This is a genomic window from Lachnobacterium bovis, assembly GCF_900111325.1.
GTDB lineage: Bacteria > Bacillota > Clostridia > Lachnospirales > Lachnospiraceae > Roseburia > Roseburia bovis_A.
In genome coordinates, this window is sequence record NZ_FOGW01000006.1 from 57,672 (window position 1) to 115,342 (window position 57,671).

Annotated in this window: 58 protein-coding genes, 1 tRNA gene and 1 pseudogene (2 of these 60 cut by a window edge); 56 read left to right on the forward strand and 4 right to left on the reverse strand. The window is 30.3% G+C overall.

The features are described from left to right. The 7 genes from BMY79_RS02840 to galE form a co-directional block, all read left to right on the forward strand. Positions 1 to 1,203, forward strand: the 3' portion of a protein-coding gene (locus tag BMY79_RS02840; protein WP_022748005.1) for a Ppx/GppA phosphatase family protein. The gene continues 336 nt to the left of window position 1, outside the view; only the last 1,203 of its 1,539 coding nucleotides appear in the window; its start codon lies off the left edge, out of view; it ends in the stop codon at positions 1,201 to 1,203. Positions 1,204 to 1,213: 10 nt separating this feature from the next. Then, complete coding sequence (locus BMY79_RS02845) at positions 1,214 to 3,328, forward strand: RNA degradosome polyphosphate kinase (RefSeq protein WP_022748006.1); 2,115 nt, start codon at positions 1,214 to 1,216, stop codon at positions 3,326 to 3,328. 51 nt (positions 3,329 to 3,379) lie between these two features. Beyond that, a complete protein-coding gene (locus BMY79_RS02850; RefSeq protein ID WP_022748007.1) occupies positions 3,380 to 4,216 on the forward strand; it encodes a Cof-type HAD-IIB family hydrolase in 837 nt (278 codons plus the stop codon). Between the two features lie 326 nt (positions 4,217 to 4,542). Next, positions 4,543 to 5,037, forward strand: a complete 495-nt coding sequence (gene infC / locus BMY79_RS02855; protein ID WP_022748009.1) for a translation initiation factor IF-3 — start codon at positions 4,543 to 4,545, stop codon at positions 5,035 to 5,037. Between the two features lie 19 nt (positions 5,038 to 5,056). Continuing rightward, entirely contained in the window at positions 5,057 to 5,254 is a 198-nt protein-coding gene (gene rpmI / locus BMY79_RS02860; protein WP_022748010.1) for a 50S ribosomal protein L35, read from the forward strand. 25 nt (positions 5,255 to 5,279) lie between these two features. Next, positions 5,280 to 5,636 (forward strand): 50S ribosomal protein L20, encoded by a 357-nt coding sequence (rplT, locus tag BMY79_RS02865; RefSeq protein WP_022748012.1) that lies wholly within the window; start codon positions 5,280 to 5,282, stop codon positions 5,634 to 5,636. Positions 5,637 to 6,163: 527 nt separating this feature from the next. Then, positions 6,164 to 7,180, forward strand: coding sequence for a UDP-glucose 4-epimerase GalE (galE, locus tag BMY79_RS02870; RefSeq protein ID WP_022748013.1), 1,017 nt, complete (start codon positions 6,164 to 6,166; stop codon positions 7,178 to 7,180). A 225-nt stretch (positions 7,181 to 7,405) separates the two neighbouring features. Here the strand turns inward: galE and BMY79_RS02875 are convergent. After that, positions 7,406 to 7,477: transfer RNA gene (locus BMY79_RS02875), tRNA-Glu, on the reverse strand. Between the two features lie 208 nt (positions 7,478 to 7,685). On the opposite strand from BMY79_RS02875, the gene rimP reads away from it, so the two are divergent. The 25 genes and pseudogenes from rimP (at position 7,686) to BMY79_RS03000 (ending at position 33,743) form a co-directional block, all read left to right on the forward strand. Then, positions 7,686 to 8,150: a ribosome maturation factor RimP gene (gene rimP / locus BMY79_RS02880; RefSeq protein WP_022748015.1), complete on the forward strand. Its 465-nt coding sequence runs from the start codon at positions 7,686 to 7,688 to the stop codon at positions 8,148 to 8,150. Between the two features lie 33 nt (positions 8,151 to 8,183). After that, positions 8,184 to 9,368 (forward strand): transcription termination factor NusA, encoded by a 1,185-nt coding sequence (gene nusA, locus BMY79_RS02885; protein WP_074730387.1) that lies wholly within the window; start codon positions 8,184 to 8,186, stop codon positions 9,366 to 9,368. A 2-nt stretch (positions 9,369 to 9,370) separates the two neighbouring features. Then, complete coding sequence (gene rnpM / locus BMY79_RS02890) at positions 9,371 to 9,640, forward strand: RNase P modulator RnpM (protein ID WP_022748017.1); 270 nt, start codon at positions 9,371 to 9,373, stop codon at positions 9,638 to 9,640. Continuing rightward, positions 9,630 to 9,929 carry a L7Ae/L30e/S12e/Gadd45 family ribosomal protein gene (locus tag BMY79_RS02895; protein WP_022748019.1) on the forward strand — a complete coding sequence of 100 codons (300 nt, stop codon included), beginning with the start codon at positions 9,630 to 9,632 and terminating at the stop codon, positions 9,927 to 9,929. Before rnpM ends, BMY79_RS02895 begins: the two co-directional genes overlap by 11 nt. A 29-nt stretch (positions 9,930 to 9,958) precedes the next feature. Then, complete coding sequence (gene infB, locus BMY79_RS02900; protein WP_022748020.1) at positions 9,959 to 12,736, forward strand: translation initiation factor IF-2; 2,778 nt, start codon at positions 9,959 to 9,961, stop codon at positions 12,734 to 12,736. 18 nt (positions 12,737 to 12,754) lie between these two features. Further along, positions 12,755 to 13,111 (forward strand): 30S ribosome-binding factor RbfA, encoded by a 357-nt coding sequence (gene rbfA, locus BMY79_RS02905; protein WP_022748022.1) that lies wholly within the window; start codon positions 12,755 to 12,757, stop codon positions 13,109 to 13,111. 80 nt (positions 13,112 to 13,191) lie between these two features. Continuing rightward, entirely contained in the window at positions 13,192 to 14,151 is a 960-nt protein-coding gene (locus tag BMY79_RS02910) for a DHH family phosphoesterase (protein WP_022748023.1), read from the forward strand. Between the two features lie 44 nt (positions 14,152 to 14,195). Further along, positions 14,196 to 15,098, forward strand: coding sequence for a tRNA pseudouridine(55) synthase TruB (gene truB / locus BMY79_RS02915; protein WP_074730388.1), 903 nt, complete (start codon positions 14,196 to 14,198; stop codon positions 15,096 to 15,098). Between the two features lie 109 nt (positions 15,099 to 15,207). Next, on the forward strand, positions 15,208 to 16,128 hold the full coding sequence (locus BMY79_RS02920) for a bifunctional riboflavin kinase/FAD synthetase (protein ID WP_027421974.1): 921 nt from the start codon (positions 15,208 to 15,210) through the stop codon (positions 16,126 to 16,128). A gap of 151 nt (positions 16,129 to 16,279) precedes the next feature. Further along, positions 16,280 to 16,546 (forward strand): 30S ribosomal protein S15, encoded by a 267-nt coding sequence (rpsO, locus tag BMY79_RS02925; protein WP_022748027.1) that lies wholly within the window; start codon positions 16,280 to 16,282, stop codon positions 16,544 to 16,546. Positions 16,547 to 16,767: 221 nt separating this feature from the next. Further along, positions 16,768 to 18,864, forward strand: a complete 2,097-nt coding sequence (locus BMY79_RS02930; protein ID WP_022748029.1) for a polyribonucleotide nucleotidyltransferase — start codon at positions 16,768 to 16,770, stop codon at positions 18,862 to 18,864. 198 nt (positions 18,865 to 19,062) lie between these two features. Then, positions 19,063 to 20,610, forward strand: a complete 1,548-nt coding sequence (cls, locus tag BMY79_RS02935; protein WP_420323092.1) for a cardiolipin synthase — start codon at positions 19,063 to 19,065, stop codon at positions 20,608 to 20,610. 21 nt (positions 20,611 to 20,631) lie between these two features. Then, a pseudogene (locus BMY79_RS02940) lies at positions 20,632 to 21,372 on the forward strand (segregation and condensation protein A); the annotation flags it as partial. A gap of 182 nt (positions 21,373 to 21,554) precedes the next feature. Next, complete coding sequence (gene scpB / locus BMY79_RS02945) at positions 21,555 to 22,121, forward strand: SMC-Scp complex subunit ScpB (RefSeq protein WP_022748033.1); 567 nt, start codon at positions 21,555 to 21,557, stop codon at positions 22,119 to 22,121. A gap of 260 nt (positions 22,122 to 22,381) precedes the next feature. After that, positions 22,382 to 23,791, forward strand: a complete 1,410-nt coding sequence (locus BMY79_RS02950; protein WP_022748034.1) for a carboxyl transferase domain-containing protein — start codon at positions 22,382 to 22,384, stop codon at positions 23,789 to 23,791. Between the two features lie 54 nt (positions 23,792 to 23,845). After that, a complete protein-coding gene (locus BMY79_RS02955) occupies positions 23,846 to 24,553 on the forward strand; it encodes an OadG family protein (protein WP_022748035.1) in 708 nt (235 codons plus the stop codon). Positions 24,554 to 24,582: 29 nt separating this feature from the next. After that, complete coding sequence (locus tag BMY79_RS02960; RefSeq protein ID WP_022748037.1) at positions 24,583 to 24,951, forward strand: biotin/lipoyl-containing protein; 369 nt, start codon at positions 24,583 to 24,585, stop codon at positions 24,949 to 24,951. A 22-nt stretch (positions 24,952 to 24,973) separates the two neighbouring features. Further along, the gene (locus BMY79_RS02965) at positions 24,974 to 26,125 is read left to right on the forward strand and encodes a sodium ion-translocating decarboxylase subunit beta (RefSeq protein WP_027421978.1); all 1,152 of its coding nucleotides are present in this window, start codon (positions 24,974 to 24,976) and stop codon (positions 26,123 to 26,125) included. Between the two features lie 16 nt (positions 26,126 to 26,141). Then, on the forward strand, positions 26,142 to 27,563 hold the full coding sequence (locus tag BMY79_RS02970; RefSeq protein ID WP_022748040.1) for an oxaloacetate decarboxylase subunit alpha: 1,422 nt from the start codon (positions 26,142 to 26,144) through the stop codon (positions 27,561 to 27,563). A 215-nt stretch (positions 27,564 to 27,778) separates the two neighbouring features. After that, the gene (locus tag BMY79_RS02975; RefSeq protein WP_022748041.1) at positions 27,779 to 28,708 is read left to right on the forward strand and encodes a MurR/RpiR family transcriptional regulator; all 930 of its coding nucleotides are present in this window, start codon (positions 27,779 to 27,781) and stop codon (positions 28,706 to 28,708) included. Further along, positions 28,701 to 30,008 carry a BaiN/RdsA family NAD(P)/FAD-dependent oxidoreductase gene (locus tag BMY79_RS02980; RefSeq protein ID WP_074730389.1) on the forward strand — a complete coding sequence of 436 codons (1,308 nt, stop codon included), beginning with the start codon at positions 28,701 to 28,703 and terminating at the stop codon, positions 30,006 to 30,008. Before BMY79_RS02975 ends, BMY79_RS02980 begins: the two co-directional genes overlap by 8 nt. A 64-nt stretch (positions 30,009 to 30,072) precedes the next feature. Then, positions 30,073 to 30,744: a (d)CMP kinase gene (gene cmk / locus BMY79_RS02985; RefSeq protein WP_029067371.1), complete on the forward strand. Its 672-nt coding sequence runs from the start codon at positions 30,073 to 30,075 to the stop codon at positions 30,742 to 30,744. Positions 30,745 to 30,755: 11 nt separating this feature from the next. Further along, entirely contained in the window at positions 30,756 to 31,610 is an 855-nt protein-coding gene (gene ispH, locus BMY79_RS02990; RefSeq protein ID WP_022748045.1) for a 4-hydroxy-3-methylbut-2-enyl diphosphate reductase, read from the forward strand. Continuing rightward, complete coding sequence (rpsA, locus tag BMY79_RS02995) at positions 31,591 to 32,670, forward strand: 30S ribosomal protein S1 (protein ID WP_022748047.1); 1,080 nt, start codon at positions 31,591 to 31,593, stop codon at positions 32,668 to 32,670. Before ispH ends, rpsA begins: the two co-directional genes overlap by 20 nt. A 299-nt stretch (positions 32,671 to 32,969) precedes the next feature. Next, complete coding sequence (locus BMY79_RS03000) at positions 32,970 to 33,743, forward strand: CheR family methyltransferase (protein WP_022748048.1); 774 nt, start codon at positions 32,970 to 32,972, stop codon at positions 33,741 to 33,743. A gap of 235 nt (positions 33,744 to 33,978) precedes the next feature. On the opposite strand, the gene BMY79_RS03005 is transcribed toward BMY79_RS03000, so the two are convergent. After that, positions 33,979 to 35,133, reverse strand: coding sequence for a ribonuclease H-like domain-containing protein (locus BMY79_RS03005; protein WP_074730390.1), 1,155 nt, complete (start codon positions 35,131 to 35,133; stop codon positions 33,979 to 33,981). Positions 35,134 to 35,451: 318 nt separating this feature from the next. On the opposite strand from BMY79_RS03005, the gene rsxC reads away from it, so the two are divergent. The 6 genes from rsxC (at position 35,452) to BMY79_RS03035 (ending at position 40,545) form a co-directional block, all read left to right on the forward strand. Beyond that, positions 35,452 to 36,771, forward strand: coding sequence for an electron transport complex subunit RsxC (gene rsxC, locus BMY79_RS03010; protein ID WP_074730391.1), 1,320 nt, complete (start codon positions 35,452 to 35,454; stop codon positions 36,769 to 36,771). Positions 36,772 to 36,852: 81 nt separating this feature from the next. Beyond that, the gene (locus BMY79_RS03015; RefSeq protein ID WP_022748053.1) at positions 36,853 to 37,812 is read left to right on the forward strand and encodes an RnfABCDGE type electron transport complex subunit D; all 960 of its coding nucleotides are present in this window, start codon (positions 36,853 to 36,855) and stop codon (positions 37,810 to 37,812) included. Beyond that, positions 37,805 to 38,413 (forward strand): RnfABCDGE type electron transport complex subunit G, encoded by a 609-nt coding sequence (locus BMY79_RS03020; RefSeq protein ID WP_022748054.1) that lies wholly within the window; start codon positions 37,805 to 37,807, stop codon positions 38,411 to 38,413. The genes BMY79_RS03015 and BMY79_RS03020 overlap by 8 nt, the downstream gene beginning before the upstream one ends. Further along, a complete protein-coding gene (gene rsxE, locus BMY79_RS03025) occupies positions 38,413 to 39,147 on the forward strand; it encodes an electron transport complex subunit RsxE (RefSeq protein WP_022748055.1) in 735 nt (244 codons plus the stop codon). Before BMY79_RS03020 ends, rsxE begins: the two co-directional genes overlap by 1 nt. A gap of 15 nt (positions 39,148 to 39,162) precedes the next feature. Beyond that, a complete protein-coding gene (locus BMY79_RS03030; RefSeq protein WP_022748057.1) occupies positions 39,163 to 39,738 on the forward strand; it encodes an electron transport complex protein RnfA in 576 nt (191 codons plus the stop codon). A gap of 12 nt (positions 39,739 to 39,750) precedes the next feature. Then, positions 39,751 to 40,545, forward strand: coding sequence for an RnfABCDGE type electron transport complex subunit B (locus BMY79_RS03035; RefSeq protein ID WP_074730392.1), 795 nt, complete (start codon positions 39,751 to 39,753; stop codon positions 40,543 to 40,545). A 149-nt stretch (positions 40,546 to 40,694) separates the two neighbouring features. On the opposite strand, the gene BMY79_RS03040 is transcribed toward BMY79_RS03035, so the two are convergent. Beyond that, complete coding sequence (locus tag BMY79_RS03040; RefSeq protein ID WP_074730393.1) at positions 40,695 to 41,771, reverse strand: FAD:protein FMN transferase; 1,077 nt, start codon at positions 41,769 to 41,771, stop codon at positions 40,695 to 40,697. Between the two features lie 163 nt (positions 41,772 to 41,934). Between BMY79_RS03040 and proB the strand changes: the two genes are divergently transcribed. The 16 genes from proB (at position 41,935) to BMY79_RS03120 (ending at position 56,580) form a co-directional block, all read left to right on the forward strand. After that, positions 41,935 to 42,780, forward strand: coding sequence for a glutamate 5-kinase (gene proB / locus BMY79_RS03045; protein ID WP_034226119.1), 846 nt, complete (start codon positions 41,935 to 41,937; stop codon positions 42,778 to 42,780). Positions 42,781 to 42,784: 4 nt separating this feature from the next. Beyond that, positions 42,785 to 43,009, forward strand: a complete 225-nt coding sequence (locus tag BMY79_RS03050; protein ID WP_022748062.1) for a DUF896 domain-containing protein — start codon at positions 42,785 to 42,787, stop codon at positions 43,007 to 43,009. A 4-nt stretch (positions 43,010 to 43,013) separates the two neighbouring features. Beyond that, positions 43,014 to 43,601 (forward strand): 5-formyltetrahydrofolate cyclo-ligase, encoded by a 588-nt coding sequence (locus tag BMY79_RS03055; protein WP_022748064.1) that lies wholly within the window; start codon positions 43,014 to 43,016, stop codon positions 43,599 to 43,601. A gap of 48 nt (positions 43,602 to 43,649) precedes the next feature. Beyond that, positions 43,650 to 44,900, forward strand: coding sequence for a glutamate-5-semialdehyde dehydrogenase (locus tag BMY79_RS03060; RefSeq protein ID WP_074730394.1), 1,251 nt, complete (start codon positions 43,650 to 43,652; stop codon positions 44,898 to 44,900). A gap of 35 nt (positions 44,901 to 44,935) precedes the next feature. Further along, positions 44,936 to 46,360 (forward strand): tRNA (N6-isopentenyl adenosine(37)-C2)-methylthiotransferase MiaB, encoded by a 1,425-nt coding sequence (gene miaB / locus BMY79_RS03065; protein WP_022748067.1) that lies wholly within the window; start codon positions 44,936 to 44,938, stop codon positions 46,358 to 46,360. Next, a complete protein-coding gene (locus BMY79_RS03070; RefSeq protein ID WP_074730395.1) occupies positions 46,360 to 46,749 on the forward strand; it encodes a NusG domain II-containing protein in 390 nt (129 codons plus the stop codon). The genes miaB and BMY79_RS03070 overlap by 1 nt, the downstream gene beginning before the upstream one ends. 28 nt (positions 46,750 to 46,777) lie before the next feature. Continuing rightward, positions 46,778 to 47,275 (forward strand): Gx transporter family protein, encoded by a 498-nt coding sequence (locus tag BMY79_RS03075; RefSeq protein ID WP_022748070.1) that lies wholly within the window; start codon positions 46,778 to 46,780, stop codon positions 47,273 to 47,275. A 35-nt stretch (positions 47,276 to 47,310) separates the two neighbouring features. After that, entirely contained in the window at positions 47,311 to 47,916 is a 606-nt protein-coding gene (gene ruvA / locus BMY79_RS03080; RefSeq protein ID WP_074730396.1) for a Holliday junction branch migration protein RuvA, read from the forward strand. Positions 47,917 to 47,940: 24 nt separating this feature from the next. Further along, positions 47,941 to 48,939 carry a Holliday junction branch migration DNA helicase RuvB gene (gene ruvB / locus BMY79_RS03085; RefSeq protein ID WP_022748073.1) on the forward strand — a complete coding sequence of 333 codons (999 nt, stop codon included), beginning with the start codon at positions 47,941 to 47,943 and terminating at the stop codon, positions 48,937 to 48,939. A 152-nt stretch (positions 48,940 to 49,091) separates the two neighbouring features. After that, a complete protein-coding gene (locus tag BMY79_RS03090) occupies positions 49,092 to 49,520 on the forward strand; it encodes a cell division protein ZapA (protein WP_022748074.1) in 429 nt (142 codons plus the stop codon). A gap of 70 nt (positions 49,521 to 49,590) precedes the next feature. After that, the gene (locus BMY79_RS03095; RefSeq protein WP_074730397.1) at positions 49,591 to 51,837 is read left to right on the forward strand and encodes a U32 family peptidase; all 2,247 of its coding nucleotides are present in this window, start codon (positions 49,591 to 49,593) and stop codon (positions 51,835 to 51,837) included. A gap of 2 nt (positions 51,838 to 51,839) precedes the next feature. Continuing rightward, positions 51,840 to 53,249: an FtsW/RodA/SpoVE family cell cycle protein gene (locus BMY79_RS03100; RefSeq protein ID WP_074730398.1), complete on the forward strand. Its 1,410-nt coding sequence runs from the start codon at positions 51,840 to 51,842 to the stop codon at positions 53,247 to 53,249. Further along, on the forward strand, positions 53,215 to 54,702 hold the full coding sequence (locus BMY79_RS03105) for a peptidoglycan D,D-transpeptidase FtsI family protein (protein ID WP_177176418.1): 1,488 nt from the start codon (positions 53,215 to 53,217) through the stop codon (positions 54,700 to 54,702). The genes BMY79_RS03100 and BMY79_RS03105 overlap by 35 nt, the downstream gene beginning before the upstream one ends. 65 nt (positions 54,703 to 54,767) lie before the next feature. Next, positions 54,768 to 55,097, forward strand: a complete 330-nt coding sequence (locus tag BMY79_RS03110; RefSeq protein WP_074730399.1) for a hypothetical protein — start codon at positions 54,768 to 54,770, stop codon at positions 55,095 to 55,097. Then, on the forward strand, positions 55,094 to 56,092 hold the full coding sequence (locus tag BMY79_RS03115) for a hypothetical protein (protein ID WP_022748081.1): 999 nt from the start codon (positions 55,094 to 55,096) through the stop codon (positions 56,090 to 56,092). Before BMY79_RS03110 ends, BMY79_RS03115 begins: the two co-directional genes overlap by 4 nt. A gap of 56 nt (positions 56,093 to 56,148) precedes the next feature. Beyond that, positions 56,149 to 56,580 carry a GerW family sporulation protein gene (locus tag BMY79_RS03120; protein ID WP_022748083.1) on the forward strand — a complete coding sequence of 144 codons (432 nt, stop codon included), beginning with the start codon at positions 56,149 to 56,151 and terminating at the stop codon, positions 56,578 to 56,580. Between the two features lie 127 nt (positions 56,581 to 56,707). Here the strand turns inward: BMY79_RS03120 and rpmB are convergent, their stop codons facing one another. Beyond that, positions 56,708 to 56,893, reverse strand: a complete 186-nt coding sequence (gene rpmB, locus BMY79_RS03125) for a 50S ribosomal protein L28 (protein WP_022748084.1) — start codon at positions 56,891 to 56,893, stop codon at positions 56,708 to 56,710. A 218-nt stretch (positions 56,894 to 57,111) separates the two neighbouring features. Between rpmB and BMY79_RS03130 the strand changes: the two genes are divergently transcribed. Both BMY79_RS03130 and BMY79_RS03135 read left to right on the forward strand, forming a co-directional pair. Further along, positions 57,112 to 57,471, forward strand: coding sequence for an Asp23/Gls24 family envelope stress response protein (locus BMY79_RS03130; RefSeq protein ID WP_022748086.1), 360 nt, complete (start codon positions 57,112 to 57,114; stop codon positions 57,469 to 57,471). A gap of 14 nt (positions 57,472 to 57,485) precedes the next feature. Next, a protein-coding gene (locus BMY79_RS03135) for a DAK2 domain-containing protein (protein WP_022748087.1) crosses the window boundary here: on the forward strand, positions 57,486 to 57,671 show its 5' end (the start). 1,491 nt of this gene lie beyond the right edge of the window; 186 of the gene's 1,677 nt are visible here — the first part of the coding sequence; its start codon is at positions 57,486 to 57,488; its stop codon lies off the right edge, out of view.

A 57,671-nucleotide genomic window follows, 5' to 3' on the forward strand; every position in this document is an offset into this window, starting at 1 on the left:
TCTGAACATAGATTTATTAGCTATAAATCTGTTGCAGGTCGGGCAGGGTTTGATAAGATAATTAAAGATTCGGCAGCAGTTGTTGATATAGGAGGCTCAGGTACACAGGTTACATTATTTAGAGACGGCGAATTAGTCACGACACAACACATTGGTTTAGGAACGATGAAAATAAGAACGTTACTAGATAATAGAGGTATTACGTATTCTTCATATTGTAAACAGATGGAAGAATATATTATTAAGAAATTAGAAACTTTTACATCACTTTATGAATGTATAGTCGAAAATATTGTTATTATGGGAGATTATGCAACTGAAGTTATTAGAAAAGTTGATAAGAATAATAAAGAAAATGTTGTAAAAACAGAAAAATTTGTTAAATATATTTCGAAAATTCAAAAAAAAACAGTTGAGGAAATTTCTAAGGAGCTAAATCTAGCAAATGAAAGTGATCCTTTTGTTTTGCCTGCAATTTTGTTGTTTAAGAATCTTGCATTATCAGTTAAATCTAAAGAGGTTTATGTTCCTGGAGCTAATATAAATGATGGTATAGCATATAACTATGCTGAAAAAAATAAATTAATTAAGGTGACACATGATTTTGAAAAAGATATCTTATCTACAGCAAAAGAGTTATCTAGAAGATATAATAGTTATTCGCCACATATAGATGCACTTTGTAAATTGTCGGTTAAGATATTTGATACAATGAAGAAAAATCATGGTTTAGGAAAAAGAGAAAGATTACTATTACAAGTTTCGGCCATATTGCATGATTGTGGAAAATACATAAGTTTGTTAAATTCTCCACAGTGTGCATATTATATTGTTATGTCTTCGGAAATTATGGGATTAACTCATCTTGAAAGAAAAATCGTTGCGTTAACAATACTATATAATACGTATCAGCTAAATGAGTTCGAGTACTTGTCTCAAAAATTAGATCATGATGCATATCTTGTTGTAGCAAAATTATCTGCAATTTTAAGAGTTGCTAATGCATTAGATCAAAGCCACAAACAAAAATTTTCTAATATAAAAATTTCTATTAAGGAAAGAGAATTAATTATAAAAGTCGAAAGTTTTGAAGATATTTCGTTAGAACAAACATTATTTGATGATAAGACGGAATATTTTGAAAATGTATTTAGTTTAAAACCTATTTTAAAAGAAAAGAGAGTCTATTTAGAAGAAGATTAGGAGGTGTGATATGGAAAAAATCAACTTTGATAATACACAATATTATGAAAATAGAGAACTTAGCTGGATAAAATTTGATAAAAGAGTTTTAGAAGAAGCTCGTGATAAAAGCATTCCTCTATTAGAAAGATTGAAATTTTTAAGTATTACATCATCTAATTTAGATGAATTTTATATGGTTCGAGTGGCATCTTTAAAAGATATGGTTAATGCTGAATATCGCAAAAAAGATATAGCTGGGATGACTGCAACAGAACAGTTAGATGCCATAAATAAGGCAACGAGAGAATTTGCTAAGGCCCAGTATTCAACATTTACAAACTCGTTAGTACCTTTATTAAAATCAAATAAGATTAATCTAATCAACGAGCATGAAAAATTAAACGAGGCTCAAAAGGAATTCGTTGATATTTATTTTATGGATAATGTGTATCCTGTTTTAACACCAATGGCAGTGGATGCGTCAAGACCATTTCCATTGATAAGAAACAAGACTTTAAATATTGCAGCACTTTTAAAAAGTAATAAAGAAAAAGAAGAGGCTATGTTTGCAACAGTTCAAGTTCCTGGAGGACTTAATAGATTAGTTACAATTCCGAATGAAGATGGTGATGAAAGAACTTTTATATTGTTAGAGCAAATAATAGAAAGAAATCTTGATAAATTATTTTCTAATTATAAAATTTTGTGTGCATATCCTTATCGAGTAATGAGAAATGCAGATTTTACAATTGATGAGGATGAAGCTTCTGATTTGTTACTAGAAATTCAAAATAAGTTAAAACTAAGACAATGGGGAGAGGCTATTAGACTTGAAGTTGAAAATAAAATAGATGATAAGTTGTTAGGAATATTAAGAAAAGAGCTAAAACTTGATAACGAAGAAATATTTAAAATACCAGGACCTATAGATCTTACAGTTTTGTCTAAGTTGTATGATATAAAGGGGTATGATAATTTAAAATATGAAAAATATATTCCACAACAGGTATTAGAAATGAAAAATGATAAAAATATTTTTGCAAATATTAGGGAAGGTGATATTTTAATTCATCATCCATATCAATCTTTTCAACCTGTTGTAGATTTTATTAGACAAGCAGCAGCAGATCCTAAGGTTTTAGCAATTAAACAGACACTTTATAGAGTAAGTGGTAATTCTCCGATTATAACATATCTTGCTCAAGCGGCTGAAAATGGAAAGCAGGTTACAGTTTTAGTAGAATTAAAAGCACGTTTTGATGAAGAACATAATATTGTATGGGCCAAAAAATTAGAACGAGCAGGTTGCCATGTTATATATGGTCTAGTAGGGTTGAAAACACATAGTAAAATAGCATTAGTTGTTCGAAGAGAAGAAGAAGGTATACGACGTTACGTGCATTTAGGAACAGGCAATTATAACGATTCTACAGCTAAGGTGTATACAGATTGTGGTATTTTTACATGTAAGGAATCTATAGGAGAGGATGCAACAGCAGTATTTAACATGCTCTCAGGATACTCTGAACCATTATCTTGGAACGAGCTGGTTTTAGCACCATATTGGCTGAGAAATAAATTTTTGTATCTTATAAAACGTGAGATAAATAATGTGAAAAATGGCTTAGAAGGTCATATAATTGCAAAAATGAATTCACTTTGCGACAAAGAAATCATAAAAACTTTATATATGGCATCGGCTGCGGGTGTAAAAATAGATCTTATAGTTAGAGGAATATGTTGTCTCAAAGTTGGTATTCCAGGTGTTAGCGATAATATTACAGTCCGTTCTATAGTGGGAAATTTCCTTGAACATAGTAGAATTTTTTATTTTTTCAATGGAGGAGAGGAAGATATATTTATGGGAAGCGCGGATTGGATGCCAAGAAACCTCGATAGGAGGGTTGAAATTGTATTTCCAGTTATTGATTCTGAATTAAAAGAAAGAGTCAAACATATTTTGAACATAGAATTAATGGATAATGTAAAAGCAAAAGTATTATTACCTAATGGGGAATATGTCAAAGTAAATAGGAGAGGGAGAAAAGCTGTTAATTCTCAAATTACTTTTTGTAAAGAAGCAAAAAGCTTAGTAAAAAAAGACTCATTATCGGTTGGGCGTGTATTTATTCCGACTGAATGATATACATGTAACTTTATAGACTAAATAACTTACTAAAATGGGGGAAGAACTATGAGAAAGATTTTATTTTCAGATTTAGACGGAACGCTTTTATGTGATGACAAAACAATTTCAGAAGTCAATCGACAAGCAATTCAAAGAATGTTAGATGAGGGGCATTATTTTGTTATTTGTACGGGAAGAGCAATTGAAAGCGGTAGAAATGTAGCAACGGATTTAGGTCTTAATCAACCTGGATGTTTTATGATTTGTTATAACGGTGCAATTGTATATGATTTGGCAGCTGATAAAATTATCGATGAACATAGTATTCCAGTGGAGGATGTTTTTAGATTATTTGATGCTGCAAAAGAAGCCGGAATTCATGTCCAGACATACCAGGGAAATGACATAATAGCTCTTGAGCATACTAAGGATTTAGATTTATATGCAGAAAAAAGTGGTATGGCTTATTCTATAAAAAATGATATTGTTTCGGCAATTTCTAAAGAGCCTAGAAAGGTACTACTTGCTGATTTTGATCATACTGGTAAATTAGAAAAATTTAGAGAAGATAATTACGATTGGACAAGTTTGCATATGAATAGTTTCTTCTCTTGTAAAGAATATTTAGAGTACTGCCCAAAGAATATTACAAAAGGATCAGGAATCAAAGTTTTATGCAATTTCCTAAACGTTCCTTTAAAGGATACGGTTGCTGTAGGAGATGAGAGAAATGATATTCCAATGCTTTTGACAGCAGGTTGTGGAATTGCAATGGCAAATGCTTTTGATGATGTGTTAGTTATTGCTGATTCTATCACAGAAAATGATAATAACAATGATGCGATTGCTGAAGTAATTGAAAAATATATTTTTCAAGATGCAAAGATAGGAGCAAATGCTTAAAAGTTTTTTGATGTGTAGAGATAGAAATGAATGTTTAAAATTTGTAATATTATCTTGACACGATATTTTTTTATGATATAATATCAATTGTATTATTAGTACAAATAAAACATGAAAAAATATGTATTAAAGTGTTGACAAAACATTAAATATATGTTATCGTATACGAGTTGTTAGAAAAACAAGTAGAGTATCCACTCTCACCTAAGCATGATTAGATGACTTAGAGTTAATATTTCAAACATCGATTATGTTGTGGAATTACTGTAGTGGATAGTCTTTCTATCCACTATTTTTTTTGGAGGTGCAAAACCATTAGCGAATTAATGATAAATGAACAGATACGAGATAAAGAAGTACGTGTAGTAGGTGCAGACGGTGAACAAATCGGAGTAATGTCAGCGAGAGAAGCTCAGAAGATTGCAGATGAAGCTGGATTAGATTTAGTTAAAATCGCACCAAATGCAAAGCCACCTGTATGTAAGGTGATTGATTACGGAAAATATCGTTACGAATTAGCTCGTAAAGAGAAGGACGCTAAAAAGAAACAGAAGACTGTTGAAGTAAAAGAAATTCGTATTTCACCTAATATTGAAGCAAATGACTTAAATACAAAGATGAATGCAGCAAAGAAATTCTTAGCTAAGGGAAATAAGGTTAAAGTTACTTTGCGCTTCCGCGGTCGTGAGATGGCTCACATGAATAATAGCAAACATATCTTAGATGATTTTGCTGAACAGCTTTCTGAAATTGCGGTTGTTGAAAAAGCACCAAAGGTAGAAGGCAGAAGTATCAGCATGGTATTATCTGAAAAAAGATAATTTTAAGGAGGATTTTAAAATGCCAAAAATTAAGACTAAAAGAGCAGCAGCAAAACGTTTCAAATTAACTGGAACAGGTAAATTAAAGAGAAATAAAGCTTACAGAAGACATATTTTAACAAAGAAAACTACAAAACTTAAAAGAAGTCTTAGAAAACCAGCTATGACTGATTCAACAAATATCAAGAACATGAAGAAAATTTTACCATATTTGTAAGATTAGGTTAAGGAGGAAACACATAATGGCAAGAGTTAAAGGCGGTTTAGGCGCTAAAAAAAGACATAATAGAACATTAAAATTAGCAAAAGGTTATAGAGGCGCTAGATCTAAACAATATAGAGTAGCAAAACAGTCTGTAATGAGAGCATTAGCTACATCATATGCAGGACGTAAACAGAGAAAGAGACAGTTCCGTCAGTTATGGATTGCTCGTATTAACGCAGCAGCTAGAATGAACGGTTTATCATACAGCAAATTCATGTATGGTCTTAAATTAGCTAACATCGACTTAAACAGAAAAGTATTAGCTGAAATGGCTATCTCTGATGCAGCTGGATTTGCTTCATTAGCTGAGATCGCTAAAGAAAAAATTGCTTAATTATATTATATAGATAAGATTATATAAATTTGATTAGCTTATGTTATTTCATATTCTTGCTTTAAAGATGATGATGAAAAATAGTGAGAATATGAAATGCATTAAAATAGATGATGAATTTTAGATGATGAGAAATGAATATTTTTAACAGGTTATATCCGTACTAATATAACTTGAAAACCTTAATCCGTGAATACATATAAAGCCACAGCTTACATAGCTGTGGCTTTATTGCGTCTGAAATTGTTTTTTATTGTTTGTTTGTTATTGAATTTTTAATAAATATTATCATTGCATATTTCGTTTATTTTTATTGCTGGTACTACGGATGTTTTGGTGTATAGGCTTTGTTTTGTGTATTTTTGCTACTACTTTCAAGTTTTATAGTTGTTATTTATTGTTTCTTTGGCATGTTGACATATATATATTGTTTTAGTTTTTTATTTATATGAATATTTTTACTATACAAATATTTTTTTATGATGTAAACTAATAAGTGCAATGAAAATGTACAGGAGGATTAAATTATGGCAATATTAGTAACAGGTGGAGCTGGATATATCGGAAGTCATACTTGCGTTGAATTATTACAAGCAGGCTATGAAGTGGTAGTGTATGATAATTTATCTAACTCATCAGTACAGTCTTTGGATAGAGTAAAAAATATTACTGGAAAAGAAGTAAAATTTTATAAGGGTGATATCTTAGATAGAGATAGACTTGAAGAAGTTTTTGAAAAGGAAAACATTGACAGTTGTATTCATTTTGCAGGATTAAAAGCTGTTGGTGAGTCTGTTCAAAAACCATGGGAATATTATGAGAATAACATAACAGGCACATTAGTATTAGTTGATGTAATGAGAAAACATAATTGCAAAAATATTATTTTTTCATCTTCAGCAACAGTTTATGGGGAGCCAAAACAGATTCCTATTACAGAAGAGTGTCCTAAAGGACAGTGTACAAATCCTTATGGATGGACAAAGTCTATGCTTGAACAAGTTTTATCAGATATCCAGAAAGCTGATAATGAATGGAATGTAATTCTATTAAGATATTTCAATCCAATTGGTGCTCATAAGAGTGGAACAATGGGTGAGAATCCAAATGGTATTCCAAACAACTTAATGCCTTACATTACTCAGGTTGCAGTTGGTAAGTTGAAAGAATTAGGAGTATTTGGTAATGATTATGATACTCCAGATGGAACTGGTGTAAGGGATTACATTCACGTTGTAGATTTAGCAAAAGGTCACGTTAAGGCTTTAAATAAACTTAAAGAAAATGCAGGATTATCTATTTATAATCTTGGAACAGGACATGGATATAGCGTTCTTGATATTGTTAAGAATTTTGAATTGGCAAATGGCATTAAAATTCCTTACCAAATCAAACCAAGACGTTCAGGAGATATTGCAACTTGCTATTGTGATCCAACAAAGGCAGAAAAAGAATTGGGCTGGAAAGCAGAAAATGGAATAAAAGAAATGTGTGAAGATGCATGGAGATGGCAGAAGAACAATCCAAACGGATATGAAGATTAATTGAAATCATTAATGCAAAGCAATTAACACAAAAAAGTTTAATACAAAAATACTAGTACAAAACCCTACAAAGATAATTGCAAAAATCTTTGTAGGGTTTATTTATGCGCATTTAAATTTCATATTTGTTTATATTTATCATTTGGAGTTCTAGAAAATAAAAAACACATAGCGTATACTATGTGTTTCTTATCGGGTTGGGCTATTCAAAATAATAAATAGCAGCAGTTCGTACGGGAATCGAACCCGTGATTCCGCCTTGAGAGGGCGGCGTCTTAACCGCTTGACCAACGAACCGTTAATGATTATATCATGCATTAAAAATAAATGCAAGTATATCTTAAAAAAAACTTGCTTTTTAATATATAAAGTGTTAATATATAACAAGAGAGTTAATTGTGTTGAGAGAGGAAGATTTCCTCTCTCAATTTATGTATTAGGCAAGTTCGTTCTTAGTTTTGACTAGAACGAACTTTTATGATGAAAAGAAAAGAGGTGCAGATAGATGGCAAGAGGCAAAGTTTATGAAGATAAAACAACAGAATTGATTATGCCAATAGTTGAAAGAATGGGCTTTGAACTAGTGGATGTTGAATTTGTAAAAGAAGGTAGCACCTGGTATTTAAGAGCTTATATTGATAAAGAAGGTGGAATTTCTGTTAATGACTGTGAAGCAGTTGCTCGTGAGATGAACGAGATACTTGACAGAGAAGATTATATAGAAGAATCATATATTTTTGAAGTTAGTTCGCCGGGATTAGGCAGACCGTTAAAAAAAGAAAAAGATTATGTGCGTAATCTCAATAAAATGGTAGAAATTAAGACATATCGTATGATTGAACGTCGTAAGGAATTTTCAGGTATATTAAAGGCATATGACAAAGATACAGTGACTATTGTTGAAGATGACAATGAGTTGATTTTTGCAAAAGCAGATATTGCCTTAATCAGAGAATACATAGATTTTTAGCATTAGATAACATATTTAGGAGGATATAAAAAAATGAGTAATAACGAGTTATTAGATGCGTTGAATATATTAGTAAAGGAAAAAAATATTAGTAAGGATACTCTTTTAGAGGCAATTGAAACATCTTTAGTAACAGCATGTAAAAATCATTTCGGTACATCTGAAAATGTTAAAGTTTTTATAAATCAAGAAACAGGAACATTCCATTGCTATCAAGTAAAAGAAGTTGTTGAAGAAGTAATGGATCCAGTTTGTGAAATATCATTATCAGATGCTCACAATATTGATGGAGCATATAATCTTGGTGATATGGTTAATGTAGAAGTTAAATCTAAAGAATTTGGTAGAATTTCTACTCAAATTGCTAAGAATGTAATTTTACAGAAAATCAGAGAAGAAGAAAGAAAAGCTGTTTTTGATGAATATTACAGCAAAGAAAAAGAAGTTGTAACAGGTGTAGTTCAAAGATATCTTGGAAGAAACGTAAGTATTAATTTAGGTAAGGCTGATGCTATTTTAACTGAAAATGAGCAGATAAAAGGTGAAGTTTTCAATCCAACAGAAAGAATTAAGGTTTATATTTTAGAAGTTAAAACAACAAATAGAGGACCTAAGATCTTAGTATCAAGAACACATCCAGAATTAGTTAAGAGATTGTTCGAATCAGAAGTTACAGAAGTAAAAGATGGCATTGTAGAAATCAAAGCTATTGCAAGAGAAGCTGGAAGCAGAACTAAAATTGCAGTATACTCTAATAATCCAGATGTTGATCCAGTTGGTGCATGCGTTGGTATGAATGGTGCAAGAGTTAACGCTATCGTTGAAGAACTTCGTGGCGAGAAAATTGATATCGTTACATGGAACGAGAATCCAGCAATTTTAATCCAGAATGCTCTTAGCCCAGCAAAAGTTATTTCAGTTATCGCTGATGATGAAGAAAAAACAGCAAAAGTAGTTGTACCAGATTATCAGTTATCATTAGCAATTGGTAAAGAAGGTCAAAATGCTAGATTAGCTGCTAGACTTACAGGATTTAAAATTGATATTAAGAGTGAAACACAAGCAAGAGAATCTGGCGATTTACTTGATTATGAACATGAATATGAAGAGGAAAATGAAGTAAATGATGATTTCTTAAATGAAAAAGTAGAAACATCAGAAGATTTTAGTGAAGTAGATTCATTTGACGAAGGCTTCTATGATGAATTCGAGGAGTAAAAATGGCAAATAAAAAAATACCTTTAAGACGATGCGTAGGTTGTGGAGAAATGTTCCCTAAGAAAGAATTAATTAGGGTGATTAAAACTCCAGAAGATGAAATCGTTGTCGATATGACTAGCAAAAAAAATGGACGTGGTGCATATATTTGTAACAATGTCGAATGTTTTTCTAAAGCTAAAAAAAATAAAGGCCTAGAAAAGACATTGAAATCAGCTATTTCATGTGAGACATACGATAGTCTTGAAAAGGAGATAAGAAATGCAAAATAGGACATTATCCATGATTGGAATTGCTGCAAAAGCTGGAAAAATTGTAAGTGGAGAATTTTCTACTGAAAAAGCTATTAAAGAATTTAAAGCATATCTAGTTATTGTAGCAGGAGATGCTTCTGAGAATACAAAGAAAAAATTTAGAAATTCTACAGAATTTTATGAAGTAAAGTATGTTGAATTATCTAATAAAGACGAATTAGGTCAATGTATTGGAAAAGAATTTAGAGCAAGTATTGCCGTGACAGATGAGAATTTGGCTAATGCAATACTAAAAACTATAGATTAAAAAATTGAATAACGGAGGTAACTTATTATATGGCAAAAATCAAAGTTCATGAACTTGCAAAAGAATTGAACATAAAATCAAAAGACATAATTGAAGCTTTAAAAGGTTCTGATTATGAAGTTAAATCAGCTAATAGTTCGTTAGAAGATGATGGTATTGTAGAAGTGAAAAAAAAGTTTAAAGCCAATGCAAATAAGAGCCACGGCGAAGTAAAAGCTGATGAAAGACCAAAGAAAAAAGCATCAATTTCAGCTGTTTATAATGCCCAATATAGTAAGGAGGGACGCCGTCAAAGTGGAAAAGATTCGCGAAACGGCGAGCCTAAAAGAGCTAATAAAGCTAACAGAAAAAAAGAGCAAGCTAAGACAGAGCAGCATTCAATTATAAAGCCAAGACCAGTTGGCGAGCGTGCGCTTAGACCTATTAGCGAAAGAACAGCAAGTAATAATGGAGACGAAGATTTGAAGAAAAATGTAAGCAAAGCTGATAATAAAGATCGTCAGCAACAAAGAACAAATAGAAATGATAGAAACAATTCTAACGTAGGACGTAACGATAGAAGAAACGATAAAAACGGAGATAGAAACAACGATAGAAGAAACAGTGAAAAGAGAAATGACAGAGATTTTTCTAAGAATGGAAGAAGTTTCGAAGGCCGTGGAGATAGAAACAACAATCGTGGAGATAGAAACAACGATAGAAGAAACGACAGAAACAACAATCGTGGAGATAGAAATAACGATAGAAGAAATGACAGAAACAACGATAGAAACAACGATAGAAACAATGATAGAAGAAACGATAGAAGAAATGACAGAGATTCTTCAAATAATAGAAATGATCGTTTCGGTAAATCAGGATTTACTAAAGATGTCATGCCTGCAGTAGAAGAAGGCGGAAAAGAAACAAGAAATCGTAATAATAAGAGAAATAATAATAATACTAGAAGAGATCACGATAAACTTGGTAAGAAAAAAGAAAATTATGTAAACTTAGAGAAACATGGTGGTAAGAAAAAACCTCAACCACAACCTAAGAAAGAAGAAGAAGATGTAATCAAGACAATTATCTTACCAGATAATCTTACAATTAGAGAATTAGCTGATAAGATGAAAGTTCAACCAGCTACTATCATTAAGAAATTATTCTTAAAAGGTGAAATGGTTACTGTAAATCAGGACGTTGATTTCGAAAAAGCTGAAGAAATTGCACTAGAATTCAATTGTATCTGTGAACATGAAGTTAAAGTTGATGTTATTGCAGAGTTATTAAAAGAAGCAGAAGAGGATCCAGAGAAGTTAGTACCAAGAGCTCCTGTAGTATGTGTAATGGGTCACGTTGATCATGGTAAGACATCATTACTTGATGCTATTAGATCAACAAGAGTAACTGATAAAGAAGCTGGTGGAATTACACAGCATATTGGTGCGTCTGTTGTACCTATTAATGGACATGATATCACATTCCTTGATACACCTGGTCATGAGGCATTTACAGCAATGCGTATGCGTGGTGCTAATTCTACTGATATCGCGGTATTAGTAGTAGCTGCTGATGACGGTGTTATGCCACAGACAGTTGAAGCTATTAATCATGCTAAAGCAGCTGGTGTAGAAATAATTGTTGCAGTTAACAAAATGGATAAACCAAGTGCTAATATTGAAAAAGTTAAACAAGAATTAGCTGAATATGAGTTGATTCCAGAAGATTGGGGCGGAAGCACTATTTTCTGTCCAGTTTCTGCTAAGTCAGGTGAAGGTATCACAAACTTATTAGAAATGATTCTTTTAACAGCTGAAGTACTTGAATTGAAAGCAAATCCAGACAGAAATGCTAGAGGTATTGTGATCGAGGCTCAGCTAGATAAAGGTAGAGGTTCAGTTGCAACTGTATTAGTTCAAAAGGGAACTTTACATGTTGGTGATCCAATTGCATGTGGATGCAGTTATGGTAAAGTACGTGCAATGATTAATGATAAAGGTGAAAGAGTTAAAGTTGCAGGTCCATCACAACCAGTTGAAATTTTAGGTTTAAATAACGTACCTGAAGCTGGTGATATTTTCGTATGTATGGATAATGAAAAAGAAGCTAAATCTTTTGCAGATACATTTATCGCAGAAGGTAAGAATAAATTACTTGAAGAAACTAAGTCTAAGATGTCATTAGATGACTTATTCTCACAAATTCAGTCAGGTAATATGAAAGAATTAGCGATTGTTGTTAAAGCTGATGTTCAGGGTTCTGTTGAGGCAGTTAAACAATCATTAGTTAAATTATCAAATGACGAAGTTGTTGTTAAAGTTATTCATGGTGGCGTTGGTGCTATTAATGAATCAGATGTTATTCTTGCATCAGCTTCAAATGCTATTATCATCGGATTTAATGTTAGACCAGATCCAATTGCTAAGGCAACTGCAGATAGAGAAGGCGTTGATGTTAGATTATACAAAGTAATCTATAGTGCTATTGAAGATGTAGAAGCTGCTATGAAGGGTATGTTAGATCCTGTATTTGAAGAAAAAGTTATCGGTCATGCAGAAATTAGACAGATCTTTAAAGCATCTGGAATTGGTAACATCGCTGGTTCATATGTATTAGATGGATGCTTCGAGAGAGGGTGTAAAGTTAGAATTTCTCGTGAAGGAGAGCAAATCTTTGAGGGCGATTTAGCTTCACTTAAGAGATATAAAGATGACGTTAAGGAAGTTAAAGCTGGATTTGAGTGCGGTTTAGTATTTGAGGGCTTTAATGAAATTAAAGAATTAGATATTGTTGAAGCATATAAAATGGTTGAAGTACCACGTTAATTTTCATAGGAGATAAATATGAGAAAGAACAGTATAAAAAATATTAGGATTAACGAAGAAGTTATGAGAGAACTTAGTAACATTATTCGTAATGAGATAAAAGATCCTAGAATAAATCCTTTTACAAGCATTGTTGCTGTTGAGGTTGCACCTGATTTAAAAACAGCTAAAGCATATATCAGTGTGTTAGGCGATGAAAAATCTCAGGAAGATACAATGGCAGGTTTAAAATCAGCAGAAGGTTTTGTAAGAAAAAAATTAGCTAAGAATATTAATCTTAGAAATACACCTGAGATTAAATTTATTTTGGATCAATCAATTGAGTATGGAGTAAATATGTCTAGAAAAATTGATGAAATAAATAACAATAATTAGCAAATAGTATAAAAAGGTCTAGGCAGAAGTCAAGTTTTCTATCTAGACCTTTTTTGTAAATTACAAAAGGGTTAACAATAATGAATATTGATGAAATTCTAAAAGGAAAAAAGAATATAGGAATAGCTGGACATGTAAACCCAGATGGTGACTGTATTGGTGCTAGTCTAGCTTTTTTTAACTATGTTAAAGAGACTTGTAAAGAAATAAAAACGGACGTATATTTAGAGAATATTCCTAATATATTTAAATTTATGAATGGTTCAGAATGCATTATTGATAATATTTCGAATGAAGAAGATTATAATAAAGAATATGATTTGTTCGTTGTGTTAGATTGTGGTGCAATAGATAGATTAGGAAAATTTGAAAAATATTATATGAATGCTAAAGAAACATTATGCATAGATCATCATATTACAAATAATAATTATGCTGATTACAATTATGTTGTGCCAGAGGCAAGTTCAACTTGTGAATTGCTTGTTGATTTGCTTGGTATCAATAAAATATCAAAACGTACTGCAGAGTGTTTATATACTGGAATTATCCATGATACAGGTGTTTTTCAGTATACGTGTACATCTAAAAAAACGATGAATATTGCGGGTGAATTGATGCAAAAGGGTATTAATTATACTAAAATTATAGATGATACCTATTATACTAAAACATTTGAACAAAATAAAGTTTTAGGGCAAGCATTACTCAATAGTAATATTCATTTGAATGGTAAATGCGTTTCCTCGATTATTACGCAGAAAGAGATGAAAAAATATAATGTTTTACCAAAACACTTAGATGGAATTATTAATCAATTACGAGTTACTAAGAATATAGAAGTTGCAATTTTCTTATATGAAATCGAAAAAGATATATTTAAAGCAAGTTTACGTTCAAATGGTAAAGTTGACGTCTCTGATATTGCAGTTATTTTTGGTGGTGGTGGTCATGAGATGGCTGCAGGATTTTCACAAAAAAAAGATCCAGAACTTATAATTGATAATGTTATAAAAGAAGTGAGTAAGCGTTTATTATAGGAAGTTGAAGAAACATGTAGACGTTTTTAAGTAATGGAGGCTTTATGATTAACGGAATTATTAATGTATATAAAGAAAAAGGATTCACGTCTTTTGATGTGGTGGCCAAGATGAGAGGAATTTTTCATCAAAAAAAAATAGGGCATACAGGGACACTTGATCCGGACGCAGAGGGTGTATTGCCAGTTTGCCTGGGAAAAGCCACAAAAGTTTGTGACTTGCTAACTGATACTGATAAAGAATATAGAGCAGTTCTTTTATTAGGACAAGAAACTGATACACAAGATGTTTCAGGCAAGATTATAAATAAAAAAACTGTTGATGTTGATGAAGCGCAAGTAAAAGAGACGATTAACAGTTTTGTTGGAGAATATGCTCAGATTCCACCAATGTATTCAGCACTAAAAGTTAATGGTCAAAAATTAGTTGATTTGGCACGAAAAGGCATTGAAGTAGAGCGAAAACCTAGAAATGTTTTTATAAATGATATAAAAATAGAAAAAATTGATTTGCCACGAGTTACAATGGTAGTCGGTTGTTCTAAAGGAACATATATTAGAACTTTATGTAAAGATATAGGAGATAAACTAGGTTGTTTTGGTTGTATGGAAAGTCTAGTTAGAACACAGGCAGCTGGATTTAGATTAGAGGATGCAATAAAATTGTCAGATGTCGAAACGATTGTATCAAGGAATGAAATTGCAAAATATATTAAGCCAATAGATCATGTTTTATGTGATTTTCCAAAAGTTAAGGCCAATGAAGAATCACAAAAATATGTATATAATGGAAATAAGTTATCTGAAAATAATTTACAGACACATGATTTTGAGTTTCAAGATGATGTAGAATACAGAGTATATGATTTTGAAGATAATTTTATTGGAATTTATAAATATATAAATAAAGAAAAATTTTTAAAACCAGTAAAAATGTTTTTTCTATAAAATTCTCTAAGGTTTAATAAATTGTTATGTTTTTAAATTTTTTTGTGTTTTTATAGAGTAGGAAATTTTTTTGCTAAAAAAGGGTTAAATATAATGGATAGGAAGTAGTATGGAGTATATAAGAGAAACTATTGATTTTAAGGTTGCAAATGACACAGCTATTACACTAGGAAAGTTTGATGGTTTACATAAAGGACATGAATTGTTAATTGAAAATTTAATTAAAATTAGCAATGAAAAAAATTTGAAATCGGTTGCATTTACATTTGATATTCCACCGGTTAAGCTGGTAAAAGAGGATAAATTGTCTCAAAATAAAGTGATTACAACAAATGATGAAAAACACTATATTTTTGAAAAGACTGGTTTAGATTATTTGATAGAATGTCCATTTAGAAAAGAAATAATGATGATGTCACCTATAGATTTTATTAAATGGATGGTGAAGTCGCTTAATGTAAAATACTTTATTGTTGGAGAAGATTTTAAATTTGGATATAAACGTCAGGGAAATTATATAACTCTAAAGGAATATTCAAAACAGTTTGGCTATAAGGTGTTAGTTATTACTAAGATTAAAGATGAACAAAGAGATATAAGTAGTACTTATATCAGGGAAGAACTTTTATCTGGAAATATAAGAAAAGCAAATAGTTTATTAGGATATGAATTCTTTGTTAAAAGCAAAGTAATTCAAGGTAATAAAATAGGAAGAACTATAGGTATTCCAACTATAAATATGATTTTACCGCCTAATAAGATTTTGCCTCCAAATGGTGTGTATGTAACATCTGTAAACGTTGATGAAAAATGGTATAGAGGTGTTACAAATGTTGGATGCAAGCCGACTATATCAGATAATAATCCGATAGGAATTGAAACATATATTATTGATTTTTGTCAGGATATTTATGGAAAAGAAGTTTATGTAAGTTTTTTAGATTTTATTAGAGAAGAAAGAAAATTCAATTCGATTGAAGAATTAAAACATCAAATGATTTCGGATATTGAAATCGCTAAAAAGTGGTAAATATTAAATTATCTAAAGAATAATTTTTTTGTTTACTTCTTTAGGTAAATATGATATACTTACGAAGTAATTTGAAGCTTTTATTCGGTGATAGGACACTCCGACCTTCTACTGAATATTGGCAATTTAAATTTATTAGGAGGATTTTATAATGATCGCAAAAGAAAAGAAACAAGCTATTATCAATGAATACGGAAGAACTGCTAACGATACAGGATCTCCAGAAGTACAAGTTGCTATCCTTTCAGCTAGAATTGCTGAATTAACAGAGCACTTAAAAGTTAATCCAAAAGATCATCACTCAAGAAGAGGTATGTTAAAAATGATCGGTAAAAGACGTGGTCTTTTAGCATACTTAAAAGATATCGATATCGAAAGATATCGTTCATTAATCGAGCGTTTAGGATTAAGAAAATAATAGTTTAAGATTTGCAGAGTGGAGTTGTTATGATTCCGCTCTGTTTTTCATGTAAATGAAGCAATGTGATAATAAAATTAAAATATAGACACGTACAGAAATTCATCCGAGACCACTGAATAGTATAGGAAGTATATGTAATAGTAGTTTTTGATAAGCCTAAATTATTCAGTAGTTTCGGTTAAACTGATACGTGAGTAGTATAAAAGGAGACATAATATATGTACAAAAGTTATTCATTAGAACTAGGTGGAAGAACACTTAGTGTTGATATTGGAAGAGTGTGTGCACAGGCAAACGGCGCAGCGTTATTAAAATACGGTGAGACAACTGTTTTATCTACAGCAACAGCATCTGATAAACCAAGAGATGGAATCGATTTTTTCCCTTTAAGTGTTGAATATGAAGAAAAAATGTATTCGGTTGGTAAGATTCCAGGTGGATTTAACAAAAGAGAAGGTAAAGCTTCTGAAAATGCAGTTTTAACATCTCGTGTTATTGATAGACCTATGAGACCGTTATTCCCTAAGGATTATAGAAATGATGTTACATTAAATAATATGGTAATGTCTGTTGATCCAGAATGCCGTCCAGAATTAGTTGCAATGATTGGTTCTGCATTAGCAACATCTATTTCAGATATTCCATTTGCTGGACCATGTGCAATGACACAGCTTGGTATGGTTGATGGAGAATTTATTGTTAACCCTTCTCAAGAACAATGGGATAATGGTGATTTGAAATTAACAGTTGCTTCAACATCAAAGAAGGTTATTATGATTGAAGCTGGAGCAAATGAGATTCCAGAAGAAAAAATGATTGAAGCTATTTATAAATGTCATGATATAAATCAAAAAGTTATTGAATTTATTAATATGATCGTAGCTGAAGTTGGTAAAGAAAAACATGAATATGAAAGTTGCGCAGTTCCAGAAGAATTATTTGCAGCTATCAAAGAGATTGTTCCACCATCTGAAATGGAAGAGGCTGTATTTACAGATGAAAAACAAGTAAGAGAAGAAAATATTAAGGATATTACTGCTAGATTAGAAGAAGCATTTGCTGAAAATGAAGAATGGTTAGCAGTTTTACCAGAAGCCATTTATCAATATGAAAAGAAAACAGTTCGTAAAATGATTTTAAAAGATCACAAACGTCCAGATGGTCGTGCAATTGAGCAAATTAGACCTCTAGCTTCTGAAGTTGATTTAATTCCAAGAGTACATGGTTCTGCTATGTTTACAAGAGGACAAACTCAGATTTGTGATGTTGTAACACTTGCTCCATTATCTGAAGTACAAAAGATTGATGGATTAGATGCTAATGTTACTTCAAAAAGATATATGCATCACTACAATTTCCCAGCTTATTCAGTTGGTGAAACTAAAGTTTCAAGAGGACCAGGAAGACGTGAAATTGGACACGGTGCACTTGCAGAGAGAGCTTTATTACCAGTATTACCAAGTGTAGAAGAATTCCCATACACAATTAGAGCTGTTTCTGAAACATTTGAATCTAATGGATCAACATCAATGGCTTCAACATGTGCTTCATGTATGGCATTAATGGCAGCTGGTGTTCCAATTAAGTCAATGGTAGCAGGTATTTCATGTGGTCTTGTTACTGGTGATACAGACGATGATTTCGTAGTTCTTACAGATATTCAAGGACTAGAAGATTTCTTCGGAGATATGGACTTTAAAGTAACAGGTACACATGACGGTATTACAGCTATCCAAATGGATATCAAGATTCATGGTTTAACAAGAGAGATTGTTGAACAGGCAATTTCAAGAACAAGAGAAGCAAGATTATACATTATGGATGAAGTTATGAGTAAGGCAATTGCTGAGCCAAGAAAATCAGTAAATGAATATGCTCCTAAGATTGAAACTATTTCAATTGATCCTTCAAAAATTGGTGATGTAGTTGGACCAAAAGGTAAAACTATCAATGAAATTATTGCTAGAACAGATGTTAAAATTGATATTTCAGAAGAAGGTAACGTTTCTATTTGTGGCACAGATGGTGTTATGATTAATTATGCAATGGAAATGATTAGAATTATCGCTTCAGATTTTACAAAAGGACAGATTTTAACAGGTAAGGTTACAAGTATTAAAGAATTTGGAGCATTTGTTGAATTTGCGCCAGGTAAAGAAGGTATGGTTCACATTTCTAAGATTACAGATAAACGTATCAACCATGTTGAAGATGTATTAGCTCTTGGTGACGAAGTAACTGTAATTTGCTTAGGAAAAGATAAAATGGGAAGAATTTCATTCTCTATTAAAGATGTTCCTGAAAGTGAAAGATAATTTAAAGTATTGTTTAAATTATAGTTAAGATATAAATATATTTGACATTACAGTAAACTACGTAATTATATGATTAATTACGTAGTTTTTTAATTCAAAATGTTTATTTAAAGCAATAAAGTGTCCAATATATTTTTAATTGTTTAATAATAACTTGCTTAATAAAAATAAATCATTTAAAATGTAGAAATAGAAGAGGTGGATTTATTGAAAAAATTATTAAGTAAAATATTTGGTTTTTTGGCGTTAACTTTTTTTGCTATATTTATTCAGTTAAATTGGATAATATTTTGGCTCTATGTTTTAAATGAACAGTATCAGTACGCGAGCATAGGGATTCATGTTCTTGCAATAATAATTGCTTTTGTTATTCTGAATAAAAAAACACAAGTGTACAATAAAATGTCATGGATGCTTTTTATTGTGTTGATGCCAATTTTGGGCTGTATGTGTTATTTTATCTATGGGCGTTCAGAATTAACAAAGAAAACAAGAGAAAAGTTGAGCAAAACTCATAACTATTATAAGAACTTTTTAGTTGTGAATGAATATGAAAAAGAATTAGATAAATTAAAAGATAATAGGAATGCACATAAAATTGCGCAGTATATGAAAAATTATGGACATTATCCAATTCATCAATCAGATGATATAAAATATTATGAAGATATTAATGCTTTGTTTGAAGAAATGATAACAGATATTGAAAAAGCAGAAAAATACATATTCATAGAATTTTTTATTGTTGATAAAGGATATATGTTGGATAGATTATTGTCCGTGCTAGAAAAAAAGATAAAACAAGGCGTTGAAGTTAGATTTATTTATGATGATGTAGGTTGTATTAATACTATGAAAACAAAGGATTGGACTAGATTGGCTGAATTAGGAATTAAATTTGGCAAGTTCAATAAATTTAAACCTATTATATCTGTTGTGATGAATAATAGAGATCATAGGAAAAATGTTGTAATAGATGGAAAAATCACATATACAGGTGGTTTTAATTTGGCGGATGAGTATATAAATAAAATTGAACGATTTGGACATTGGAAAGATGCGGGTGTTAGATTTACTGGAAAACCTGTTATTAATTCTACAGTGATGTTTTTGGAGATGTGGAATTTTATAAAAGACACATTAGAAGATCCAACACCATATATTAGCTATCCCAAAATAGATACAAAGAATGCCGTTGATTCATATATATTACCATACGCAGATTCTCCGCTAGATTATGAAACTGTCGGAGAAAACATATATCTAAATTTGATAAATAACGCAAAAAAATATGTATATATTTTTACCCCATATTTGATAATTGATCCTGAGATGACAAAGGCACTAACGAATACTGCAAAGAGCGGAGTTGATGTTAGAATTGTTACTCCAGGTATTCCAGATAAAAAGATGATATTTTTAGCAACGCAATCATCGTACGAACCTTTAATAGAGGGTGGGGTTAAGATATATCAATATAAGCCGGGCTTTTTACATTCAAAGTGTTGCATAAGTGATGATAAATATGGTGTTGTTGGAACAATTAATTTTGATTTTAGAAGCTTTTATTTACATTATGAAAGTGCTGTTTTGATGTATAAGTGTAGTGCAATAAAACAATTAAAGAAAGATTTTATTGACACAATTGCTATTAGTGATAAAGTTACTTTAGAATTTACTAAAAGAAAAGATTATTTAATTAGATTTTTACAAAGTATTTTAAGAGCATTTGCTCCATTATTATAGAATAAGGAGACTTTTTATTCCATGGAAATGACAGTAAAATTACAAGTTTTTGAAGGACCATTAGACTTGCTATTGTATTTATTAGAAAAAAATAAAGTTAATATTTATGATATTCCAATTGTGGAGATTACTGATCAATACATGGAGTATATTGACGAAATGCGCCAAAGAGACTTAGAAGTCATGAGTGAATTCTTAGTTATGGCTGCGACATTATTATCAATTAAAGCAAAAATGCTTTTACCAAAGAAGAAAAACGAAGAGGAAGAAGAAGTAGATCCTCGAGAAGAATTAGTTCAGCAGTTATTAGAGTATAAAATGTATAAATATATGGCATATGAGCTTAAAGATAGACAGATTGACGCTGAAAAGTCAATGTATAAAAAACCTACTATTCCAAAAGAGGTTAAATGTTACGAAGAGCCTATTAATCTTGATGAATTAGTAAAAGGAATAACATTACAAAAATTAAATAAAATTTTTAAAGATGTAATGAAAAAGCAAGTTGATAAAGTCGATCCAATTAGATCTAAGTTCGGAAAAATTGAAAAGGAAGAATTTTCATTAGAGGAAAAAATGTTATATGTTGAGAATTATGCTTTGAATAGAGCTAATTTTAGTTTTAGAAATCTTTTAGAAGAACAGAGTTCAAAAACAGAAATAATAGTAACATTTTTAGCTATTTTAGAATTGATGAAAAGTGGAAAAATATATATTTCTCAGGAAGAAAAATTTGGAGATATTAATATTGAATCTAAAATTTATACAAAAGAAAAGAATAATTTTGATGTTGATATTATTAGTCCAGAGTCTAAGAAATATAATCGTGATATTTATGAGGTAGATATTAATAATTCACTAGATAAGACAACTACAAATATTAACGTACAAAGAAACGACAATCAAAAAAGTATTAATACGAATAATAGAGAGGATTTATAATCATGGAAAAAAATTATAAAGCCATTATAGAAGCTATTTTATTTACTATGGGTGACTCAGTTGAGTTATCCAAAATTGCTAATGCGATAGATTTAAGTGAATCAAAAACTAAAGATATAATTGAAGAAATGAAAAAAGAATTAGATAGTCAAGATAGAGGAATAACAATAGTAAAATTAGAAAATTCGTATCAAATGTGTACTAAAACTCAAATGTATGATTATCTAATAAAGATTGCAAAGCAACCTAAACGTAGGGTACTATCAGATATCTTATTAGAAACTTTATCAATTATAGCCTATAAGCAACCGGTTACAAGAGCAGAAATTGAGAAAATTAGAGGTGTTTCTTGTGAACACGCTATTAGTAAGCTTATAGAATATAATTTGGTATCAGAATTAGGTAGACTTGACGCACCGGGTAGACCACTTCTATTTGGTACAACAGAAGAATTTTTAAGAGTTTTTGGGGTAAAATCGTTAAATGAACTTCCAATTTTAAATCAAGTACAAATTGAAGAATTTAAGCAAGAAGCTGAAAAAGAAATGCAAATACAGTTAGAGGTTTAAAAATGACATTATATGAGGTAAATTCACACAAGAGAAGATTGTGTGGGTTTATCTTTTTTTTGTTGGCTAGAAGAATTTTATTATAGTTAGAGATTTTTTTGTGTCAAATTTTATTTTACATTATACATTTTAAAAGTTATAAAGTCAGAATATACTATTAATTCTTGAAGTATTCTGTAGTAATTATACTATTGAAAAAATAGTATTAAAATAATATAATAAAATTATAAAAATTATATAAAATGTATGGAGGAAGTGTAATGAAAAGCGAGAATTATAATGTCGCAATACAACGAATAAATAAGGTTGTTGATGAAAATAGCTTTGTTGAAATAGGCGCATTAGTAACAGCACGTAATACAGATTTTAATCTTAACTGTGAAAAAACACCATCTGACGGTGTCGTAACAGGATATGGATTAATTGATGGAAATTTGGTGTATGTTTACAGTCAAGATTCGACTGTTTTAAATGGATCAATAGGTGAAATGCATGCTGAAAAAATTTGCAAATTGTATGAGATGGCATTGAAAATGAAAGCTCCAATTATCGGTTTTATTGATAGTGTAGGAGTAAGACTTCAAGAGTCAGTGGATGCTCTAGAAGCGATTGGTAAAATTATGACTATGCAGTCAAAATGTAAGGGTATTATTCCACAATATTTAGGGGTATTTGGTAGATGTGCCGGTGTAATGACAACAGTTGCTAGTTTATCAGATTTTGTATTTGTTGATGAAAAAGCAGAATTTTTCTTAAATTCACCTGATGCTATAGAGTCGAATTTTAAAGAAAAAATGAATACATCTTGTCCTATTTATCAAGGTGAAAATAATGGTATTATTGATATGGTTGAGGATGAAGAAAGTATTTATTCTGATATTAGGAACATGATAACATTTTTACCTTTAAACAATGAAAGTGATGTTTATATTGGAGAAGGTACAGATGATTTAAATAGAGTGTGCCCAAGTCTACCTAATTTAGTTAAATATGCACACAATTTTATCGAGGAAATCGCAGATGATAATAGATTCTTTGAAGTAAAAAGTCTTTATGCGCAAGGCGTTGTGACTGGCTTTATACATTTAAATGGTATGGCGATTGGTATAATTGCTAATAATATGGCAAATCTTGATGAAGATGGTAATGATGCAAAACAATTTAAGGATAAGATTAATACGGATGTATGTGAAAAAATGTCTGATTTTATCGAATTTTGTTCTGGTTTTTCAGTTCCAATTTTAACTATTACAAATATTAATGGTATTGAGGCTGACTTAAAAAATGAAAACAACTTTGCTAGACATATTTCTAAAGTTGTAAGAACTTTTACTAAAGCTAAAGTTCCAAAGGTTAATCTTATAACGGATAAGGCTTTTGGAAGTTCATATATTTATATGAATTCGAAATCACTAGGAGCTGATATTGTTTTGGCTTGGGATAATGCACAGGTTGGTACATTAAATGCGGATCTTGCTGTTAAAATAATGTATCCAACAGAAAATTTAGCAACATTAAATGAAAAGGAAAAAGAATATAAGAAACTTCAAAATAATGTTGTTTCCGCTGCAAGAAGAGGATACATAGATAAGGTTATTAGTCCTGAAGATACTAGAAAATATTTGATTGCTTTTTTTGAGATGTTATATTCAAAAGAGTGTTTTGAATAAGATTGTAGTTTAAGTAATCAAAAGGTAAGAATTATACAAGAAAGGTGAGCTAAAATGAAGAAAAGATTGATTGTGTTTTTCACAATGATTATAATGATGTTCTCTTTTTGTGCTTGTGAATTTCAGGATGAAAAAACGACAAACTATCATGGATATTCGTATACTGATTTGAAAAATCAAGGTATAAAATTATTGTCTGAGATTGATAAGCTTGCTTCATCTAAAGACTTAAGTGAAATGGAAAGAAGCGGACAGATAAAATCGAATTATTTAGAAGCAATAAAAAAATACAAAGAAACACAAGACAAATACGGAAAAAATAAAAAAATCGGTGATTTTCATATTTCTGTTGCAGGAGATACATTAACGACAAAATATACATTAAAAAATGATAAACGAGATACAGAGTATCAAGTTATTTACAATTATAATACAATGGAAATTAAGGATTTTTCATTTAATCCAATTTTTACATTAGGTGAAAAATTACAAAGTGCAGGAAGAAATACTATAGTTTCTGTTCTTATTGTGTTTGCAATGCTTACATTCATTAGTATTGTTATTTCGGGCTTTAAATTTATTAGTGGAAATCCAAAACCTAAAAATGAAGTTCAATTAAAGCCAATAAAACAAGAAAATGTAGTAGAAAATGAAAATTTAGTAGATGATGCAGAATTAGTAGCTGTAATTGCAGCAGCTATTGCTTCATATGAAAAAGTTCAAACATCGGATTTTGTTGTTAGAAAAATTAAGAGAAGATAAAAACTTAAACTTTAGGAGGATATATAAAGATGAAAAATTATACAATTACAGTTAATGGAAATGTTTATGATGTAACTGTAGAAGAAAAAGGTGAAGGAGCTGTTGCAAGTAACTCAAGTAACAGACCAGTAGTTAAGCAATCAGCTGCACCAAAGGCTACACCAAAAGCTGTAGGAGCAGGAAGTGTTAAAATAGATGCAAAAGCTGCAGGTAAGGTATTTAAGATTGAAAAAAATGTCTCAGATGCAGTAAAAGCAGGAGATACCGTTTTGGTATTAGAGATCATGAAGATGGAAACACCAGTAGTTGCTCCATGTGATGGTACAGTAGCTAGTATTGATGTAAAAGTAGGAGATCAAGTTGAAGTTGGTGCAGTTTTAGCAACTTTAAATGAGTAGTGAATAGTGAGGGGGAAAACTTGTGAATAATCTTGGCGATATTTTAAATAATTTATTACATCAAACCGCCTTTTTTAACCTTACTGTTGGCAATTATATAATGATATTGATAGCATGTGTTTTATTGTTTTTTGCCATAAAAAAAGAATATGAACCATTGTTATTAGTACCGATTGCATTTGGTATGTTATTAGTTAATATTTATCCAGATATTATTTTGAATCCAGCAAATTCAAAAAATGGTACAGGCGGATTATTATATTATTTTTATCAATTAGATGAGTGGTCTATTTTACCTTCTCTTATTTTCTTAGGAGTAGGAGCGATGACAGATTTTGGACCATTAATAGCTAATCCAATTAGTTTTTTGTTAGGTGCAGCAGCTCAATTTGGTATATTCGGTGCATACTTCTTGGCTATTGGCTTAGGGTTCAATGATAAAGCAGCAGCAGCAATTTCAATCATAGGTGGTGCGGATGGTCCTACATCAATTTTCTTAGCTGGTAAACTTGGGCAATCATCTTTGATGGGACCTATTGCGGTTGCGGCATACTCGTACATGTCATTAGTACCTTTGATTCAACCACCAATTATGAAATTACTTACTACTGAAGAAGAAAGAAAAATTCATATGGAAAATCTTCGACCAGTTAGTAAGCGTGAAAAAATAATATTTCCAATAGTTGTAACAATAATTGTTTGTTTATTATTACCTACAACAGCTCCTTTGGTTGGTATGTTAATGTTAGGTAATTTATTTAGAGAAAGTGGTGTGGTTAGACAGTTACAGGAAACTGCATCTAATGCTTTGATGTATATTGTTGTAATTTTATTAGGTACATCAGTCGGTGCAACAACAAGTGCAGAATCTTTTTTGAATTTTGATACTATTAGAATAGTATTTTTAGGTTTAGTTGCGTTTGGTATCGGAACAGCTGCAGGTGTATTGTTTGGAAAATTACTATGTTATATAACAAAAGGAAAAATAAACCCATTAATTGGTTCTGCTGGCGTATCTGCCGTTCCGATGGCGGCAAGACAGTCGCAAAAAGTTGGTGCTGAGGCTGATCCAACAAACTTCTTGTTAATGCATGCAATGGGGCCTAATGTTGCAGGGGTAATTGGTACAGCTATCGCAGCAGGTTGCTTTATGGCAATTTTTGGTATTAACTAAGTTTTAGGAGGAGAAAATGGAAACTATAAAGGATAAAAAAGTTAAAATAACAGAGACAATATTAAGAGATGCTCATCAGTCAATGATTGCAACAAGAATGACAACTGAGCAAATGCTTCCTATTGTTGAAAAAATGGATCAAATAGGCTATCATGCAGTTGAATGTTGGGGTGGAGCTACATTTGATGCTTGTTTGAGATTTTTAAAGGAAGATCCATGGGATCGTTTAAGAAAACTAAGAGATGGTTTTAAAAATACAAAATTACAGATGCTATTTAGAGGTCAAAATATTTTAGGATATCGTCCTTATGCAGATGACGTTGTTGAGTATTTTGTACAAAAATCAATTGCAAATGGAATTGATATTATACGTATTTTTGACTGCTTTAATGATTTAAGAAACTTACAGACAGCTGTTGATGCAACTAACAAGGAAAAAGGTCATGCACAAGTTGCTTTATCATATACATTAGGCGATGCATATACTCTTGATTATTGGAAAGAAATGGCAAAAAGAGTTGAAGATATGGGAGCCAATTCCTTATGTATTAAGGATATGGCAGGTTTATTAGTTCCATATAAAGCTGATGAATTAGTTAAAGCATTAAAGGAAACTGTTGATATTCCAATTGAGTTGCACACACACTATACATCAGGTGTTGCTTCCATGACATTACTTAAAGCTGTTGAAGCAGGTTGTGACATAATTGATACAGCAATGTCTCCATTTGCACTAGGTACTTCACAGCCAGCAACAGAAGTTATGGTTGAAACTTTAAAAGGTTCACAGTTTGATACTGGATTAGATCAAAAAAAACTTGCAGAAATCGCTGATTACTTTAGAACTATAAGAGAGGAATCATTACAATCAGGATTACTTAATCCAAAAGTGTTAGGTGTAAATATAAAAACATTATTGTATCAAGTGCCTGGCGGTATGTTATCAAATCTTTTGTCACAATTAAAAGAGCAGGGTGCAGAAGACAAATATGAAGAAGTTCTAGCAGAGGTTCCTAGAGTTAGAAAAGATTTAGGAGAACCACCACTAGTAACACCATCTTCACAAATTGTTGGAACACAAGCTGTATTTAATGTCCTTATGGGAGAAAGATATAAAGTTGCAACAAAAGAAACAAAAGATGTTTTAATGGGTAAATATGGTAAAACAGTTAAACCATTTAATCAAGAAATTGTTGATAAAGTACTTAGTGAAGAAGAAAAAGCTAATACAATAACATGTCGTCCAGCAGACTTGATTGAACCAGAATTAGCTTCAATTGAAGAAGAAATGAAACAGTGGAAACAGCAGGATGAAGATGTGTTGTCATATGCGCTATTTCCACAGGTTGCAACTGACTTCTTTAAATATAGACAAGCACAGCAAAGAGGCGTTGATGAAAAAGTTGCTGATACAAAAAATGGAGCATATCCAGTGTAAAAATAAATTCGAATACATAGATTTATCAAATATAATCAGCAGAAATTAATAAGTTTATGTATTTAAATACGAATCTCCTTGAGTAGATAGTTTAGATAAGATAGTCTGCTTAAGGAGATTTTTTTGCTTTTTTATGTTTAAATTGCCACTTTTTAAAAATATGAAAATTTGTTATAATTAAATTTAAATGACTATAAAGAGTAGGAAGTAGATATATGGGCGCAAAAAACGAATTATTAAATAGAATTAATAATTCATACAGTAGTATGAGTAAAGGTCAAAAGATACTTGCAACTTATATAACAGATAATTATGATAAAGCTGTTTTTTTGACAGCTGCCAAATTAGGCGAAACTGTAGGAGTTTCAGAATCAACTGTTGTTAGGTTTGCGATGCACCTTGGCTATAAAGGTTATCCGGAATTTCAGAAATCTTTAGAAGAATTAGTTAGAAATAAGTTGAATTCTATTCAAAGAATGGAAGTGACATATGGAAGAATTAGTCAATCGGAGATTTTACAGTCTGTTCTACAATCAGATGCAGAAAAAATAAAAAGCACAATTGAAAGAATTGATTCAAATGCGTTCGAATTAGCTGTTGATACGATTTTAGCGGCAAAAAATATTTATATTGTTGGTATAAGAAGTTGTGCACCTTTGGCAAGTTTCTTGTCTTTTTATTTGAACTTAATAATTGATAATGTTCATTTGTTGCAAACTAGCAGTTCAAGTGAGTTATTTGAGCAAATGGTCAGAATTGATAAAGATGATGTAATTATTGGAATTAGTTTTCCAAGATATTCAATGAGAACTTTAAAAGCATTAGAATTTGCAAATAAGAGAAATGCAAAGGTTATTACAATAACAGATAGTGTACATTCGCCAATGAATTTATATTCATCATGTAATTTGATTGCTGATAGTGATATGGCTTCAATTGTTGATTCTTTAGTAGCACCACTTAGTGTAATTAATGCACTAATAGTCGCATTATGTATGAAAAAACAAAAAGAAGTGGCCAAAACACTTACAATGTTAGAAGATATTTGGAATGAATATCAAGTTTACGAGAATGATGAAATAGATTACATAGATGATAAAGTTAAATTAAGATATGCAAAATTAGGAGATATTGATAATGAGTAAAGTTGTTGTGATTGGCGGTGGCCCAGCAGGTTGTTTTGCGGCTTATTACGCAGCACAAAATGGTAATGATGTGATTCTAATTGAAAAAAATGAAAAATTAGGAAAAAAATTATACATAACAGGAAAAGGCAGATGCAATGTTACAAATGCAAGTGATATGGATGAACTATTGTCGAACGTAATGGGTAATAATAAATTCTTGTACAGTGCATTTAATGATTTTTCTAATAAGGATGTTATGGAATTTTTTGAAAATAGAAAAACACACCTTAAAATAGAAAGAGGAAATCGTGTCTTTCCTAAATCAGATCATTCGTCGGATATAATTTCATGTTTGAAAAGAGCACTTGATGATGAGGGTGTAGAAATAATGTTTAACAGTAATGTTAAGGAATTAATATATGATCATCTTACTGTTGAAGAAAAAGCAGAAAAAATAGATCCAAATTCAAAATATAAAAAGAAAAAAGAAAAAAAGAAATTGGATAAAATTGTTAAAGGCGTTGTTCTTTCTGATGGAAGTAAAATTTTGGCAGATAAAGTCGTTGTTGCTACTGGAGGCTTTTCATATCAAACAACAGGTAGTACAGGCGATGGATATAAATTTGCAGAGAATGTTGGACATAAAATTATAGAAGTTTCACCTGCTTTAGTTCCTTTTAATATAAAGGAAGAATGGGTGAAGAGCTTACAAGGATTATCATTAAAAAATGTTTCATTACGAATAATGTCACCTAAGAATAAGAAATTATATGAAGATTTTGGTGAAATGTTATTTACGCATTTTGGTGTAAGTGGACCAATGATTTTATCAGCAAGCTCAAATATTAAACCTAGAGATTTTGAAAATGAGCTACATCTTTTTATTGATTTGAAACCAGCTTTAGATGAGGCTACATTAGATAAGAGAATTTTAAGAGAATTTGAAAGTGGTATTAATAAACAATTTAAAAATGTTTTAGGTCACTTGTTTCCAACTAAATTGATTCCTATCATTGTTAATTTATCTACTATTGATGCCGATAAACAGGTTAACGATATATCTAGAGTAGAGCGATTAGATTTTGTAAAATTGATTAAAAATTTACCAATGACAATTGTTAGTAAAAGAAGCTTCAATGAAGCAATAATTACAAAAGGTGGAGTGACTGTTAAAGAAGTTGATCCATCTACAATGGGGTCAAAGGTATGCAAAAATTTATTTTTCTGTGGAGAAGTGCTTGATTTAGATGCATTGACTGGTGGATATAATTTACAAATTGCATGGTCGACAGGACATTTGGCTGGAATATCATGTTAAAGTTTGGTATTATGTTATAGGAGATTGGATTCTCCAAAAATAAAAAACAAATGAGGAATGAAAGATGAATATAAATGTTGCAATTGATGGACCAGCTGGTGCAGGCAAAAGTACTATAGCTAAAAGATTAGCTGCTGAATTATCATATATTTACGTTGACACTGGGGCTATGTATAGAGCCATGGCATATTATTTTATGAAAAATGGTATTGACTCAACTGATAAAGAAAAAATTGATTCAGTATGCAAAGATATTGATATTACAATAACTCATAAAAATGGAGAACAGGTTGTATTATTAAATGGTGAAAATGTTAATGGGTTAATTAGACAAGAAGCTGTTGGTAATATGGCGTCTAAAGTAAGTGTCTATCCAACTGTTAGAACTAAATTAGTTGATTTGCAGAGACAATTAGCTAAAAAAGAAAATGTTATAATGGATGGAAGAGATATCGGTACCGTCGTTTTACCAGATGCTCAAGTTAAGATATATTTAACAGCAAGTTCAAAAACAAGAGCACAGCGTAGATTTGACGAGCTTTGTGCTAAAGGTTTAGAGTGTGATATTGATGTAATTGAGAAAGATATTATTGAAAGAGATAAACAAGATATGAATAGAGAAGTATCACCTCTTAGACAAGCTGAAGATGCTGTTTTATTAGATTCATCAAATCTTGATATCGATGGTGTTTTATCCGAAATGAAGAGAATTATTGATGAAAAAATAAATAAATAAGGAGTGTATAAATGCAAGTAACATTAGCAGAGAGTGCTGGATTTTGTTTTGGTGTTACTAGAGCAATTAATCTAGTTTATAGTCAAATAGAAGAAAATGAAGGCGCTATTTACACTTACGGTCCTATAATTCACAATGAAGAAGTGGTTAAGGACTTAGAGAATAAAGGTGTTAAGGTTATAAATGACCTTGATGAATTAAAGGATTTAGAGGCAGGTACAATCGTTATTAGAAGTCATGGAATTAGTAGCGATGAGTACAAGCAGATAGAAGAAAATGGATTTTCTATAGTTGATGCTACGTGTCCATTTGTATTAAAAATTCACAGAGTGGTTGAAGAATATAGTAAAAAGGGATATCATGTAGTTATTGTTGGTAATCAATCACATCCTGAAGTAAAAGGTATATGTGGTTGGGTAAGCGGTAAAAATGTAACGGTTGTGAATAACCTTGATGAAGCTAAGAATTTTCAGTTAAAAGATGAAATTCCAATTTGTATTGTGTCACAAACAACCTTCAATCTAAAGAAATTTCAAGATATAGTTGAAATTATTGAAAAAAAAGGTTATGATATAATTGTTTTAAATACAATCTGTAGTGCAACTGAAAAAAGACAGACTGAAGCAAGAGAGATTGCACGTAAGTCTGATGCTATGATTGTGATTGGCGGAAAGAGCAGTTCAAATACACAGAAGCTATTTGAAATATGTAAAACGGAATGTGAAAATACTTACTATATACAAACGAGTGACGATATGGATTATACGAAGTTGAAATCCGTCAATAACGTAGGTATTACCGCAGGGGCATCAACCCCAAAGAATATTATTGAGGAGGTTTCAAAGAATGTCAGAAATGAGCTTTGAACAAATGTTAGAAGAGTCAATTAAAACTATAAGAAATGGAGAAGTAGTCGAGGGTACTGTTATTGACGTTAAACCAGAAGAAATCGTATTGAATATCGGCTATAAAGCAGATGGAATCATTTCTCGTAATGAGTATACAAATGAGCCAAATGTAGATTTAACTACAGTTGTTAAAGTAGGCGATACAATGGAAGCTAAAGTTATTAAAATTAACGATGGCGAAGGTCAGGTTTTATTGTCATACAGACGTCTTGCTGCAGAAAAAGGAAGCAAACGTTTACAAGAAGCATTTGAGAATGAAGAAGTTTTAACTGCTAAAGTTACTCAGGTACTTAACGGTGGTGTATGTGTTAACGTTGATGAAACTCGTGTATTTATTCCAGCAAGTTTAGTATCAGATTCTTTCGAAAAAGATTTATCAAAATTTAAAGATCAGGAAATCGAATTTGTTATTACAGAATTTGATCCTAGACATAGAAGAATTATTGGTAACAGAAAGAAATTATTAGTTGCTAAAAAAGCTGAGACTCAGAAAGAATTATTAGAAAAACTTAAAGTTAATGATGTTGTTGAAGGAACAGTTAAAAATGTAACTGATTTCGGAGCATTCATCGATTTAGGTGGAGTTGATGGTTTATTACATATCTCTGAAATGTCATGGGGAAGAGTAGAAAGCCCTAAGAAAGTATTTAAAGTAGGAGATAAAGTAAAAGTATTTGTTAAAGAAATCAATGGTTCTAAAATTGCTTTAAGCAAAAAATTTGATGAAGAAAATCCATGGAACAATGCAGAAGAAAAATTCGCTGTAGGAAATATCGTAAAAGGTAAAGTTGCTAGAATGACAGATTTTGGTGCTTTCGTTGAAATCGCTCCTGGAGTAGATGCATTATTACATGTTTCTCAAATTTCAAAAGATCATGTTGAAAAACCTTCAGACGTTTTATCTGTTGGACAGGATGTTGAAGCTAAAGTTGTTGACTTCAATGTTGAAGAACGCAAAATTAGTTTAAGCGTTAAAGCTTTAACAGAAAATTCTGAAGAAGTTGAAACAGAAGAATAATTTTCAATTTGGAAAACTATGATAAATATTAAAATTTGACAAATTTTGTTATTTGTGTTTTAATATTTAGTGCTTTGATATGGTTATTTTAGTAACCTAGCTTTAGAAAAGTCTATGTTATTTTGGTAGACATAGCAAAATAAAAAAACATCGGATTTAAAGCTGGATGCTTAGTATGGCATTCGGCTTTTTTTCTATTCTTTTTTATTTTTTTTGCCGATATAGAAAGTGAGGTTTCTAAAAAATAGTATCATATAATTAACAGTGACATCTATTGGAGTAAGGAGGTTTTACACTAAATGCTGGATAGTAATTATGAGGATTTCAAAAAAAATGTGCTTGCGTTGACGAAGATAGATTTGAATTGCTATAAAGAAAAGCAAATGAGAAGACGTATTAATACGTTAATAACTAAAAATAAACTTAAATCGTATGATGATTATGTAAAATTAATTAAAACGAATACGGAGAAGTTTGAAGAATTTATAAATTTTCTGACGATAAATGTTTCAGAATTTTATAGGAACACGGATCAATGGAAATTGCTCGATAAAGAAATTTTTCCAAAACTTGTTGAAGGTAAACGTCAAATAAAAATTTGGAGTGCTGCGTGTTCGACAGGAGATGAGCCATATTCAATTGCAATGGCCTTGTCTAATCATACAAGTCTAAGCAATTTAAAAATTATTGCAACAGATATTGATAAACAGGTATTGTCTCAAGCTAAAGTTGGTTTGTATAATTCTAAAAGTGTTTCTGGTGTTCCAGATGATATGAAAAGAAAATATTTAACCAAAGTAGGTGCATCTTATAAAGTAGCAGATGAAATAAAAAATTGTGTTGAATTTAAAGAACATAATTTGTTAAAAGATCCTTATCCAACAGATTGTGATATGATTGTATGTAGAAATGTTGTTATTTATTTTACAGACGAAGCAAAGGATGAAATATATAGAAAATTCTATAAATCACTTAAAAAAGGTGGTTATCTATTTATAGGCAGCACAGAGCAAATAATGAATTATAAAGATATGGGATATTTGAGACATAGCTCATTTTTCTTTGAAAAATAAGAAAAATTTTGTAATTAAATAAAATGATTATAATACCAAGTAGTTCTTTATTGACTTAAGATTATTTAATAATTTTAAGGCGAGTGAGAATTTACTTGGTATTATTTATGCAAAAATTTAATTTGTTTTAAGCTCATAACACTAGTTTATTTAAGCTCATAACACTAGTTTATTTAAGCTCATAACACTAGTTTATTTTAAGTTCATAACACTAGTTTATTTTAAGTTCATAACACTAGTTTATTTTAAGTTCAGAACATATTGATTTTGTTATGTGGTGCACGTATTTACATAAACAATCATAATTACTAAAAAAGTTTGCATCTGTAAGAAAATAAGTTGTATTCGAATCATAATCATGTTTAAAGGTATATTCAAAGTCATCGTTAAATGTCGGTAAAAAAATTCCTTCTTTTAATTGATAGGCTGTTCTAGCAGTCGCCTTTTTCCTTTTATCAGAAGACAAAAAAGATGCGAGACTACTATGAATAGCATATCCATCGTTTTCAAGAAAATAATAGTTTTTATAATCACTATAAAAATGTTTTAAAACGCCACAATAAACTGGAACACGTATTGTAGTTTGGTTATTATTAAATTTTAAATATATATTGTGGTATCGATAATTTATTGTATTTGGTACGATAAAGTTATTTTTTAAAGTAAAAAATAATTCAATTTGTTGTGTGTTATTTATATCGAGATACGTGTTTTGTTCAACATTGCTCAAAGTGTATTCTCCAGTAAGAATATATTCGTAGGATATTATATCTAATAGTGACAATAAATAAATAACATCATCATGATTATGTTGTAATAAAAGTTCAAGTTGTTTACTTGAATTGCTTGGATCAACTACGTAATTTTTATAGACATCTATTAATTCACCACCATTATAGGTATCAATTCTATTAATTCCTAAAAAATTTTCAACAGTTTTTTGCTTATAGTTTTCTAAATTAAAAAAAGATTTTAGCTTTGAAATTCTTTTGAAGATATCATAGCTAAAAATAGAGTGGTTAAATGTTGAATTAATAAATGATTTTTCAAAATAATTTTCTGCACGTTGTTTTATAAAGGGAATATCAAAATGATCACCATTGAAGGTTATTAATTTTATAGAATCATTTTTTTCCTTTTGAGCTTTAAGCAAATTAAAAAAATTCAATAAACATTCTTTTTCATCATCTAGAGAATCACAGAAAAGTTGAGTTAGTATAATATTATCAGCTTGTTTATAAATCATTCCTATAAGATAGATGGAAGAAAATTTTGAGGAAAAACCAGTTGTTTCTATATCGAAAATAATTGCATTTTCAGAAAATATTTTTTTAATATTGCTAGATAGTAAATGATAATGTTTTGTTATATCTTTATTTATAATTTGCATACACAATCCTCCATTCTATAAATAAGCTTATGGATATTATACTATAATTCAGTTATATTATTCAAATTTATAAATTTTAGTTTATATTTATTTGGAATATATGTACAAAATTAAATATATTTTTGATAAATAATTATGAGAAAACTTGTAAAATGTATTGAAAAAAATACAATATATATGTAAAAATGTTCAATAGTTGTGTTATAATTAAGTAAAATAGTATTATGTTTGAAAAATATTCGCGAAAAAGAATATTATCAAACATATATAGCGAATTTTATATTGTTTTTACAAAATAAAGGAAAGTGAGGCATAAAGATGGGGGTTAGGACATTTAAAGGTGGAATTCATCCTTTTGATGGAAAAAAGTTTACTAGAGATTTACCTATTAGGGAAGTGTTACCCAAGGGAGAATTAGTATTTCCTTTATCGCAGCATATTGGTGCGCCTGCACAACCAATTGTAAAAAAAGGGGATACAGTTTTAAAGGGACAAAAAATTGCTGAATCAGGTGGTTTTGTTTCTTCACCTATTTTTTCATCAGTATCAGGTGTAGTTAAAACAATTGAACCAAGACGAGTCGCAACTGGCGATTTAGTAAATTCTATCATTATTGAGAGTGATGATAATTTTACAGAAGTAGAATATGAGAAAGTTGAAGATTTTAACAAGCTCTCAAATGAAGAAATAATAAATAGAATAAAAGAGGCTGGAGTTGTTGGTATGGGTGGAGCAGGTTTTCCAACCCATGTAAAACTTTCGCCAAAAGATCCAGATAAGATTGAATACATTATTGCAAATTGTGCAGAATGTGAACCTTATTTGACATCAGATTATAGAAGAATGCTTGAAAATACGGATGAGCTAATTGGTGGTATGAAAATCATACTTAAATTGTTTAAAAACGCAAAAGGTATTTTAGGAATAGAGGATAATAAATTAGAAGCTATTGAAAAAATACATGATATCGTTAAAAAAGATGATAGACTTGAGGTTTGTCAATTAATAACAAAGTATCCTCAAGGTGGCGAACGTCAACTTATATTTGCTTCAACTGGAAGAAAAATTAATTCAAAAATGTTGCCAGCTGATGCAGGATGTATAGTTGATAATGTTGAGACGATTATTGCTATTTACAGAGCGGTTACCAAAGGATGTCCAGTAATAAAACGAATAGCTACAGTTAGTGGAAATGCTGTGAAAAATCCAGGCAATTATTTGTATAGTATTGGAACAAGTTATAAACAAATTATAGAAGCAGCAGGTGGTTTTGTAGTTGAACCTGAAAAAATCGTTTCAGGTGGACCTATGATGGGGTTTTCTATGTTTTCTTTAGACATTCCAATGACAAAAACATCCTCATCAATACTTTGCTTTAAAGAAGATGTTGTATCTAAAGTTGAAACAAGAGCATGTATTAATTGTGGAAGATGTGTTGAGGCGTGTCCTGAACAGTTAATACCATCAAGGCTACATAAATTTGCAGATCAAGGACGCGAAGAAAAATTTATAAAATGGAATGGATTAGAGTGCATAGAGTGTGGAAGTTGCACATATGTATGTCCATCAAGAAGACAAGTTGCACAATCAATAAAGACTATGAAAAAGAATCTTATAGCAAAAAAAAGAAAAAAATAATAATCAATTCAAGAAAAGAAATATATCCAAAGTACTAGTTAAAATATACAAAAAAATAATACGGAAGAAGAGGTGACTATTGTGAGTGAAAAAAATGATGTTTTATATCAAGTTTCTTCATCACCACATATTAGAGCAAATGATTCTACAGCAAGGATAATGTTATATGTTATTTTAGCATTATTACCAGCTACTTTCTTTGGAATATATAATTTTGGAATCAGAGCACTAATTGTTGTGTTAGTATCAATTTTATCATGTGTTTTATCAGAGTTATGTTTTAATAAAATCGTGAAAAAAGAAAGCACAATATCAGATTTAAGTTGTGTTGTAACCGGTTTGCTTTTGGGATTAAACTTACCAGCAACTCTTCCTTTCTGGGAAGCAGCAGTTGGTGGTATATTTGCAATTATAATAGTAAAAATGTTATTTGGCGGCTTGGGTCAAAATTTCATGAATCCAGCATTAGGTGCTAGATGCTTTTTATTAATTTCATTTGCTGCAGATATGACAAATTTTAATATTGATGCATATTCAGGAGCAACACCACTTGCAGTAATAAAAAATGAGGGTATGTCAAATGTCAATTCTTTGAAAATGTTACTTGGTCAAACAGCGGGTACAATTGGTGAAACATCAACAGTTGCAATCGTACTTGGTGCAGCTTTCCTTATTTTAGTAGGAGTTATTGATTTAACAATACCAGCAAGTTACATATTATCATTTGTTGTATTTATCTCAATTTTTGGAAAATATCAATTTGATGTTAATTATATCATTGCTGAAATTTGTGGTGGTGGTTTGATGTTAGGTGCATTCTTTATGGCAACTGATTATGTGACATCACCAATCACACCAAGAGGAAGACTTATATTTGGAATTTGTTGTGGAGTTTTAACAGGATTGTTTAGATGCTTTGGGGCAAATGCAGAAGGCGTTTCATTTGCAATTATTTTAAGCAATTTGTTAGTTCCTATAATAGAAGACAATACAATTCCAACTGCATTTGGTGTAAGTAAGGAGGCAAAGAAAAATGAATAAAAAAATTATACATGATGCTTTGATTCTTACAGCATTTACTTTGATTTTAGGATTTATATTGGGGGCTGTTTATAATATTACAAAGGGACCAATAGATGCCGCAGAAGAAAAAACAGCTCAAACAGCATATAAAGCAGTTTTTAAAGATGCTGATTCGTTTAAAAAACATTCGTTCAACAAAAATAAAATAAACAAACAATTAAGCAAAAAAGGTTATGATGATGTAATAGAAGATATACAAGAAGCTAAGGATAAAAATGGAAAAGTGATTGGTTATGTACTTACTGTTACAGCAAAGGATGGTAGCCAGGGAAGTATTACTTTTTCAGTTGGTATAAAAAATGATGGAACATTAAATGGATATTCTATTACCGCTTCAGGAGAAACACCTGGCTTAGGATTAAAAGCAAGTGAAAATGAGTTTTCAAATCAGTTCAAAAATAAGAAAGTTGATAAACTTGAGGTTGTAAAACAAAAACCTTCACAAGATAATGAAATTCAAGCAATTACAGGTGCTACAATTACTTCAAAAGCTGTATCTAATGGATGCAATGCGGCTATAGAGACATTTAAGACAAATCTAAAAGGAGGTAAGGCATAATGGGAAAGAATACAGAAAGATTATATAACGGTATAATTAAAGAAAATCCTACATTTGTTTTAATGTTAGGTATGTGTCCAACATTAGCTGTAACCTCTTCAGCAATAAACGGTATTGGAATGGGACTTTCTACAACTGTAGTTTTGATTTTATCAAATCTTATTATTTCATTTTTTAGAAAGACAATCCCAAATGGCGTAAGAATGCCTGCATATATTGTTATTGTTGCATCTTTAGTTACTGTGGTTGAATTTGTAATGAAAGCATATTTGCCATCATTGTCAGCAGCATTAGGAGTTTATATTCCTCTTATTGTTGTAAACTGTATTATTTTAGGGCGTGCCGAAAGTTACGCTTCAAAAAATCCTGTAATACCTTCAATTTTTGATGGTATCGGTATGGGATTAGGATTTACTATTGGCTTATTTTTCATTGGTTTGGTTCGTGAAACAATTGGAGCTGGAACAATGTTAGGTTTTCCAGTTTTAAAACAAATTAAAGGTTTTACACCAATGACAATTTTTATTATGGCACCAGGAGCTTTTCTTGTATTAGCTTTTTTAGTTGCTGGAATGAATATTGTTAGAAAAAAAATGGAAAAGAAAGGTACTCCTTTAGCACCACCATCAGGATGCTTAAGTGGAGCTTGTCTAGGTTGTTCGAATGCAACATTATGCGGTGGTGTAGAGAACAATTTAAAATCTAATGATAAGGATAAACAAAATAGTAAATAAAGGAGGTAAAAATAAATGAAAGCTTTGCTAGTTATTGCAATTAGTTCTGCTATTGTAAATAATGTTGTGCTTAGTCAATTCCTTGGAATTTGTGCTTTTCTTGGTGTTTCAAAGAAAAAAGAAACAGCAGCTGGAATGGGAGGCGCAGTAGTTTTTGTAATTACAATGTCAGCATTTATTACAAGCTTAATATATAAATTCATTTTAAAACCGTTAGATATAGAGTATTTGAAAACAATAGTATTTATTTTAGTTATAGCGGCTTTAGTTCAATTTGTTGAAATGTTTCTTAAAAAATCAATTCCATCATTATACAAAGCACTTGGCGTATATTTACCATTGATTACAACAAACTGTGCGGTTTTAGGTGTTGCAATTAATAGTGTTACATATGATTATAATGTATTAGAGAGTGTAGTATATGGTTTTACGACAGGAATCGGATTTTTGATTGCTATTGTACTTATGGCTGGAATACGTGAAAAAATTGAATATAATGACATACCTAAAACATTTCAAGGAACTGCAACAGTATTACTTATTGCGTGCTTAATGTCAATTGCATTCATGGGATTTTCAGGTATGATTTAGGGGGAATGACGAATGAATATTACTGCAATTATAATTCCTGCTATTGTTGTAGGATGTGTAGGTTTATTAATAGCAATTTTTCTAGGGCTGGCAGGAGAAAAATTTAAAGTTCCGGTTGATGAAAGAGAAGAAAAAATAGTTGATGTATTACCAGGAAATAACTGTGGCGGCTGTGGTTATGCAGGCTGTTCTGGTTTGGCAGCAGCTATTGTAAAAGGTGAAGCACCTGTTAATCAATGCCCGGTCGGTGGTCCGCCAGTTGCTAAACTCGTGGGCGATATAATGGGGGTAAAAGCAGAAAGTGAAGAGAAAAAAGTCGCTTTTGTTAAATGCTCTGGTACCTGTGATAAGACAAAAGATTTCTACGTATATACAGGAAATAAAAAGTGTTCAGACGTAAAATTTGTTCCTAACGGAGGAGCAAAGTCTTGTCGTTATGGTTGCTTAGGATTTGGTGAATGTGTAGAGGCATGTCCATTTGGTGCAATTCATATTGTAGATGGAAAAATAGCCCAAGTAGATCCATTAGAATGTAAAGCATGTGGAAAATGTATAGATGCATGTCCACAAAAATTAATTGAGCTTGTACCATATAATGCAGCTCATATTGTAAAATGTAGCTCAAAAGATAAGGGTAAAGATGTTATGAAAGCTTGTTCTGTTGGATGTATAGCTTGTCATTTATGTGAAAAAAATTGCCCTGTTGGTGCTATATCAGTTACTGATAATTTGGCTCACATAGATCAGGAAAAATGTACAGGTTGTGGAATTTGTGCGGAAAAATGTCCAAAGAAAATTATTTTATAGTTGTTTAGTAATAATAGAAAAAATGATCTTAATTATCATTGTATTGCTAAAGGCAAGCAAGATATATTAAGATCATTTTTATATGCATTAAACTTAATTTTATATGTAAAAAAATATATCTATTAAATTAAGTTGTATATTTTTTTAGGTTAAGATAAGGTATAAGTATTGTCTGTTAATTTAAAATTTTTAACTCCTTTGGTGAGGTATATTTTTTTGTCTTTTGTAATAAATATTGCTTCAACGTTTTTGAGATTTTCGATGTATTTTTTCCCGTCGTGTAATCCCATTGTAAAAACACTTGTACTTAAAGCATCTGCAGTTGTAGATTTTTTGGTGATAATAGTTACCCCTTCTAGGTTGTTTTCAACAGGATATCCGTTTGAAGTACTAAGTATGTGATGATATATTTTGTTGTCACATTTAAAAAAGCGTTCATATATACCTGAAGTAACAACAGATTTATTAGATACGCGTAAAGAACCTATCGTAGTGTTTGGCGAAAAAGGTTTTTGAATGCCAATATTAAATTCAGAAGATTTTTTTTTATTTATAGTTAAAATATTTCCGCCTAAATTTATAATTGCTCTTTCGTGTAGAGAAGTAGTATTAAGATATTCTTTTAATTTATCCGCAATGTATCCTTTGGCAATTCCACCTAAATCAATTTTTGAGTTCGAATCACTAAGTTTAACAGAATTATTTTTTATTTTTATATTTTCATAATTTATGTGAGATAATAAACTATTAATTTTTTGAGAAGGTGGAATATTTTTTTTATCATCTAAATTACCTGTAGCGTCTGTTTTTTTTGCTTTGTCAGATATATCCCATAAATCTGTAAGCTTACCTATCGTTGGATCGAATAAACCGTTCGTATCTTTGGCAGCTTTAATTGAATATTTTAGTAGCTCTATAGTGTCTGAATTTACATGTACAAATTGGTTTGGATTATTGTTTATTTTAGAAATATCACTATTTTTTTTGGATACAGAAAATAGATTATCATATTTGTTAATTATTTCAAAACATTTATTAATGTATTTTTCGTCTTCAGTATTATAAACAGTGATAGTTATAATCGTATCTAAAGAAAAATTAGATTTAGTTATAGGTTTAGTTGATAAATTTTTTTCCTCATAAATATATTTAGATATGGTAAACGTAATTACTAGTAAAAAAATAGTAATTAATGTCAATGATACCACTTTTTTTGAATGTTTCATGTCTTTTCCCTCCGATAATTATATGTAACTCAATAATATCACACTAAATAATAAATGTCATTAATCTGCTATTCGAAAATAAGTTCTAAAATTTTACTTGCTGATTATTGGGTTTTATGATATTGTATAAGTTGAATGTTTATAGATGATTGTAGAAAGGTGAATGAGAATGAGACAAAATAAAAAATACAAAAGAGTTGTAATTAAAATCGGTTCGTCGTCTCTTACACACGAAGAGACAGGTAATCAGGATTTTATTAAAATTGAACATTTAGTAAGGCAGTTATGCGATTTACAAAATCGTGGAATAGATGTATGTCTAGTTAGTTCTGGTGCGATAGCTGTTGGACGCAAGGCATTAAATCTAAAAGAACGCCCCACTACAACATCTACAAAACAGGCTTGTGCCGCTGTAGGACAAAGCAGGTTAATGATGACTTATCAGAAATTTTTTGGCGAATATAATCATATTGCTGGTCAGATCTTGCTGACGAAGAACACAATGATTAATCCGGTGTCTAGAGATAATGCTAAAAACACATTTGATGAGTTATTTAATATGGGAGTTGTTCCTATTGTAAATGAAAATGATACAGTTAGTACTTATGAGATGAAGTTCGGAGATAATGATACTTTATCGGCGCTAGTAGCTTCTTTAGTTGAGGCAGATTTATTGATTTTATTATCAGATATTGATGGTTTATATACCGATGATCCACATGGTAATCCAAATGCTGAGTTAATAGAAGAAGTATCGGAGATTAATGCTGATATTTTGTCGATGGCAAAGGGAAGTACTGGAAGTGATATAGGTACAGGTGGAATGGCCACCAAATTAATGGCAGCCAAAGTTGCAACAGAATCTGGTGCTGACATGATAATTGCTAATGCTTCTGATATTAGTGTTATTAGCAAAATTTTTGATGGCAATTATAAGGGTACTAAATTTAATAGGAAGAATAATCCTAATTTTAATTTGGCAAATTTTATTATAGAAAGTATAGGGTAGTGAAATGACAAAAGAAAAAATTGATCGAATTAATGAATTGTATCGTAAATCTAAAGATCAGGGTTTAACACCTGAAGAAAAGAAAGAACAATTAATTTTAAGGAAAGAATTTATTGCTGATATCAAGCAAAATGTTGCTAGTCAACTAAATAATATAGATATGGTTCAACCAGATGGTACAATTAAAAATTTAGGAGAAGAGCACGCTAAGAACCATAAAGGACATTAATTTTATGGATAAAAAAGAATTTAGAAAGAATGCTTTAGCACAAAGAAAAAAAATACCAAAAGATGTTAAAAATCAAAAAAGTCAAAAAATTGTCAAAAAAATTGTAGAGTCAAAAGAGTATGCTTTAAGTGATATCATTTTCGCATATGCAGCATTAGAAGATGAAGTTAATTTAGATGAATTAATTACAAAAGCATTATCTGATGGAAAGAGTGTATATTTACCTAAAGTAGAGGAGGATAGTATGCAATTTTTTAAAATTAAATCATTAGATGATTTAGAAAAAGGTACATTTAATGTTAGAGAACCTAAGGCAATTTGTAAAGCGTTTGATGATAGAATATATGATTTGATTAGTTGCCAAGAGACTGATTTAAATAAATCTAGTAAACATCAAATTATTACATATACTCCAGGTGTTGCTTTTACGAGAAAAGGCGATAGAATGGGATATGGTAAGGGATATTATGATAGATTTTTTGAAAAATATCCTAATTTATTAAAAATAGGTATTGCATTTGAAGAGCAGATTTATCCTACAACATATTCACAAGAGTATGATGTGGTTTTAGATGAAGTTATTACAGCATAAAGATACAATAATCTTTATTAAGAATAATTTTATAATTGGAGGAGAAGCATGGAAATAAAAAATTTATGTAAAAAGGCTTTTGAAGTAAAACATGATGTAGCAAAATTGACAACAAATGAAAAAAATAAAATATTAATGGATGCAGCTGAACAGCTTATAGAAGATAGTGAAGCTATTATAGCAGCTAATAAAGTTGACATGAAAAATGCTGTTGAAAATAATATGCCACAAGGCTTGCAAGATCGCTTGTTATTAACAGTTGAGAGAATAGAAGATATGGCAGAGGGTGTAAGACAAATCGCTAATTTAGATGATCCAATAGGTAATGTATTGTCTATGAATAAGCGACCAAATGGACTTTTAATCGGGAAAAAGGTAGTTCCACTTGGTGTTGTAGGCGTAATATACGAGGCTAGACCTAACGTTACATCGGATGTTTTTGGATTATGCTTAAAAACAGGTAATTGTGCAATCTTAAAAGGTGGTAAAGATGCTATAAATTCAAATATTGCCATTGTAAATTGCTTAAAAAAGGCATTGCTTAAAAATGAAGCACCGATCGATGCTGTTTCAATTATTGAAGATACTTCTAGAGAAAAAACATATGAGCTGATGAAAATGAATCAATATATTGATGTGTTAATTCCAAGAGGTGGAAAGGGCTTAATAAAGTCAGTTGTTGATAATTCAACAATACCTGTAATAGAAACAGGAACAGGAAATTGTCATATTTATGTTGATGAAAGTGCTGATTTTGATAAAGCTATTGCGATTATTGAGAATGCAAAAACTCAACGTATCGGAGTTTGTAATGCAGCAGAATCATTGGTTATAAATAAAAAAATAGCTAGTGAATTTTTGCCAAGACTTTATACTGTTTTAACAAATAAAAAAGTAAAGTTGTATGTAGATGAAGAGGCAATGGCATGTTTAGGCGATGTGACATCAGTATATGAGGCTACAGAAGAAGATTGGGGTATGGAATATCTAGATTATAAAATATCTGTTAAAGTTGTTGAGTCGATTGAAGAGGCTATTAAGCATATAAATCGATATAATACAGGACATTCCGAAGCAATTATTACAGAAAATTATTCTAGAGCACAGAAATTTTTAGATGAAATAGATGCTGCATGTGTATATGTTAATGCATCAACAAGATTTACAGACGGAAATGAATTTGGATTTGGTGCGGAAATAGGTATTAGCACGCAAAAAATACATGCAAGAGGACCAATGGGTTTAGAAGCACTAACAAGTTCGAAATATATCATTTATGGAAACGGTCAGATAAGATAGTTTCAAAATGAAATAAAATAGAAGTAGAGGAATATATGAGAGATTTTGAATTAAATTTAACACCTGAACAGGAATCAAAAAAACAATATGAGTACATGGAAAAAGCAAAAGAATTAGTTAGTATCAAGGAAAAAGAACTTGGTAGAAAATTAACTTTTTCTGTTGTAACATTTGGATGCCAAATGAATGCAAGAGATTCAGAAAAATTAGTTGGTATTTTAACAGAAATGGGCTATGTTGAAGTAGAAGATGAACATGCTGATTTTGTTATGTACAATACTTGTACAGTAAGAGAGAATGCTGATAATAAAGTATGGGGAAGATTAGGATATCTTCAGAGTTATAAAAAGAAAAATCCTCATATGATTATTGGATTATGTGGCTGCATGATGCAAGAGCCAGGTGTAGTAGAAAAATTAAAGAAAAGCTATAAACATGTGAATTTGATTTTTGGAACACATAATATTTATAAATTTGCAGAATTAGTATACAGATGTTTATCTTCTAATAAACAAATTATTGATGTATGGAAAGAAAATGATAAAATAGTTGAAGATTTGCCAATTAAACGTAAGTTTAAATTCAAATCAGGAGTTAATATTATGTTTGGATGCAACAACTTCTGCAGTTATTGCATAGTTCCATATGTAAGAGGAAGAGAAAAAAGCCGTGAGCCAAAGGATATAATCAGAGAAATTGAAGGATTAGTAGCCGATGGTGTATGCGAGGTTATGTTACTCGGACAAAACGTTAACTCATATGGTAAGAATTTAGATAATCCAATGAGTTTTGCAAATCTTTTACGTGAAGTTAATAAAATTGAAGGATTAAAACGTATTAGATTTATGACATCACATCCAAAAGATTTATCAGACGATTTAATTTTAGCAATGAAAGAGTGTGATAAGGTATGTGGTCATATGCATTTGCCTCTTCAGTCTGGAAGTTCAAGAATCTTAAAAGTAATGAATAGACATTATGACAAAGAAAAATATTTAGATATTGTTAGAAAATTAAGAGAAGCAATTCCAGATATTGCTATTACAACAGATATTATTGTTGGTTTTCCTGGCGAAACAGAAGAAGACTTTGAAGAAACATTAAATGTCGTTAAAGAAGTTGAATATGATAGTGCATTTACTTTTATTTATTCAAAACGTACAGGTACACCAGCTGCAACAATGGATAATCAGGTTCCACATGACGTTATTAAAGATAGATTTAATCGATTATTAAAAGTTGTACAAGAAATTTCTGCCAAAAAAGCCAAAAGTTTAGAAGGAAAAGTTGTACCAGTTTTAGTTGAAGGATTAAACGAGCACGATGATTCATTAGTAACAGGACGTCTAGAGAATAACTTAGTTGTACATTTTAAAGGTACAGAGGATATGATTGGTCAGATTTATAATGTTAAATTAGAAGAATCTAAAGGTTTCTACTTCTTAGGAGGAATCGTATAATGCCCCAAAAAATGGGAAAAAATGATTTTTTTCTACTTTTTGCGTTGGCAATAATATTTATTATATTTTTTACCTTCTTTTACCTTTTTGAGGTGAAGGAAGGTAAAAGTATTATAGTTACAGTTAACGGTAAAGAATATGGTAAATATGAACTTGCAACTAACCAAAGTATAAAAATCAAATATAATGGCAAAGTTATAAATGAACTTCAAATTAAAGATGGAAAAGCATCTATGCAAAGTGCAACATGTCCAGATAAATTGTGTGTTAAACAACATGAAATTTCTAAAAAGAACGAGACAATAGTTTGTTTGCCAAATAAAGTGGTTGTAACGGTTGTGTATGATGATGTAAACAATGGTGATAATATAGATGCCATTTCGAAATAGTTGTATTTAATTAGTTGGAGAGGATATTTTGCAAAATAAAAAAATAACTAGAATGGCTTTTTTTACAGCACTTGCATTAATCTTTAGTTATATAGAAACGCTAATACCATTTAATATTGGAATACCAGGTGTTAAACTTGGATTAGCAAATATTATTGCAGTATGGGCAATATATGTATTTGGTTTTAAAGAAGCGGTAGCTATTTCTTTTTTAAGAATAGTTTTATCAGGTTTCTTATTTGGAAATGTATTTGGTATTATTTATTCATTATCAGGAGCCACATTGAGTCTTATAGTAATGGGATTTTTAAAGGAGACAAATCTTTTTCATTGCATTACTATTAGTATTTATGGTGGAGTTTTTCATAATATTGGTCAAATAATAGTAGCTATGTTTATAGTTGAAAATTATAAAATTTCGTATTATATACCAGTACTTATGATAGTTGGAACATTCACAGGATTGCTGATAGGAATAGTTTCTTTTGAAATATTAACAAGAACAATGAGCGTATTTAAAGATTAAATTGAATAGTGCAATAAAATATGTAAGGTGAAAATATGTATAGATATATAAGAGGACAGCTTGAAGAAATCGAAGCAAGTAGTATTGTGGTTGAAGCAGCAGGTGTTGGGTATAATTTAATTGTGTCTAATCAAACACTCAGTATGATTCCACAAATTGGACAGGAGGTCAAAATTTATACTTACTTAGCAGTACGTGAAGATGCAATGGTATTATATGGATTTTGCAACAAAGATGAATTAAATGTGTTTAAGTGTTTAATTGGTGTAAATGGTGTGGGACCTAAAGTCGCAATTGGTATTTTGTCTGCAATGACAACAAATGAGATTAGATTTGCAATTGCGGCAAAAGATAATAAGGCAATATCGAAGGCACCAGGAATTGGACCAAAAACAGCACAAAGAATAATATTAGAATTACAAGATAAGCTTAAACTTGAAGATGCATTAGAAAATAATTTGGATAATAATACAGCTTCTAAAAATAATGTTCAGATGGGACAAATTAAAGAAGATGCTATTTTAGCATTAAATGCTTTGGGATTTAGTTCAACTGAAGCGTTAAATGCAGTTTCTAAGGTGGTTATTACTGAAGGTATGGAAAGTGATGACGTTTTAAAAGCCGCATTAAAATATATGTAAAATACAAGTTTGAGAGGCTAAAAAATGGAAAAGAGAGTTATTTCAACAAAAATACAAGAAGAGGATGTAAAAATTGAAAAAACTCTTAGACCACAGACATTAGATGATTATGTGGGACAAGAGAAAATAAAAAATAATTTAAAAATATATATTGAAGCTGCAAAACAACGTGGAGAGGCACTAGATCATGTTTTATTTTATGGCCCTCCAGGTTTAGGTAAAACTACATTAGCGAACATTATTGCAAATGAAATGGGTACAAATATCAAAGTTACTTCAGGTCCTGCAATTGCTAAACCAGGTGAAATGGCTGCTATTTTAAATAATCTTTCAGAAGGAGACGTCTTGTTTGTGGATGAAATTCATAGATTGAATAAGCAAGTCGAAGAAGTTTTGTATCCTGCAATGGAAGATTTTACAATTGATGTTGTTATTGGTAAAGGAGAATCAGCTAGATCAATTCGTTTAGAATTACCTCATTTTACTTTGGTTGGAGCAACTACAAGGGCAGGTATGCTTTCAGCACCATTAAGAGATAGATTTGGTGTTGTAAGTCATATGGAATATTATAATGTTGATGAATTAAAATCTATTATAATTGCTTCTGCTTCGAAATTAGAAGTAGGGATTGATGAAGAAGGAGCTTTTGAGTTGGCAAGACGATCAAGAGGTACACCTAGATTAGCGAATCGTTTGCTTAAAAGAGTAAGAGATTTTGCAGAGGTTAAATATGATGGAATTATCACATATGATGTTGCAACGTTTGCACTAGATTTATTAGAAGTTGATAAATATGGTCTAGATAAAAATGACAGAAATATTTTAATGACAATAATAGAAAAATTTAGTGGAGGTCCAGTTGGAATAGAGACATTAGCTGCATCATTAGGTGAAGATTCAGGAACTATTGAAGATGTTTATGAACCATATCTTGTAAAGAATGGCTTTATAGTTAGAACACCTAAAGGTCGTGTTGCAACGGATTTAGTGTATGAACACTTTGGTATTGAAAGATGTTGTTAATTTAATACATATTAACATAATTAATTAAATCTAGATTCAAATATATCACATATTATTTATATGTGATATAATTGTTTAAGAAAATTTTTTTAACAAGTATATCAAATAATGTTAATGTTAAATCAAATAAAATATTAGTTTGGGGGAATAATATGTCAGCAAAAACAAGTGCAGAAGTAGTTATTGGCGGAAAAGTTTATACTTTATGTGGTTACGAAGAGGAGGAATATCTTCAAAAGGTAGCTATTTATATCAATAATAAGATACAAGAATTAGAAGAAAATGAAGATATTAAAAGACTTTCAAATCAAATGAAATCTACATTATTAGAATTAAATATTGCAGATGATTACTTTAAAGCCAAAGATTTAGCACAAAAGTTAGAAAACAATATGGAAGCAAAAGAGAAAGAAGTATACGATTTAAAACATATTTTAATTTCAAATCAAAAGAAATCTGATGAAGATAAAGAAACAATCAAGAGATTACAAGCAGAAAATAAAGAGCTCTTGTTAAATAAAGAACGTTTAGAGAAAGCTCTAGAAGAGCAACTTTTAGATAATGAAAATCAAAATGATTAATGTTTAAATTAAAATATGTTTTATCAATTCGTAAACACTTTTCTTATATTTATGAGGTGAAAATTTTATAATGAATAGAAACAGGATGGAACTATTAGCACCAGCTGGTTCACTTGAAATCTTTAAGGCAGTTATCAGGGCAGGTGCTGATGCTGTATATGTTGGAGGAAGCGCTTTTGGAGCAAGAGCTTATGCCAATAATTTCTCGCAGGAAGAAATGTTTGAAGCAATAGATTATGCTCATGTACGTGATAGAAAAGTGTATATGACGGTTAATACATTAATGAAAAATAAGGAACTTAATGAGAAATTAATTGACTTTTTAGAACCTTATTATGAGCATGGTTTAGATGCAGTTATTGTGCAGGACTTAGGAGCAATTAGTCTTATAAGGGAGAATTTTCCTGATTTGCCAATACATGCAAGTACTCAGACAACAGTGACAGGTGTAGATGGTGCTAAATTTATGAAAAATTTAGGCGTAACTAGAGTTGTAACTGCTAGAGAAATGAATTTAGAAGAAATAAAACGAATTCAAGATGAGGTGGGCGTTGAAATTGAAACATTTGCACATGGTGCACTATGTTATTGTTATTCAGGACAATGCTTATTAAGTAGCATGTTAGGAGGTCGTAGTGGTAATAGAGGACGTTGTGCTCAGCCATGTAGACTTCCATATTCCGTTTTAGACAGTAAAAAAGAAGTATATTTAAATGAAAAATTTGTACTTAGTCCAAAGGATCAGGCTTTAATAGAATATTTACCACAAATGATAGAATCAGGCGTTTTTTCATTAAAAATCGAAGGTCGAATGAAACAAGTTACATATGCAGCAGGTGTGGTTTCAATTTATAGAAAATATCTAGATAAAGCGATTGAGTGCATAGAAAATAATGATATTTTATCATATAAAGTTAGCAAAGAAGATTATCAAATGTTATCCGATTTTGGAAATCGTTGTGGTTTTACAGATGGTTATCTTAGAGAACATAACGGAAAAGATATGATTACATTATCAAAACCAAATCATGAGAAAACAAAAGGTGTTTTACAAGATATGGTTATTGAAAAATATGTTGATGCTGAACAATATATTCCAATTAGGGGACAGCTTATTTTGCATAAGGAATCAGAAGCTATTTTAGAAGTTTCAAAAGATGATGTCGTTGTAAAAATTAGTGGAAATGTAGTTGATAGAGCGCAAAATAGACCACTTTTAGAAGAAGATGTACGTAAAAGAATGTGCAAAACAAAAGATACACCATTTCATTTTGAAACAATAAAAATAGATATGGATGATGATATTTTTGTGCCTAATGGAGCTTTAAATCATTTAAGACGCGATGCTTTAAATTGTTTAAAAGACAAGTTATTACAAAATAAGGCTGAAAGAATTGATTTAGAAAAGGTAGCTTATAATACAAAATTAACTAAGACAGATTATTGTAATGAAAGTAAATGCAATGAAATATTTAATAAAAATTCTGTTATCTGTTCAATTGAAAGTAGAACAATGTTAGAATCAGTCATAAATAATAAAATTGTTTCAGAAGTTTATTTAGAAAGTGTTGCATATAACAAAAATAATTTATTAGCTGATATTAGAGAAGATATTTGTAAGCTTAGAAAAAGTGATAAAAAAGCTTATTTTGTTTTGCCAGCAATATATAGATATAACACTTCTAAATTATATGTTGATATTATAAAGAGTCTTGTAGATATGGATATAGATGGATTTGTTGTAAAAAACTATGAGGAATTTGAATATATCTGTGATTTGAGAAGAACTTTAAAGAGTGGTTTTAAAGTGATTTTAGATCATAACATGTATACATATAATGATAATGCGACAAAAGAATTTAATAACTTAGGGGCTGATATTGTTACTGTTCCAATAGAATTAAATAAAAGAGAAATAGCTCAAAGATTTAATGATAATTCGGAGATGATAATTTATGGTTATTATGCTCTTATGACGTCGGCGCAATGTGTTAAGAAGACAACATTAGGTTGTGATAAAAACAAAACGGTGACATTTTTAAAGGACAGATATAATAAGTTGTTTCCTGTAAAAAATTATTGTGATGAATGCTACAATGTGATTTACAATACTTTACCGGTCTATCTTTTAGATAAGCTTGATGAGTTACAAAAAATGAATATCCGTAGAGTAAGACTAAATTTCACTATTGAATCACAAAAAGAAATAACTAAAATTTTAAATGATGTAGAAAAGCGATTAATTGATTTTTCTGCTAAAGATGATATTAGTGTTACAGATTTTACAAGAGGGCACTATAAAAGAGGAGTTGAATAATAATGGAACATTTAGTGATGCTGCTTTCAAAGTATGTAATGATTTTTGTATTTCTTATGTACACATTTGAATGCTTTCATGTTTTTAGATATACAAATAATAAAGAAAAGCAAAGCTCAGTATATAAAAAGCAAAGAAGAAAAATTTTTATATTACATTTCTTGGGCTTTTTAGTGATTTTTATATCGACATTAAATCCATTTATTATTGGATTTTATTTGATGCAATTAGTATTATTTAATGGTATTTTTTTGATTTATAAACTTTTTTACAAAAAAGCATCAGAGTTATTGTTAAATAATATGTGTATGTTTTTGAGTATTAGTTTTATTATTCTAACAAGAATATCAGTTGAAAAGGCAGTGAAGCAATTTTTTATCTTACTAGTTTCTGCGTGCTTTTCACTTTTAATACCGTTAACAATTAGAAATGTAAAATTTTTTCGTAAGTTCACATGGCTATACGCAGCGGTTGGATTAGTAGCTTTACTCGTTATATTATTAGCAGGTAGAACAAGTTATGGTGCTAAATTATCTGTTTCAATATTAGGATTTTCATTTCAAGCATCGGAATTTGTAAAAATTTCATTTGTTTTTTTCATTGCATCAATGTTGGAAAAAGGTGTGGATCGAAAAAAAATGATTATTACAACCTCAATAGCGGCATTACATGTATTGGTGTTGATTGCATCGAAGGATTTGGGAAGTGCGTTTATTTTCTTTATGACGTATACAATGATGATTTATGTTGCAACTGAAAATGAATTATATCTATTGGGAGGATTTGTTTCTACTTTTTTAGGCTTATTCGTTGCTTCGCAATTGTTTAATCATGTTAAACAAAGAGTAGTTGCTTGGCAAAACCCACTCAGTGTAATTGATAAAGAAGGATATCAAATATGTCAATCATTATTTGCAATAGGTACAGGAGGCTGGTTTGGCCTAGGATTGTGTCAAGGAAGACCAGATAAAATTCCGGTTGTTGTTCAGGATTTTATTTTTGCAGCAATATCAGAAGAATTAGGTGGAGTTTTTGCGTTATGCATAATAATGGTTTGCATAAGTTGTTTATTAATGATTTTAAATATATCCATTGAAATGAAGGATTCATTTTACCAAATGGTGGCATTAGGCTTAGGTACAACGTATGCAATCCAAGTGTTTTTGACTATTGGTGGAGTCACTAAGTTTATTCCATCAACAGGTGTAACTTTGCCATTATTAAGTTATGGTGGAAGTTCATTGCTTTCGACTATGATAATATTTGGTATAATTCAAGGATTATATATAATTCATTATGACAGATATATAGACAAGAATGACAAAGGTGGAGGAACCAAAAAAGTATTAAAGCCATTTGATGGAGGTGAAGTTTCAGGTGAGTCTAAATATACACTTGAAGAATATGATTAAAAAAAATGATGATACGAATGAAACAGTCACTAAAAAGAAAAAAACAAACAGGCAGTATACAGTTGTTATGTATGTTTTCTTTTTTATGTTTTTGTGTTTAATGGGATATTTTTTATATTTTCAAATTGTTTTGAGCGAAAAATATGTAAATTGCCCATATAATTCACTACAAAATATTGTGGCAGAACGCGTAGATAAGGGAAAAATACTAACAAGTGATGGAAAAGTATTAGCTGAGACACAAATTTTAAGCAATGGTGAACGAAGAAGAGTTTATCCATATGACAATTTATTTGCACACGTTGTTGGCTTTAATTCACATGGAAAATCTGGATTAGAAGGCAAGGAAAATACGAAACTGACAAAAACACATGATATTATGTTTAATCAGTTATATAATGAGGTTACACAGAAAAAAAATAAAGGTGATAATATAGTCACAACTTTAGATTATGATGTGCAAAAATTGGCTTATGACGGATTAGGCAATTATGACGGCTCAGTTATAGTTATGCAGCCATCTACTGGAAAGATTTTAGCAGTTGTTTCAAAACCGGATTTCAATCCAAATTTAATAGATGAACAATGGAAAAATTTGGTGGAAAGTTCGGATTCTGTTTTATATAATAGAGCAACACAAGGAAAATACACACCAGGTTCTGTATTTAAGATTTTTACTACATTAGAATATTATAATGAGAATAAGATGTCGTACAATGAATTTAAGTATCGTTGTAGAGGTGGAGAGGCTGCATCAAACGGATATATTTTGCATGACGCAGGAAACGAAAGACACGGTTTAGTAAATTTAAAAAGTGCTTTTGCAGAATCATGTAATTCAGCATATGCTAACATAGCAAAGGGATTAGATGCTAAGAAATTTAGTAGCTTTTGTAATAAAATGCTCTTTGGTAAAGATTTACCATTGAATTTAGAAACATCAAAAAGTAAATTTTTATTTAAAAGTACTGATTCTGACTTTATTAAAATGAGTACAGGAATTGGTCAAGGAAAAACTTTAGTTTCACCACTTCATATGGTCTTGGTGGCTAGTGCAATTGACAATAATGGTGTTCTTATGAAACCATATCTAGTTGACAAAGTACAAAATCCTTCAGGCGATGTAGTAACGGAGAATAAACCTCAAAGCTATAAAAAATTATTAGATATAGATCAGGCAGAATTAATGCAAAATTATATGCAAGAAGTTGTAAAATCGGGTACAGCGACTAGATTAAGAGGACAATCATATCAGTGTTTTGGAAAAACAGGTACAGCACAGATAGCTGATTCAGTAGATACAACGAATGCGTGGTTTGTCGGATATGGTAAGAAAGAAGGATATGAAGACATAGCTGTAGCTGTTGTTGTCGAGAAGTCTGGTTATGGCAGTAAATATGCCATTCCAGTTGCAAAAAAAATATTTGATAAGTATTTTAATACAAAAAATTAATTATTTGCCTATTAAGTGAAAGTAAGATATACTTAGTTATATATAATGAAAAGTAGGAGAAGAGGATGAGATGGTATAATAATCTATATATTAGTCCATCAGCAAAGAAAAAATCAAAAAAAATAATTTGGAAGATAAAACATAAAGCAGGTTTAATTAATGTATATGTGATTACTTTAGCATCAAATTCAAGTAATTTACTTGATATAATTCCATCAGGTGATCTGTTGTTTTTATCATATCCAAGAGAAAATGTAAAAGTTTTAGGAATTGCAAAGGGATATACGGAAGCATTAGAATTATCATGCAAAATTGTAAAAGAAGTATACGAGAATACTGGTAAGTTTGATGTACACAATTATTTTAAAAATTCCTTTAAGGAGGTCAGCAGATGAGCTTCTTATTGATATTAAAATTTTTACTTAAACTGATAATTATATTATTATGTTTAGTAGTGTTTGTTACTGTTTCGGTTCTATTTTACCCTATTAGATATAAAATTAAGGGAAAAGTAGATACTGAAAATAATAATATATGTGTTGATGGAAAGGTAACATGGTTGTATCACATAGTGAGTGTCTTTTTTCATGTGAAGGAAGTTGATATAAAAAATTTTGACACGGATGTTTATTTGAAAATATTTTTCAAAAAAAAATATTTTTTTTCAACAGAAGATTTAGAAGAAAAAACAGAGGATTTAAAAGAAAATAAAGAAGTTTTAAAAGAACCCAAAGAGGATTCAGAAAATTCAAAAAAATTTGAAGAAAATTCAGAAGAAGAAATTGAATCTTCTGTAACAACAGAAAAAAATGTAAATGATAATGAAAGTTTACAATACAAAACTGATGTGCAAAATGTAAATGAAGCACAAAATGAAAAAAAGGTAAATCTAGTTACAAAAGTAAAGAAGATATTTAGCAATATACTAGGATTTCTTAAGAGAATAAAATACAAATTTAAAAGTTTTATCACGAATAAGAAAAACTCTTCAAATAAGAATACTAGTGCAGTTGGTAAATTATATAAAAAAATTAAAATGATATATAATGATTCTGATTTCAAGTATACATATGCTTTTTTAAAGGAAAAAATTATATTATTATTGAAAATAATTTGTCCTAAAAAAGTTAAGGGATTTGCTGAATTTTCTTTAGCTGAACCAGATAAAACAGCGTTAGTAACTTCATTTTTTACATTATTTCCAGTTTTTTATGCAAAGTCATTTCATATTTATCCAGACTTTAATGCTGAAAAAAAATATGTTTTGGCGGAATTTGAAATGAAAGGTAGTTTCATTCTTTTGAGTATTATTGTTTTATTGCTAAAGGTTTGGTTTAATAAAAAAGTAATGAAGTTTTTAGGTAAAATAAGAAGAGTGTATAATGCATAAAATAATTGCTAAAATATAGGAGAATATATAAATAAAAAGGAAGCGGAGGAAGATAAATGTCGGATAATTCATTTAATAATACTGTAGAATCTTTATTTAAGGGGATGGATAGCTTTATTTCAACTAAAACAGTTGTTGGAGATGCTATTCATATAGGAGATACTATCATTTTACCTTTAGTTGATGTTTCATTTGGAGTTGCTGCAGGTGCTTTTTCTAAAAAGGAATCTGAGAGTGGTGCAGGTAGCATGGGTGGTAAGATAATGCCTAGTGCTGTGCTAGTTATACAAAATGGAACTACTAAATTAGTAAATGTTAAGAATCAAGATGGAATTACAAAGATTTTAGATATGGTTCCGGATTTTGTTAATAAATTTAATGAATCAAGAAAAAATAAAAATGATGCTGAAACCATTGACAATAAAGTAAATGAAGAAGCAAAGACGGAAATGGAAGATATTCTTTCAAAATCTGTAGAGGAAAAATAATAAAGAAAAGTCCCAAACAATAAAATGTTGTTTGGGACTTTTTTGCAGATAAAAATTAATAAGCGATAAATATACCAAAAAAGCTGCTAGATCATATTTCTAACAGCCTTCTTAAAGGATATCATCACTATGCTCTTTCAACTTTACCTGATCTTAAGCAAGAAGCACATACATATAACTTCTTAGATGCTCCATTAACTTTACAACTTACACGTTTGAGGTTAGATTTCCAAACTCTGTTTGATCTTCTATGAGAATGGCTAACTTGATTACCATAATGAACGCCTTTTTCACAAACTGCACATTTTGCCATGATATTGCACCTCCTTGCATCTCACTAAGTTTCACTATCGTCTATATCGGATAGTAAATACTCACAACAAAAATATTTTATCAGATAGAGGGTATTAATGCAAGGAAAAAATTAAAATTTAAAGGAAAAAATATTTTGTTAATAAAAGAATGTTTGCTTTTTAGGAAAAATTAGGTATAATATATTATAACTACGTCATAATTTCATGGAGGTAAGATATGAAAGGGCAAATGGATACCCAATATGGGAAAATTTTGATTGATGATGATGTTATAGCAACATATGCTGGTTCTGTAGCAGTAGAGTGCTTTGGAATCGTTGGTATGGCAGCAGTTAATATGAAGGATGGTCTTGTTAAATTATTAAAAAGAGACTATATGGCTCATGGCATTTCTGTTAATGTTAGCGCCGAGAATAAGATTACAATAGATTTTCATGTTATTATTGCTTATGGTATAAGTATTAATACAGTGTCAGATAACTTAATCGATACAGTAAAATATAAAGTTGAAGAATTTACAGGCATGGAAATTGATAAAATCAATATTTACGTCGAAGGCGTACGTGTTATTGATTAAGGAGGACTATTAAATTGAAAATTACCAGTATTAAAGCAGATTTATTGGCAAAAATGTTTTTAGCTGGAGCTAAGAATTTAGAAGCAAAAAAAGAATGGATTAATGAACTTAATGTATTTCCTGTTCCAGATGGAGATACAGGTACAAATATGTCTATGACTATAATGTCGGCAGCAAGAGCTGTTAGTGAGTTAGATAAT

Excerpts from the sequence above, each read along its gene's own strand:
- rpmB (WP_022748084.1), bottom strand. The coding sequence starts at position 56,893 with ATGGCAAAATGTGCAGTTTGTGAAAAAGGCGTTCATTATGGTAATCAA.
- rbfA (WP_022748022.1), top strand. The coding sequence starts at position 12,755 with ATGAGAAAGAACAGTATAAAAAATATTAGGATTAACGAAGAAGTTATG.
- BMY79_RS03060 (WP_074730394.1), top strand. The coding sequence starts at position 43,650 with ATGGAAATAAAAAATTTATGTAAAAAGGCTTTTGAAGTAAAACATGAT.
- BMY79_RS02950 (WP_022748034.1), top strand. The coding sequence starts at position 22,382 with ATGAAAAGCGAGAATTATAATGTCGCAATACAACGAATAAATAAGGTT.
- miaB (WP_022748067.1), top strand. The coding sequence starts at position 44,936 with ATGAGAGATTTTGAATTAAATTTAACACCTGAACAGGAATCAAAAAAA.
- rsxC (WP_074730391.1), top strand. The coding sequence starts at position 35,452 with ATGGGGGTTAGGACATTTAAAGGTGGAATTCATCCTTTTGATGGAAAA.
- BMY79_RS02955 (WP_022748035.1), top strand. The coding sequence starts at position 23,846 with ATGAAGAAAAGATTGATTGTGTTTTTCACAATGATTATAATGATGTTC.
- galE (WP_022748013.1), top strand. The coding sequence starts at position 6,164 with ATGGCAATATTAGTAACAGGTGGAGCTGGATATATCGGAAGTCATACT.
- ruvA (WP_074730396.1), top strand. The coding sequence starts at position 47,311 with ATGTATAGATATATAAGAGGACAGCTTGAAGAAATCGAAGCAAGTAGT.
- BMY79_RS03055 (WP_022748064.1), top strand. The coding sequence starts at position 43,014 with ATGGATAAAAAAGAATTTAGAAAGAATGCTTTAGCACAAAGAAAAAAA.
- ruvB (WP_022748073.1), top strand. The coding sequence starts at position 47,941 with ATGGAAAAGAGAGTTATTTCAACAAAAATACAAGAAGAGGATGTAAAA.
- BMY79_RS02980 (WP_074730389.1), top strand. The coding sequence starts at position 28,701 with ATGAGTAAAGTTGTTGTGATTGGCGGTGGCCCAGCAGGTTGTTTTGCG.
- BMY79_RS03095 (WP_074730397.1), top strand. The coding sequence starts at position 49,591 with ATGAATAGAAACAGGATGGAACTATTAGCACCAGCTGGTTCACTTGAA.
- BMY79_RS02975 (WP_022748041.1), top strand. The coding sequence starts at position 27,779 with ATGGGCGCAAAAAACGAATTATTAAATAGAATTAATAATTCATACAGT.
- BMY79_RS02895 (WP_022748019.1), top strand. The coding sequence starts at position 9,630 with ATGCAAAATAGGACATTATCCATGATTGGAATTGCTGCAAAAGCTGGA.
- BMY79_RS03020 (WP_022748054.1), top strand. The coding sequence starts at position 37,805 with ATGAATAAAAAAATTATACATGATGCTTTGATTCTTACAGCATTTACT.
- rimP (WP_022748015.1), top strand. The coding sequence starts at position 7,686 with ATGGCAAGAGGCAAAGTTTATGAAGATAAAACAACAGAATTGATTATG.
- BMY79_RS02850 (WP_022748007.1), top strand. The coding sequence starts at position 3,380 with ATGAGAAAGATTTTATTTTCAGATTTAGACGGAACGCTTTTATGTGAT.
- BMY79_RS03070 (WP_074730395.1), top strand. The coding sequence starts at position 46,360 with ATGCCCCAAAAAATGGGAAAAAATGATTTTTTTCTACTTTTTGCGTTG.
- BMY79_RS03130 (WP_022748086.1), top strand. The coding sequence starts at position 57,112 with ATGAAAGGGCAAATGGATACCCAATATGGGAAAATTTTGATTGATGAT.
- BMY79_RS03030 (WP_022748057.1), top strand. The coding sequence starts at position 39,163 with ATGAAAGCTTTGCTAGTTATTGCAATTAGTTCTGCTATTGTAAATAAT.
- infC (WP_022748009.1), top strand. The coding sequence starts at position 4,543 with ATGATAAATGAACAGATACGAGATAAAGAAGTACGTGTAGTAGGTGCA.
- rpsA (WP_022748047.1), top strand. The coding sequence starts at position 31,591 with ATGTCAGAAATGAGCTTTGAACAAATGTTAGAAGAGTCAATTAAAACT.
- BMY79_RS03035 (WP_074730392.1), top strand. The coding sequence starts at position 39,751 with ATGAATATTACTGCAATTATAATTCCTGCTATTGTTGTAGGATGTGTA.
- BMY79_RS03005 (WP_074730390.1), bottom strand. The coding sequence starts at position 35,133 with ATGCAAATTATAAATAAAGATATAACAAAACATTATCATTTACTATCT.
- truB (WP_074730388.1), top strand. The coding sequence starts at position 14,196 with ATGATTAACGGAATTATTAATGTATATAAAGAAAAAGGATTCACGTCT.
- BMY79_RS02910 (WP_022748023.1), top strand. The coding sequence starts at position 13,192 with ATGAATATTGATGAAATTCTAAAAGGAAAAAAGAATATAGGAATAGCT.
- BMY79_RS02960 (WP_022748037.1), top strand. The coding sequence starts at position 24,583 with ATGAAAAATTATACAATTACAGTTAATGGAAATGTTTATGATGTAACT.
- scpB (WP_022748033.1), top strand. The coding sequence starts at position 21,555 with ATGGAAAAAAATTATAAAGCCATTATAGAAGCTATTTTATTTACTATG.
- BMY79_RS03040 (WP_074730393.1), bottom strand. The coding sequence starts at position 41,771 with ATGAAACATTCAAAAAAAGTGGTATCATTGACATTAATTACTATTTTT.
- BMY79_RS03000 (WP_022748048.1), top strand. The coding sequence starts at position 32,970 with ATGCTGGATAGTAATTATGAGGATTTCAAAAAAAATGTGCTTGCGTTG.
- BMY79_RS03100 (WP_074730398.1), top strand. The coding sequence starts at position 51,840 with ATGGAACATTTAGTGATGCTGCTTTCAAAGTATGTAATGATTTTTGTA.
- BMY79_RS03050 (WP_022748062.1), top strand. The coding sequence starts at position 42,785 with ATGACAAAAGAAAAAATTGATCGAATTAATGAATTGTATCGTAAATCT.
- ispH (WP_022748045.1), top strand. The coding sequence starts at position 30,756 with ATGCAAGTAACATTAGCAGAGAGTGCTGGATTTTGTTTTGGTGTTACT.
- rpmI (WP_022748010.1), top strand. The coding sequence starts at position 5,057 with ATGCCAAAAATTAAGACTAAAAGAGCAGCAGCAAAACGTTTCAAATTA.
- BMY79_RS03115 (WP_022748081.1), top strand. The coding sequence starts at position 55,094 with ATGAGCTTCTTATTGATATTAAAATTTTTACTTAAACTGATAATTATA.
- rnpM (WP_022748017.1), top strand. The coding sequence starts at position 9,371 with ATGGCAAATAAAAAAATACCTTTAAGACGATGCGTAGGTTGTGGAGAA.
- BMY79_RS02845 (WP_022748006.1), top strand. The coding sequence starts at position 1,214 with ATGGAAAAAATCAACTTTGATAATACACAATATTATGAAAATAGAGAA.
- BMY79_RS03120 (WP_022748083.1), top strand. The coding sequence starts at position 56,149 with ATGTCGGATAATTCATTTAATAATACTGTAGAATCTTTATTTAAGGGG.
- proB (WP_034226119.1), top strand. The coding sequence starts at position 41,935 with ATGAGAATGAGACAAAATAAAAAATACAAAAGAGTTGTAATTAAAATC.
- rpsO (WP_022748027.1), top strand. The coding sequence starts at position 16,280 with ATGATCGCAAAAGAAAAGAAACAAGCTATTATCAATGAATACGGAAGA.
- cmk (WP_029067371.1), top strand. The coding sequence starts at position 30,073 with ATGAATATAAATGTTGCAATTGATGGACCAGCTGGTGCAGGCAAAAGT.
- BMY79_RS02920 (WP_027421974.1), top strand. The coding sequence starts at position 15,208 with ATGGAGTATATAAGAGAAACTATTGATTTTAAGGTTGCAAATGACACA.
- infB (WP_022748020.1), top strand. The coding sequence starts at position 9,959 with ATGGCAAAAATCAAAGTTCATGAACTTGCAAAAGAATTGAACATAAAA.
- rsxE (WP_022748055.1), top strand. The coding sequence starts at position 38,413 with ATGGGAAAGAATACAGAAAGATTATATAACGGTATAATTAAAGAAAAT.
- BMY79_RS02930 (WP_022748029.1), top strand. The coding sequence starts at position 16,768 with ATGTACAAAAGTTATTCATTAGAACTAGGTGGAAGAACACTTAGTGTT.
- nusA (WP_074730387.1), top strand. The coding sequence starts at position 8,184 with ATGAGTAATAACGAGTTATTAGATGCGTTGAATATATTAGTAAAGGAA.
- BMY79_RS02970 (WP_022748040.1), top strand. The coding sequence starts at position 26,142 with ATGGAAACTATAAAGGATAAAAAAGTTAAAATAACAGAGACAATATTA.
- BMY79_RS03090 (WP_022748074.1), top strand. The coding sequence starts at position 49,092 with ATGTCAGCAAAAACAAGTGCAGAAGTAGTTATTGGCGGAAAAGTTTAT.
- rplT (WP_022748012.1), top strand. The coding sequence starts at position 5,280 with ATGGCAAGAGTTAAAGGCGGTTTAGGCGCTAAAAAAAGACATAATAGA.
- BMY79_RS03110 (WP_074730399.1), top strand. The coding sequence starts at position 54,768 with ATGAGATGGTATAATAATCTATATATTAGTCCATCAGCAAAGAAAAAA.